Source organism: Microbacterium sp. H83, assembly GCF_001650405.1.
GTDB lineage: Bacteria > Actinomycetota > Actinomycetes > Actinomycetales > Microbacteriaceae > Microbacterium.
The window spans coordinates 1-57671 of the sequence record NZ_LWCU01000009.1 but is presented as its reverse complement, the minus strand read 5'-3'; the positions used below and the strand labels follow the sequence as shown (position 1 = coordinate 57671).

Sequence of the window (57671 nt, the reverse complement as noted above, 5' to 3'; positions counted from 1 at the left end):
GCGCATCGGCACGCTGCTGATCCCGCGCGGCACCCGCTGGGTCTTCGGCTGCGGGGCGGGCGTGGGCGACGGCGCATTGGCGCTCCGCACGCTCGCCGACGAGCGCGGTCACGAGACGCTCTGGCTGACGGCATCCGATCGCGAGGATCGCGATGCGGCAGCGCTGGGCATCCGGTCCGTCCGCAAGACCGGCCTCCGCGGCTGGTGGGCGACCGCGCGCGCCGGGGTCGTGGTCGTGACCCACGGGCTCGGGGACGCCAACCGCTACGGCATCTCCGGAGCCTTCGTCGTGCAGCTCTGGCACGGGATCCCGCTCAAGCGCATCGGGCTCGACTCGCCCGCCACCACCCAAGTGCCGGATGTCCCCGGTGCTGCGCTGCTGAGCCGTCTCGTCGGAATCCTGTACCGCGCGGCGGCTCGACGCATCCGCGTGCTCCCGGCCGCCTCGCATCGCTCGCGAGGACGGCTCGAGTCGGCGTTCGCGCTGGGTGACGACCGCGTGGTCGTCACCGGTGAGCCGCGCGTCGACGTCCTGTCCCGGGGCACGCCCGAGGATCGGCGGGCGCACGCGGCCGCGGTGCTGCACCGCGCGGGCGAGGAGCCGCTCTCCGGTGCGCGGACGATCCTCTACGCGCCCACCTGGCGTGACGGCGCGGCGGATCCCGCGATCCCGTCGGCAGCGCACTGGCTGTCGATCATCGGGCTGCTCGACCGTCACAATGCGGTGCTCCTGATCCGCTCCCACCCCCTCGGCGAAGGGGACTATCACCCCCCGGTGCCGAGCAGGAGGATCCGGATGCTGGGCGCGGCCGTCGTCCCGGATGTGACGCCCGTGCTGCCTGCGATCGACGTGCTCATCACCGACTACTCCTCGCTCGCCTACGACGTGGGCCTGTTGGCGATGCCGGTGGTGTACTTCGCACCCGATGCGGAGGAGTACGCCAGGGTGCGGGGCTTCTATGGCCGTTACGAGGACGTCGCCGGAGCCGATGTCGCGACGGACTGGGACGATGTCGTGTCGGCGCTCGACGCGCTGCTCGCGGACGACGGCGAGTTCGAGGCCGCATCTCGGCGTTCCGCTACGCTCAGCGCGGAGATGCATGCGTTTCGCGACGGGCGCAACACCCGACGGGTGTACGAGACAATCCGTGCGCGGGGGATTCCCGCGCCGAAGGGAGCAGCATGACGACCGCCCGGATCGATGAGACGGCAGAGACGCTGGTCATCGCAGGGGCCGGGGTGCGACCCTCGGCGGCGGAGCTGATCGGTCCCCGGGCACGGGTGAGCGCGCGCATCACGGGAGGCGGCAAGACGTGGAAGGCGACCTTCCCGCTGCGGGCCTCGAGGTGGGGCGGCGCAGAGCTGCCCCTTCCGACCGGACAGTACGACGTCCGCATCGCCGACGTGGATCTGGACGACCTCCACGTCGCCCCGCATGTCCTCTCGGGGGTGCGGGTCGAGCTCGACGGCGCCACCGCGCGGATCGCCGCTCCGATCGACCCCGTGTACGAGACGGTCGAGGGACAGGCGACGCTCGAGGGCCGCTACGTCGCCTCCGCCGGCGGCACCGAGAACGCGGTCTTCTTCGAGAGCTTCTACGGCCGCAGCGTGGGCTGCAATCCGCGGGCGATCGACCGCGCGCTCGCTGCCCAGGCGCCGGACGTGGTGCGGTACTGGAGCGTGGTCGATCTGTCCGTCGCGGTGCCGGAGGGTGCCGTCGCCGTCGTCGAGGGCAGCCCGGAATGGTGGCGCGCCCGAGCATCCGCTCGACTGCTCGTCGTGAACGACTGGCTGCGACGGCGCTTCGCGCGCAAGCCCGGTCAGCGGGTGATCCAGACCTGGCACGGCACCCCGCTCAAACGGCTCGCTCTGCATCGGCCGGGATTCGACCCTCGACGCATGGCGGCGGTCATCAAGGAGTCGCGGAGATGGGATGTGCTGCTGGCGCAGAACACGTACTCCGAGCGCATCCTCCGCAAGGCGTACGCGTTCTTCGGCCGGCCGATCTGGGTCGAGGGATATCCGCGCAACGACGCGCTGGTCACGGGGGACCGCACGGCGATCCGCGCGTCCCTCGGGATCGAGGAGGGCGAGCGCGTGCTGCTCTACGCCCCGACCTGGCGCGACGACCGCACGGAGATGGTCGACTTCGTCGACGCCGAGAAGCTCGCGAGGCAGACCGATTCCGTCGTCCTGGTCCGAGGGCACTCGCGGACCCTCGACGCAGGGCGCGATCGCGCCGGGGCGAGGGTCGTCGACGTCACCGGATACCCCGAGACCGCGCAGCTGCTCCTGGCGGCGGACGCGCTGATCACCGACTACTCGTCGGTGATGTTCGACTTCAGCGTCACCGGCAAGCCCATGTTCTTCCTCGTCCCCGACCTCGCCCATTACCGCGGTGAGCTCCGCGGGTTCTACTTCGACCTCGCATCGCGGGCGCCCGGTCCGCTGGTCACGACGCAGGACGAGCTGGTCGCCGCGCTCGCCGACGGCACCGCGGAGGAGGCCTACGCGGAGCGCTACGCGGCGTGGCGCGCGCAGTTCAACCCGCGGGACGACGGGCACGCCGCCGACCGCGTGGTGGCGCGCATCCTCGATCAGGGTCTCGTCTCCCGCTGACCCCGATCGAGAGTCTGCCGCTAGGGCAGCGGGGTGTTCCGCGTCCCGAGTCGTGAGGCGTCCACGGTGTCTCCGGCGCCGCGGAGCACGCCGCCGATGAAGCCCAGGCCCCACGAGAGATGCATCGTCGGCAGCACGGCCAGCGTCCACAGTCGCTGACGGAGGCCTCCGCCCGAGGGCGAGCAGGCGACGGCCAGCACGAGCAGCACGTAGGCGAGCAGGGGCAGGTACACCAGCGCCGAGACGACGACGGAGAGGACCCCGCCGATCACGCGAGTCGCCTGCAGCACCCCGACGACGGCGGCCACGGCGACGAGCACGACGAGGGCCGGGGGAGCGAAGTAGCGGATGCCGTTGCGGCGACCGAACCGGCGCACCAGCTCTCCGCGCCAGGCGCCCGTGGCCCGGAACTGGCGGGCGAGTCGCAGCCAGCTCTCACGCGGCCAGTAGGTGACAGCGAGCTGCGGATCGAACCACACGCGGTGGCCCGCCTGCCTGATCCGCAGGTTCAGCTCCCAGTCCTCGCCGCGACGGACCGATTCGTCGAACAGGCCGACCTCGTCGAGGACCTCGCGCCGCATCACGCCGAGATAGGCGGACTCCGCCTCGCCCTCCTCGGTGCCGCCGTGGTAAGCGCCGCCGCCGAGGCCGACGGGAGAGTTGTAGAGCCGTGCCACGGCCTTCTGGAACGGCGTGCGACCGTCGGCGCGCATCACCCCACCGACATTCGCCGCCCCGCTGCGTTCGAGGGTCGCGAGGGCCCGAGCGGCGTATCCCGGCGAGAGCTCGGAGTGCGCGTCGACACGGATGATCGTCGCGTACCGGCTCGCGCGGATCGCGGCGTTCAGTCCCACCGGGATGTGGGCGGCGGAGTTGTCGACGAGGCGGATCCGCGGATCGGCGGCGGCGAGATCGCGGGCGAGCTCCGTGGTCCCGTCAGAGGACGGCCCGAGGGCGAGGACGAGCTCCGCAGGCAGATCCAGCTGCTGCGCGAGGACGGAGCGGACGGCGTGCTCGAGGTACGCGCGCTCGTTCAGGACGGGCATGACGAACGACACCCCGGGATCGGGGACGGTGGCGTCGTTGTCGGGCATAGAACGATCATGGCATGCGCGTCCGGAACGTTCGCTGACCGGCGCACGCCGCGCTGCCGGGAGTGCTCGCGCCGCAACCCCGCTCGGTATCCTGGAGGGATGGGTGCAGTCTCCGACGTGAAGAAGGCCTACCGTCTGTTGAAGCGGGCGCTCGCCTCTCGCACGGCCGTCCAGCGGGTGCGTCGCCGGCTCGCCGCGAGCGAGCCGCACGAGCCGGGTCGCTACCGGGTGGCCGTGTACTTCGCCGACGGCGCCGTGAACATGTACCAGATGCGTCAGTGGTACCGACCCCTCGCCGAGCTGGGGCGGCGCTGGCCCGTCGTGGTGCTCGCGCGCTCGGCCACCGGCGCGGACAGGCTCCTCGACGAGGACGCGCCGCCCGTGGCCTTCGTGCCGACCGTGCGCGACCTCGAGCGGTTCCTCGCCACGCAGGACATCCGGGTGGTGCTGTACGTCAACCAGAACACCCGCAACTTCCAGATGTTCCGCTACGGCCGTCGGTGGCATGTGTTCATCAACCACGGCGAATCCGACAAGATGTACATGACGACCAACCAGTACAAGGCGTACGACTACGCCTTCGTCGCGGGTCAGGCCGCGCGCGACCGGCTCTCCCGCACGCTGTGGGACTACGACATCGATCGCCGCACGATCGAGATCGGTCGCCCGCAGGCCGATCACTATTCCGGATCGCTCCCATACACCCCGGACGAGCGCACCGTGGTGCTGTATGCGCCGACCTGGGAGGGCGACCGTCCGAGCGCGCACTACGGATCGATCGCGACGCACGGCGAGGCGCTGATGTCGGCGCTCCTCGCCTCGCCGCACCATCGCGTCGTCTACCGCCCGCATCCGCGGAGCGGGGTCGTCGACCACGAGTACGGCGCGGCGCATCGGCGCATCATCGCGGCGATCACCGCGGCGAACGCCGCGGACCCGCGGGCGCAGCACGTCTACGACGACGGGCCGGATCTCGGATGGCAGCTCGCCGCCGCCGACGTCGCCATCGTCGACATCTCGGCCATGGTGTACGACCGTCTGGCGGTCGGCAAGCCTCTGATGATCACGCGCCCGAGCGACGAGCGCGCCTCGATCGACACCAACGGCTATCTGTCGGACTGCGAGTGGCTGACGACCGACGCCGCGGCCGACATCGTCGCGGAGGTCGAGCGCGTGCGGGCGGACGAGGCGGCTGTCGCACGGCTCCGCATGTGGGTGCAGCACTACTTCGGCGACACGACGCCGGGCGTCGCGACCGAGAAGTTCCACGCCGCGATCGAACGGCTCATGCAGGACTGGGACCGCTGGCACGCGCATGAGATCGGAGCGATCCGCGGAGACGAGGACGACGACGACGACGAGACGGACGACGAGGAGGCATGACGGTGGATCTCCCGCTCTCGCGAGCCGTCGCCTCCCGCATCGACGTCCTGTCCCAGGCGGGGTCGACGAACGCGATGCTGCGAGATGTCGCCGGCGACGGCGGAGCGTGGCCGCATCTGTCCGCGATCATCACCGATGACCAGACGGCCGGTCGAGGACGGCTCGACCGCACGTGGACCGCGCCGGCGGGCGCATCCGTCGCCATCTCGGTCGTCGTGCGGCGGCTCCCCGAACGTCCCGATCTGCGCGGCTGGCTCCCGCTCGCCGCGGGAGTCGCGATGGCGGATGCGGTGGCCGAGCAGCTTCCGGACGACGGCGTCGCGGTGAAATGGCCGAACGACGTGCTCGTGGGCGGTCGCAAGATCAGCGGAATCCTCGCGGAGGCGACCGCCGATGCCGTGATCATCGGAGCGGGCGTGAACACGGCCATGACTCCCGCCCAGCTGCCGGTCCCCTCCGCCACCTCGTTCGCCGTGCTCGGCGCCGACGTCGACGTCGACCGGCTCATCGCGACGTACCTCGCCGGACTCGACCGGCTCGTCACGGCGCTCGCCGCGGCCGACGACGCGGTGGGGGGCGGTCTGCACGCCGAGGTGGTGCGTCGCTGCGCCACGCTCGGACTCGGGGTCCGCGTCTCGTTGCCGGGGGACAGGCTGCTCGAGGGAGAGGCGGTCTCGCTCGACGCGGAGGGTCGACTCGTCGTGCGCGTCGACGGTGAGGAGCATGCGGTCTCGGCCGGCGACGTCGTGCACGTGCGGCCGTCCGGAGCCTGACACGCCCGGGCCGCGAGGCGTCTTGTCGGCGGCGGCAGGCACAATGGAGGGGTGACCCAGCCCGTGACTCTCGGCGGACGCCCGACGATGCCGCCTCCCGGCGCGCCCAGCGAGGAGCTGCTCATCGCGCGGTTCCGCGGGCACGCCCGTCGGCTGTTCTGGTCGGCGCTGGTGCTCATCGCGGTCTTCGGTGCCACCGCCTACTTCTTCGACAACCTTCCCGCGCCGTTCGAGAACTGGATGCTGCTGAGCGCGGCCGGAGCGATCGTCCTCCTTCTCGTCGTCGTGCCGTACATCGTGTGGTTCTCCCGGTCGACGACCGTCACGACCCGTCGGGTCATCGTCAACCACGGCGTGGGCTCCCGCAGCCGTCGTGAGATGTCGCATGCGAGGGGGTACACGATCGGCGTCCGTCGGGGCCTCGCGCAGCGCATGTGGGGCGCGGGCACGATCACCCTGTCGAACGGCGTCGACGCTCCGCTGCGGCTGGCGAACGTCCCCAACGTGACGCTCGTGCACGAGACCCTCGCCGACCAGATCGAGGTCAGTCAGATCCTGGCGCATCGTGACGCGCAGTCCTCGCACGAGGGCGCCGGGGACTCCTGACCCCGGCGCGGGCCGTGCTCCGCTCCGGACGCCGTGTGATCCGCTCGCGTCGCGATGCGAGAGAATGGTCGGGACGAATGGAGGCGGCACATGGCGCTGCGCGTGGGCGTGATCGGTGGAGGCCAGCTGGCCAGGATGATGATCGCTCCGGCGGTCGAACTGGGACTCGAGCTCCGCGTGCTCGCGGAGGACGAGGGGATGTCGGCCCAGCTCGCCGCGACAGCGGTCGGCGACTACCGCGATCTCGACGCCGTGCGGGCCTTCGTGGCCGACGTGGACGTCGTCACCTTCGACCACGAGCACGTGCCGCAGCAGGTTCTGCGTGCTCTCGTCGAGGAGGGCGTCTCCGTGCACCCCGGACCCGATGCGCTGCAGTTCGCGCAGGACAAGCTCGTCATGCGGGCCCGCCTGGCCGAACTCGGCGTGCCGCAGCCGGACTGGGCGCCCGTCCGCGACGTCGCCGAGCTGCAGGTGTTCCTCGACGCCCACGGCGGCGCGGGCGTTGTGAAGACCCCGCGTGGTGGATACGACGGCAAGGGGGTCCGGGTCGTCCGGGACGCGGCCGACGCCCAGGACTGGCTGGATGCCCTCGCGGACGGCGAGGCATTGCTGGTGGAGGAGCTCGTCGCTTTCGCACGCGAGCTCGCGCAGCAGGTCGCGCGACGCCCCAGTGGTCAGATCGTCGCCTATCCCGTCGTGGAGACCGTGCAGCGCGACGGCGTCTGCGCCGAGGTGATCGCCCCCGCGCCGGCGGCCGCAGGACGTCTCGCCGAGGTCGCTGAGGGCATCGGCCGGTCGATCGCCGAGGGCCTGGGCGTCACCGGCATGCTGGCCGTCGAGCTGTTCGAGACCGACGACGAGCGCGTCCTGGTCAACGAGCTCGCCATGCGTCCGCACAACAGCGGCCACTGGAGCCAGGACGGCGCGATCACCGGGCAGTTCGAGCAGCACCTGCGGGCGGTGGCCGACCTCCCGCTGGGCGACACCTCTCCGCGAGCGCCCTGGTCGGTGATGGTGAACATCCTCGGCGGCCCCGCGGAGGGCTCGCTCGGCGACCGGTTCTCCCGCGCCATGGAGGAGCATCCGTCCGCGAAGATCCACACCTACGGCAAGGCTCCGCGTCCCGGCCGCAAGGTCGGTCACGTCAACGTCGCGGGAGACGACCTCGACGACGCGGTGTACACCGCTCGGGCCGCGGCCGCGCACTTCGACTGACGAGCGGGACGATGCCCGCAGAAGGCGTGCCGTTCGGGGGATCTCTCAGCCCGAGACCGTAGCCTGAGTGGGTGACCGAGCCATTGCACTCCTCCACCGCGCCCCTCGTCGGCGTCGTCATGGGATCCGACTCCGACTGGCGCGTGATGAGCGACGCGTCTCAGGCGCTCACGGACTTCGGCATCCCGCACGAGGTGGAGGTCGTGTCGGCCCATCGCACCCCCGACAAGCTCATGCAGTACGCGCGGGAGGCGCGAGGGCGAGGCATCCGCGTCATCATCGCAGGGGCGGGGGGAGCGGCTCATCTTCCGGGCATGCTCGCATCGATGACCGCTCTGCCCGTCGTCGGCGTTCCGGTGCCGCTCGCCTACCTCGACGGCATGGACTCGCTGCTCTCCATCGTCCAGATGCCGGCGGGCATCCCCGTCGCCACCGTGTCCATCGGCGGAGCGCGAAATGCGGGTCTGCTGGCCGTGCGCATCCTCGGCGCCTCGGATGACGAGCTCGCCGACCGCGTCGAGGCGTACGCCCTCGACCTCGAGGTGCAGGTCGAGGAGAAGAACGAACGGCTGAAGGGCTCCCTGTGACACTCGCGCCGCCGCGCGGGTCGGCTCGTCCGCTGATCGAGACACGGCCGCTGCGCCGTCCCGACACGTCGGACGCCGCAATGATGACGAAGCGCGGCTGGTGGCTCGTGCTGCTCAACGTGCTCGTCCCCGGGTCGGCCCAGGTGCTCGCCGGAAGCCGCCGCCTCGGCCGCTTCGGTCTGGGCGCGACGCTCGTCGGCTGGTCCCTCGTCGTAGTGACCGCGGCCCTCGCGCTCTTCGCGCGCCCCGTTCTGCTCTGGCTCACCGTCGGAGGGGGCTTCGTCTCGGCGGCCATCCTCACGCTGGTGCAGGTGCTGCTCGTCGGCTACATCGTGCTCTGGATCGTGCTCACGTTCGATGCGCTCCGGCTCGTCCGCCTCGTCAAGGTCCCCGGCCTGTCGAAGTTCGCCATCCCGCTCGTCGCGCTGCTGCTTCTCGGGATGGTCGGCGGCGCGACCGCCTACGCGGCGACGGTGGTCGGCTCCGCTCGCAACACCATCAGCTCGATCTTCGGTCAGAGCGGGCCCAGCCTTCCCCCCAGCGACGGGTACTACAACATCCTTCTGCTGGGCGCTGACAGCGGAGAAGGGCGCGACTCGATGCGGTACGACAGCATCTCCGTCGTCTCGGTCAACGCCAGCACGGGAGCGGTGACGATCACCGGCATCCCGCGGGAGCTGCCGAATGCGCCGTTCAGCGAGGGAAGCCCGATGCAGGCGCTCTATCCGAGCGGCTTCGAGGGACACAACTCGAGCTCCTGCGGATGGAACGGCTGGATGAATCATGTCCGCAACGCCGCGGAGATCTGCCGGGAGGACGGTGGCGCGAGCCTCTACCCGGACGCCGCAGCGCGGGGGTCCGACCCCGGCATCGAGGCGACGAAGGATGCGGCCGAGGGAGTCCTGGGGATCGAGATCCCCTACTACGTGTTCGTCGACATGCACGGGTTCGCGGATCTCGTCGACGCTCTCGGCGGGGTCAAGATCACCGTCACGGAGCGCCTGCCCAAGGGCGGCCCGCCCGACGGCACCGACCCGTACGACGTCGACGCCTGGGCGATCGGGTGGATCGAGCCCGGCGAGCAGGTCATGGACGGCGACACGGCTCAGTGGTATGCGCGGTCGCGGTACACGACGAGCGACTGGGATCGGATGAAGCGGCAGCGGGAGCTGCAGGAGGCGATCCTCGCCCAGTTCACGCCGCAGACGGTGCTCACCCGGTTCAACGAGGTCGCCGCGGCCGGCACGGCGCTGATCAGCACGGATCTGCCGCAGGACAAGCTACCCGAATTCTTCGACCTGATGACGAAGGCGAAGGAGCAGCCGGTGACGACGATCGAGCTCACCCCCGAGAACGGCGTCGACGAGTACGAGCCGGACTACGCCTACATCCGTGAGCTCGTGCAGCAGGCCCTGCATCCGCCGACGGAGACGCCGACCCCCACGCCGTGACCGAGCGCGCTCGAGCTCGTGAGCGCGGCCGTCCTCATGCTCCTGACGGGAGCCTGACGTCCGCGTGCTGTGCTGAGCGCGCACGAAAAACCCACGACGGCCACCCGAGAGTGAAGGTGACCGTCGTGGGCCTCCGGTCGGAGACCGGATTCGCCAGACGACGGTGATCGGAGGGGGAGGGATCACCGTCGTCCAGTCGACCCCCGCAGAGGCGAGGATCTGATCTAGGCGCGCTTGCGACGCGCGACGCCGGTGACGACGAGTGCTCCTCCGGCGACCAGTGCGGCCGCTCCGCCTCCGAGCACCCACGGCGAGACCTCGCCGCCGGTGAGCGCGAGCTCGAGGCTCCCGCCCGTGAGCGGCAGCTCGGTCCCCGCTGCCGCGACGCCGGGGTCGCGATCGCAGCTCGCGGCCGCGTCCTGTCCCTGCGACACGGTGATGGTCGCGGTGTACGAACGCGTCCCCGCGAAGGCGAGCGAGTACGACCCCTGACCGTCGGTCGGCGGGCGGAACGTCACGAGCAGGCTGCCGTCGGCAGCCGCCGTGTTCCCGGAGATCGCCGAGTCGCCGGCGTTCTGGCCGGAGACGGACACGCCCACGTTCTCGGACGGCTGGAAGTAGCCCGCACCGAACGCGACCGATGAGACCTCGCACGTGTCGATGATCGGATCATCGACGGCCACGCGAGGCGTGTTCGCATACGAGTCGTCCGCGGTCGGGACGGTCGGTGCGGCGGAGGCGACAGCAGGTGCCATGAGCACCAGCGCGCCAGCAGTAAGGCTGATCGCAGCCAGTTTCTTCAGCATGATTCTCCCCAGAAATTCACGCGGAATCGCATCCGGATACACCCCTGCGTCCGATTGCGTGGGCTCATCCTGTCCCCACGACAGGATTGCTGAACCCAGATATTCCCCAGTGAGGATGACACTACATCATCGGAGTGCCAAAGTCACGATGCGCATCGCAGTTGTGTCCGTGTCGTTTTCGGAGCGTCGATCATCGGCGTGTGCTCGACGACGGTGAGTCGCTCTCCCGCGCCCTCGCCCTGGAATTCGACCGTGATCGTGGTCGACTCGCCGGGAGCGAGCAGGACGTCGTGCTGCACGGCGGTCCTCGTTCCCAGGAGCGCGGTCTGCACGGGCGGTTCCTCGCCGTCCCTGTCGATGTGCGAGGGCGTCGCCCCCTCCGGGCCGTACACGGTCACGAGGGTGCGCACCGAGCCGGGCTCGACGCCGTAGGTGCCCCCGCCGGTCACGTACACCGGGAGCGCGGTCCCCGCGTCCGCGGGAGCGCCGTTCGTCCAGGTGACCCGCACCTGGGTCGTCGGCCGACCGTCGCAGCTCCCGATCGAGGTCGATATCTCGGCATCCGCGTAGTAGTCCATCTTCGCGCCCGTGGCGTCGTTGAGGAGGATGCCGACGTGGGTCTCCGTGTCGTCCGCGGGCAGCGCCCCGCCGAGGGTGGACGACGCGAGCAGCGACTGCTCCTCCTCGTGCGCGCTCCAGATGCGGATGCGGTCCTCGCCTGCTGACTCCGCCAGGGCGCCGACGAGGTCCTTGGGATCGGCGCCGGAGAGAGCCGACCCCAGCATCGCGGAGGCCGCCTGGGCGAAGATCTGATCCTGCACCAGCGGGTCGGGGACGGCCGCATAGATCTCCGACAGCAGGAAGTCGACGACGTTGTCCTTGTCGGCGGTGAAGGGGCCGAAGGCCAGGGGGCCGGTGACGGCGAGCAGGCTGCGCGCCATGACGGCGTCGACCGCGATCACGCCGTCGACCGGTGTGCCGAAACGCTGCTGCCAGCGTGCCGCGATGGTCGGTCCCGCCTCGGTGAAGTCGGGGATGCTCGTGATGTTCTGGAGGTAGCGGCCCGGACGGTCCTCGAAGAGGGCGATGGTGGAGTCGCTGAGCGGCAGCGCGGTGTCGAGCGGCGGGAAGTCGGCCGTGGAGGCCTGCTGGACGAGGCTGATCCGCCCGCCTTCGGCCAGCACGAGGGCGATGGCTCCCACGATGCCGCCGGACGACCGCAGCTCGGCGTTGTTCTGCATCGCGAGCACGTAGTAGCGCGGGCCCTCGGCGCCGAGCATGCTCGGCAGCAGCGCCGCTGCGCCGTGCAGCGAGCCGATGACGGTCGCCGCCTGCGTGACGGTCGCCCGCATCTCGCGGACCGCGTCGGCGAGGGGAGGGAGGGTCGCGTCGGCATCGATCGCGAGCGCCTGGTCCTCCGCGGCGGTCAGCGTGTCGCTCGCGTCGGCGAGCGACGGCTCGATGGCGGTGAAGGGGGCCAGGTCGATCCCTCCGTTGGAGAGGCCGAGCGTCCCGAGGTCCAGCTCGCCGGCGGCATCCAGGACCGGCAGGAGGGCGTCGGAGGCGACCTGGTCGGCGATCTCCGAGACGTCGCGGACGGCCGAGAAGTTCGGGCCGAGCCAGGGGAGCGCGGCGAAGCCGTTCCAGATCGGGTCGGAGGTGAGGGAGTGCGCGGACTCCGCGTGATGGGCGATGCTCCGGGACAGCGACGCCGCGCGATCGAGATCCCCCTCGCCGATCGCCGTCTTGAGCGCCTTCGACGAGGTCGCGACCTGCTGCAGGTCGTTCACGGCGCCGATGCCGCGGATCGTCACCCATCCGATCGCGAGCACGAGAAGGGTCACGATGACGCCGATGGCCCAGCGGAGCCAATGGCGTTCGACCGGAAGGCGTCCGTCACTCACCTCTGCATTCAAGCACGAAAGCGACATATCGGTAGCGGGCGGGTACGACGATTCTCCGCGCGCGCCGGCGGCCTCCCAGGAACCGGCGTGGCGGGCGATTACTGTTGTCGCATGGGTGCTCGGCTGCGTGTTGTTCTCGATCAGCTGGTGCACGTCGTGAGTCCCGACCTGGCCTCCGCCGCATCGGATCTCGCCGCAGGGCTCATCGCGACCGCGCCCAGCGGATGCGACGTCGAGGCCATCGTCCCCGCGTCGGCGGAGGTCTCGATCCCGGGGATGGCCGATGTGCGCCAGCTCCCGCTCGCACGACGGGAGCTGGCGGCGTCGTGGCAGATCGGCCTCGCCCCGGGCGTCGGCGGTGGCATGATCCACTCAGCGTCGCTCATGGCACCGCTCGTGCGTCATGATCGGGTGCACGACCACGACCAGACCACGGTGACCGTCTGGGATCTCCAGGCCTGGGAGGCGCCGGACTGCCTGTCGAAGACCGCCGTCGCCTGGCACCGGGCGATGCTGAAGCGCGCGGCGAAGCACGCCGACGCGATCGTCGTCCCCTCGCACGCCATGGCGGAGCGCCTCACCGAGATCGCGAAGGTCGGCAGCCGCGTCCGGGTGATCCCCGGCGCCGCGCCCGACGGGTTCGTCGTGCCGCTCGACGCCGCTGCTCGCCGCGACGCCCTGTCGCTCCCCGCCGGCTACATCGTGCTCACGGGGTCGCTCGAGTCGCTCCGCGCCGGATTCGCGGCGGCCGTCGCCGCCGGCCGGGACGCGGTCGTGCTCGATGCTCCGGAGGGCGCCGAGCCGCGGATCGCGGAGGTCGCCGCCGCCGCGGGCCTGCCCGAGTCGCGCGCGCACATCCGAGGATCCCTGTCGCGCGACGACCGAGCCGCCGTGTTCGCGGGAGCGGCAGCCCTCGCCGCGACCGGCGAGCTGACCGCGTGGCCGTGGCGTGTCATCGAGGCCATGACTCTGGGCGTACCGGTGGTCGCCGTCGACTCCGCGACCCACCGCGACGTGATCGTGGACGGGGGAGCGATCGTCGCGGCATCCGACCTGCCCGCCGCCGTGGAGGATGCCGTGGGCGCGGGCGCGCGCAGGCTCAGCGTGCTGGGGGCGGACCGATCCCGGGCGTTCTCGTGGATGAGCTCCGCGGAGCGCGTCTGGGGGCTGCACGCCGATCTCTGAGGCGGAGCCGTGCGCGGGTCACGCGCGCATGATCTCCACGGCCTCCGTGCTCGGACCGTCGAAGCGGATCTTCCCGCCCTGGAGGAGGATCCCGCGGTCGCATAGCTTCGAGACCATGTTCAGGTCGTGGCTGACGACGACGAGGGTCTTCCCCTGGGCGTGCAGCTCGCGCACTCGGGCGAGGCACTTCTTCTGGAACGGCTCGTCGCCGACCGAGAGGATCTCGTCGATCAGGAGGACGTCCATCTCCGTGTGGATGGCGACCGAGAAGGCGAGGCGGAGGAACATGCCCGAGGAGTAGTGCTTGACCTCGGTGTCGATGAACTTCTCGATCTCGCTGAACGCGACGATCTCCTCGTACCGGGCCTCGGTCTCCTTCTTGCTCATCCCGAGGATCGCCGCGTTGAGGAAGATGTTCTCGCGACCGGAGAGATCGGGGTGGAATCCGGCGCCGACCTCGATGAGACCCGCGACGCGGCCGCGGGTGAGCACCGATCCGGAGTCCGGCTCGAGCACGCCGGAGATGAGCTTGAGCATCGTCGACTTGCCCGAGCCGTTGAATCCGAGCAGCGCGACCGACTCGCCCTCGCCGATCTCGAAGGACACGCCGTCGAGGGCGTGGAAGTCGGTCGTCAGCGGCTTGCGGCGGATCGCCGCGAGGGCGGTCTCCTTGATGGAGTGCGTGTGACGGAGCTTGAAGTTCTTGTGGACATCGTCGATGACGATGCGCGGGAGGGTCCGGGTGTCAGAGGTCTTGGGCAAAGCGGCCCTCCAGTCGGCGGAAGACGAGCTGGCCGATGACCAGCGCGATGAGGGAGGTCACGAGCGCGATGAGACCGTACGTCCACAGGCCCGGAACCGCTTCGGCGGAGTCCTGGACGAGCGGGAACCAGATGCCGTAGTGGAACAGCTCGACCGCGGCCGTGATGGGGTTGAGACGGTAGAGGACGAAGAGCCAGTCGGGAACGACCCGGGCGACCTGCACCCAGTCGTACATCACCGGGGACGCCCAGATCGCGACCATGACGATGATCTCGACGAAGCTCTGCGCATCGCGGAACGTGACGTTGATCGATCCGAAGAAGAGGCCGAGTCCGGTGGCCAGGATCGCGATGATGACGAGCGCCAGCAGGATCGCGCCCAGCGAGGCGAAGGTCGGAGCCCAGCCGAAGAACAGCGAGATCGCGACGACCACGATGATCTGGGGCACCGTGTTGACGGCGGCGATGAGCATGCTCGACACCGGGAACATCTCGCGCGGCAGGTAGATCTTCTTGATCAGCGCCGCGTTGTCCACGAGCGACCGGGTGCCGTTGGAGAAGGCCTCGTTGAAGAAGGTGACGACCGTGATGCCGGACAGGAGGTAGATCGGGAAGAACTCCACCCGGTCGTTCGCGCCCAGGAAGACGCCGATGGCCACGAAGAAGACGACGAACTGCACCAGCGGCTTCACGTACGACCAGAGCCACCCGAAGATCGAGCCCCGGTACCGGATCTGGACTTCCTTGCGCACGATGAGCGAGAGGAGATGCCGCTGGCGGAAGACCTCGAGGAGACCTCGATTCGCGCCGGGGGTCGTCATCCTCTGGTCGTCGACTGTGCCAGCCTGTGCCACCGAGATTCCACCTTCCGTGCGCGGACGTATGCGCGCGCACCGTCAGCAATCATACGATCCCCTCTCTCCGTTCCCTGGCATATCGGTGGGGAGCGCGACGGTCCGGACTCAGGCGCGCCCCAGAGTCGCGCCGTACTGCGCTGGTAGGATCGCGGAGGTCTCGTTGCGTCCGTCGATCCGAAAGCACACTGTATCCGTGACACTTCTTCAAGCTCTCGATCAGCCTGCGCTCTTCCGGTTCGCGGATCCGCAGACCGGCAGTGGATTGACGGAGCGGGAGCGTCGTCTCCTCGTGGGCGCACTGAACTTCCACGCGCTGATGGCTCCGCAGCGGACGCTGCGCGTCCACCGATACGACGGCACGGTGGAGACCACCCCGCGCCTCACGGATGACACCACGTTCAGCGGGATGTCCCGCTCGAACCGGAGGCGCATCGAATCGTTCGACATCGTGAGCGCGGTCGAGGACGAGGACCGTCGCTCCGAGTCGACGGAGGCGGAGGCGGCCGAGCTCGTCTCGTCTCCGACGCGTCACATCCACGTCTCCTCCGACGAGGTCCTGCAGTCGGACCCGTACCGTCCTCCGCGCCGCGGCCTGATCGGAGGACTCGCTCGCCAGGTGAAGTCGCGCGCTCCTCTCCTCTACGACGACGCCCGCGACCTCTCGCTGCTGCGATTCCGGCGGCGGATGACCACGGCGATCGAGCCGCGGGACTACGAGCGGGAGTTCCAGCCCGGCGGAGCGCACGAGGACGACGTGATCGTTCCGGCGGGCCCCTCCGCGGATGGAGCGCCGAAGGCCGTGATCATCGGACTCCACTGGTTCGAGCTCGGCGGGGCCGAGCTCTGGGCGTTCGAGACCGTGCGGCTCGTGCGCGAGGCGGGATTCCTGCCGATCGTCCTGACCAACCGCGACTCGCATCAGCCCTGGGTGACGCGGCCGGAACTCGACGGCGCTCTGCTGATCCCGTTCTCGGAGCCGACGGTCGACTCGCAGACCCCGGGCGTCGAGCCGCTGCTGCGTGCCCTCCTGCGCACATTCGACGTCCGTGGCGTCGTCATCCATCACAACCAGTGGCTGTACGACCGCGTCGCCTGGATCGCGGCCTCGCGACCCGGCATCCCGATCGTCGACAGCACCCACATCGTCGAGTACACCGGCGGCGGATACCCGCTGAGCAGCGCGATCGCGTCGAGGTCGATGACCACGCATCACGTGATCTCTCCGAGCCTCGCGAAGTGGATGACCGATGTGCAGGGCATCCCCGCCGAACGTGTCGTCATGGCGCCGCTCGGGGGACTGACCGTGAAGCCCAAGGACGCGCAGTTCCAGGCGCGCCGCGAGGGCGATGTCTTCACCGTCGCGTTCGTGGGACGCATGGCGCGGCAGAAGGCGCCGGAGGTGTTCATCGCCATGGCGCGACGGCTCAAGCGCCAGGGCTACGCGCTCCGCTTCATCCTCCACGGAGACGGGGAGCTCTCCGGATGGGTGGACGACATCATCGCCGCGGAGGGGCTGACCGCCGACATCGAGCGACGCACCTCGGGAACACCGGTGTCGCAGACCCTGGACGACGCGCATGTGCTCGTCGTCTCGTCGCACAACGAAGGACTCACGCTGACGACGCTGGAGGCCATCGCGCACGGCGTCCCGGTGATCTCGACGGACGTCGGAGCCCAGGGCGACATCATCCCTGACTCCGCGCTGGTGCCGCGCTATGCGCGACTCGCAGCGCGGCGTCTGGCGGAGGCCGTCGCCCCGCTCATCTCCGACGAGGCGGCCCGCGAGGCCCTGTGGCGCAAAGAGCGGAAGGCGGAGAAGAAGCTGTTGTCGAAGCAATCGGCGAGTTCATGGTTCGAGGAAGAGGTGGGCTCGTGGTGAGCGTCGCAGGAGTGGTCGTCACGTTCAACAGGATCGAGAAGCTGAAGACCGTCATCGCATCGATCGAGGCGCAGACGCACCCGGTCGAGACGCTGTTCGTGATCGACAACGCGTCCACCGACGGCACCGCCGAGTACCTCGCGTCGCTCGAGACCTCGGTGCCCCTCGAGATCGTGACGATGCAGACCAACTCGGGGGGAGCAGGCGGATTCTCCGAGGGGATGCTGCGCGGCTACGCGTCAGGAGCCGATCACGTCTGGATCATGGACGACGACTGCTACCCCAAGCCCGAGGCCCTCGCATCGCTCATCGCGGGCTTCGACGGCGCGGTGGCCGAGCTCGGCGGCGACGTGCCGTTCGCGTGCTCTGTCGTCGAGTTCACCGACGGCAGCATCTGCGAGATGAACAACCCTGTGCCGACGTGGGACTGGGGACGCCTGCTCGTCAAGGGGCAGAACAACGTCATGGTGACCGCCTGCTCGTTCGTCTCCGTGCTCATCCCCCGGTGGGCGATCGCCGAGTACGGTCTGCCGTACTCGGAATACTTCATCTGGTTCGACGACCGCGAGTACACACTGCGCCTGACGCGTCGGTGCCCGGGCGTGCAGGTCATGGACAGCGTCGTCGTGCACGACATGGGTGACAACCGGGGCGTGAACTTCGCGATGGTCGATCGCAAGAGCCTCTGGAAGTTCTCCTACGGCGTGCGCAACGAGGCCTCCTGGCAGCTGCATCATCGCGGCCTCCTCTACTTCCTGGAGTTCGGTGCACGACTGTTCGTCAGCCTGCACCGCGGCCGCGTTCCGCTGGACCTCCGTGCGAAGCTCCTGGGCAAGTGGCTCCGGGGGATCACCTTCAACCCGAAGATCCGGTTCCCCGAGGCGACTCGATGAGCTGGGCGTCGGCAGTCCTGCCGGCGATCACGGCGGCGGCGCTGCTCCTCGTTCCCGGCTACATCATCGCCCGGATCATCGCGCTGCGCGGACTGTGGGCGTGGGCTTTCGCTGCGCCCGCATCGGCCACGGTGATCGTGCTGGCCTCTCTCTGGACGCCGTTCGTGAGCATGCGGTGGACCCTGCTCCCCGTCGGGATCACCGCGCTCGTGGTGATGGCGGTGGCGTTCGTCCTCCGCAAGGCGCTGCGCGTCGAACGCGCGGCGCGTCCCTCGGCGCGGTCCGGACGGACGACGCTGTGGGCGCTGCTCGGCGCCGGTGTCATCCTCACCGTGCAGCTGGTCCTGATCGTCGGAGACGCGAACAACATCTCGCAGAGCTTCGACAACATCTTCCACCTCAACGCGGTGCGCTACATCATGGACACCGGGTCGGCATCTCCGATGACCATCGGCGCGATGACGAGTCCCGACGGCGGCCTGTGGTTCTACCCCGACGGATGGCACGCGCTCGTCGCGCTCGTCGCGGAGACCAGCGGCGCCTCGATCATGATCGCGTCCAACGCGACGATGATCGTCGTCGCCGCCGTGGTGTGGCCGGCGTCCGTGCTCCTTCTCACCCGCGTGACGGTCGGTGGGCACAGGGTCGTCACGCTCACCGCCGGCGTGGTGGCCGCGATCATCCCGGTCTTCCCGATCATGATGATCGACTACGGGGTCCTGTATCCGTACTTCCTCGCGGTGAGCCTGCTCCCCGCAGTCCTCGCCGCGACGATCGAGCTCCTCGGTCTCGGCTCGCGATCGACCCGGCTGCACCGGGGGATGCTCTTCGTCGCGCTCCTCGGCTCGCTGCCGGGTGTGGTCATCGCGCACCCCGGCGCGTTCGTCGCCTGGATCGTCCTCGCCATGGCGACGGCGACCCTCGCCTACGCGCGGTTCCTCCGCGAGCGTCCCGCGCGTCCCGCGCTCGTTCGGGTCAGCGTGTTCTTCGTGCTGACGCTCGCCGTGGCCGCCGTGGCGTGGAAGGTCCTCAAGCCCGCTGCGGAGGCCCGCGGATGGCCGGTCGAGCAGTCGGTCGGACAGGCGATCGGTCAGGCGCTCACTCTGTCGCCGACCTACGGGAACGTCACCTGGGTCCCGGTCGTGCTCCTGATCGTGGGCGCGGCCGCGCTCGTGCGGCGATGGACCCTCAGGTCCGTCCTTCCCGTCGTCCTGTACGCGATCGTCGCGATCCTCTACATCGTCGCGAGCGCGATGCCGTGGCCCACGCTCCGCGATCTGATCACCGCCGCGTGGTACAACAACTCGCCACGACTCGCCGCTCTGCTGCCTATGCTGGTCGTGCCCATCGCGGCGTACGGAGGTCATGTCGTCGCAGCCTGGGTCCGCAGGGTCGCCGTCGGTGAGGCCGGGGCGCGTCGACCGGTGGTCGCGGTCCTCGCAGGCGTCGCGGTCGTGCTCCTCGGCGGGCAGCTCTACACGAACCAGCAGGCGATCCGCTACGTGTCGGCCGTCTACGCATACAGCGACGAGTCCCGCCTGGTCTCCACCGATGAGCTGGAGCTCATGGAGCGGCTGCCGGAAGAGGTCCCCGAGGACGCCGTGATCGCGGGCAGCGGGTGGACGGGCGCCGGCATGGCGTACGCGTTCGCCGACCGTCGCGTGACGATGCCCCACGTGCTGATGGAGTTCACGGACGACGAGCAGCTCATCCTGGACGAGCTGTCCCGCGCCGAGCCGGGCTCGGCCGTGTGCGACGCGATCGAGCGGACGGGCACGACCTACGTCCTGGACTTCGGGGTCGACGAGATCCACGGGGCGAAGCACGAGTACGACGGCCTCCGCCGGCTCGCGGCCTCCGATGCGCTGACCCTGGTCGACTCCGAGGGTTCTGCCAAGCTCTACGAGGTGACGGGATGCTGACGCTGTGACTCATGAGATCTTCGTGCCCTTCTGGGGCGACCCCGGTCTCCTGTACGAGACGGTGGATTCCGTCAGAGCGCAGTCCGTGCAGGACTGGCGCATGATCGTCATCGACGACTGCTATCCCGATGCCTCGGTGGGGGAGTACTTCGCCGCGGTCGACGATCCGCGGATCGAGTACGTGCGCAACGAGGTCAATCTGGGGATCACCGAGAACTACCGTGAGGCGATCCGACGGGCGACGAGTCCGTTCATCACGATCCTCGGCTGCGACGACCTCATGCATCCGCGCTATCTCGAGGTGATCCGGCGGGTCATCGACTCCGCCCCGGACGTCGACGTGATCCAGCCGGGTGTGGTCGTCATCGACGAGCACGGAACGCCGGTCTCACCGCTCGTCGACCGCGTCAAACAGGGCATGCTCGCGCCGCGTCGACGCGACGGCGTCACGGTGCTCCGCGGCGAGGAGATGGCGACGAGCCTGATCAGGGGCGACTGGCTGTACTGGCCGTCGCTGACGTTCCGGACCGAGACGCTCAAGCGCATCGACTTCCGAGACGGTCTCCCGATCATCCAGGACCTCGCCCTGCTCATGGACGTCGCCTTCGAGGGCGGTGCGCTGGCGTACGACCCCGAGGTCGTCTTCTCCTACCGCCGTCACGGTTCGAGCGCTTCGCAGAAGACGCTCCTCGACGGTCGCCGTTTCCGCGACGAGCGCACGTACTATCGTCAGGCGTCGTCGCTGGCCTCCCAGCGCGGATGGCGTCGGACCGCTCGCACCGCCACAGTGCGCCTCATGTCGCGTCTCCACGCGATCACCGAGCTGCCGGGCGTACTCAGGCACGGCGATCGTGCTGGACTACAATCGACGCTGGCGCATATCTTCTCGGTCTGAGCACAGCGCCCGGCGTGAACGTCGCGCCGACGGACTTTCCTGGAGGGCCAACCGATGCCTGAGCACGTGCTGATCACCGGAGGGGCGGGCTTCATCGGCACGCGACTCGCCGCCCGCTTCGCGCAGGACGGACACAGTGTGACGGTTCTCGACGCGCTCATCCCGCAGGTGCACGGAGACGACCCGGCGACGACGTCGCCGCTGCTCCGTTCCCTCGACGGCGTGGCGACCGTGATCGAGGGGACGGTCACCTCCGTCGACGATCTCCGTCGGGCCCTCGAGGGAGCGACCATCGTCGTGCACCTGGCTGCGGAGACGGGCACGGGGCAATCCATGTACGAGATCGACCGCTACGTCGACGCCAATGTCGGAGGCACCGCCAAGCTCCTGGATCTGCTCGCGAACGAGGACAACACCGTGTGGCGGGTGGTGATCGCCTCCTCGCGATCGATCTACGGCGAAGGCTCGTATCGCACGGCCGACGGTCGCCTCGTGTATCCGAGCCATCGGGCCGACGCCGACATGGCCGCGGGGGACTTCGAGGTCCACCACCCCGGGGAGGGCGCGTTGACCCTCGTCCCCACCGACGAGGACGCGAAGCTGCATCCGTCGAGCGTGTACGGCATCACGAAGCAGATGCAGGAATCGCTGGTGATGACGGTCGCACCGACGATCGGCAAGGAAGGCGTCTCCGTCCGGTACCAGAACGTCTACGGTCCGGGGCAGTCGCTGAAGAACCCCTACACCGGCATCCTCTCGATCTTCTCCACCCTGATCCGCCAGGGCAAGGACATCAACATCTTCGAGGACGGCGAGGAGAGCCGCGACTTCGTCTACATCGACGACGTCGTCGAGGCGACCTACCTCGCATCCGTCGATGAGCGGGCAGCGGGTCAGACCTTCAACGTGGGCTCCGGCGTCGCGACGACGGTCAACGAGGTCGTGGCCGCGCTCTTCGAGGCGTTCGGCCGCGAGGTGCCCACGCGCATCTCGGGCCACTACCGTCTCGGAGACATCCGGCACAACGTCGCCGACACGGCGCGCCTCGAGCAGGTCCTGGGATTCCGTCCGCGAACCACCTTCCGAGAGGGCGTCACGGCGTTCGTGGAATGGGTGCTCACCGAGCCCGTCGAGGAGGACGGCTATCAGCGCTCGCTGGATGAGATGAGCAAGCGGAACCTCCTCAAGTGAGCACGGAGACGCTCTCGCGGCAGGGCGGCTCCCGACCCGCGAGCGTGGCGCAGAAGACCGGTGCCGGCGGCAAACGCCGCGACATCCAGGGTCTTCGTGCGCTGGCGGTCACGCTCGTCGTCGTGTTCCACCTGCTGCCCGCTCTGCTCCCGGGCGGATATGTGGGCGTCGACGTCTTCTTCGTCATCAGCGGATTCCTCATCACCGCACACCTGCTGCGGGAGCTCGAGGCGACCGGCACCGTGCGCGTCACCGAGTTCTGGGCGCGGCGCGTGCGTCGTCTGCTCCCTGCCTCGCTCCTCGTGCTGGCCGTGTGCGCGGTGCTGACCTTCACGGTCATGCCCGGGATCACCCGGGTGCAGAACTTCTTCGAGATCGCTGTCGCCTCGGGATACGTGCTCAACTGGAATCTCGCGGCCAGTGCGGTGGACTACCTCAACGCGAGCAACCCGGAATCCCTGGTGCAGCACTACTGGTCGCTGTCGGTCGAGGAGCAGTTCTACCTGGTCTGGCCGCTGCTGCTGGTCGTCGCCGTCTTCCTCGCCTTCCGCGGAAGGCCGCCGCGAGGCGAGATCGCAGGTCGCACCTCGCACGGCGGCACGACGCGCCGTGCCGTCCTCGCCGCCCTGCTCCTGGTCTTCGTGGCCTCGCTGGTGTTCTCGATCGTCGAGACCGCCCGGTCGCAGCCGTCCGCGTACTTCATCACGACCACGCGGGCGTGGGAGTTCGCCCTCGGCGGCCTCGTGGCGCTGGTGCCGACCCTCCGCCTCGGAGGGATCGTTCACGCTGCGGTGTCATGGGTCGCGCTCGCGGCCATCGTGGCGTCCGCGTTCCTCTTCGGAGCCGGAACCGCCTTCCCCGGATCGATCGCGCTGATCCCGGTCGGCGCCACGGCGCTGCTCATCCTGCTGGGTGACAGCGACTCGCCGGTGTCTCCGCAGCGCCTCAGCCATGTCGCCCCGTGCAATGGGTGGGCGACCTCTCGTACTCGATCTACCTCTGGCACTGGCCGCTGATCGTGGTGGTCGCCGCCACCCTCGGCGATTGGCCGTCGTGGGTGAGGATCCCGCTCATCCTTCTGGCGACAGGCGTCCTGGCCCTGCTCACCGAGCGCTACGTCGAGCGTCCGTTCCGGCGGCCGAAGGGCGCCTTCCGTCGCCGCGGCGTCACGTTCGCGGCGATGGTCGCGAGCATCGTGCTCATCGTGGGGGCGACTGTGCCTGCGGCGTACGGCCAGCAGGCCGCCATCGACGAACGGCAGGACACCCTGCAGGAGCAGCTGGAGGGTATCGGCACCGGGCCTGATCAGTGCGTCGGCGCACAGGCCGTCTACAACGGATGCGACGATGCCTTCGCGTACACCGAGGACGTCGACCCGACCTTCGCCCAGGGCGACGGGCCGTGGGCATGGTTCGACGCGGAGCCCGCCGCGGACGCGTGCTCCAGCGAGACGGTCGGCAGCTGGGTTGAGAGATCGTGCGCCTTCGCCACCGCCGCCGAAGCCTCCGCGAACGTGCTCCTCATCGGCGACTCCCACGCGGATCACATCGTGTCGCCCGTGCAGAGGGTCGCGGAGGAGAACGGCTGGGACCTGCGCGTCGAGACGCGACAGGCGTGCAACCCGTTCCGCGTCGCCTCCGATGCCGACGACGAGAACTCCGCGCGCTGTGCCGAGTGGGGAGCCGAGACCCTTCAGGCCGCCATCGCCGACCCCGACCTCCAGGTCGTCATCGTCAGCACCCGCGGCGACAGCGGGCAATGGACGGAGAACGCCGCCGCCGCGTTCGAGCAGCTCCGCGCCGCGGGGAAGTCGGTCGTCGTCGTCACCGACACGCCCAACGTGGACGGCCGCGACGTGCGCAACGGCGACCTCATCACCGGCCCCGCCTGCGTGCTCGCGGCCGGCGAGGTGACAGACGCGTGCTCCTGGACCGATGCGCGCACGGACACCTGGGTCGAGGACACGGCGGCCAGCCAGGGCATCCCGCTGCTCGATCTCCGCTCGGTCGTGTGTCCCGAGGGCACGTGCCATGCCGTCGTCGGCGGTCTGATCGCCTTCAGCGACGAGAACCACCTCAGCGGGTCGTACGCGCTCTCGCTCTCCGGATGGTTCCAGCGCGAGCTGACGCCTCTCGTCGTCGCCGCAGTGCGCGGCTGAGATCCGTCTCAGGAACGGGAGCCGCTCCGTGCCGATCGCCGGCGGAGAGCCTCGCGCCACAGCCTGATCAGCAGGAGACGGGAGCGGAGAGCCTCGACGACGCCTCGCGGCCGAGACGACGACGCATTGTCCTGGTGCACCCGCCGCATGACCGTGGGCATCTCGACGTGGACGAGCTCGCCGGCGACGTTGGCCGACGACGCGATCCACAGGTCGTGCGATTCGTCGAGGAAATCGGGGAAGGGGAGGACGATGTCGAGTCCATCCCGCCGTACGGCCATCGCGCAGCCGAAGTACGGAGCATCTCCGGCGAGGATGCGCAGCTCGTTTCGGATCACGCGTCCGTCATCACTCGACCGCAGTAGCCAGGGCCGGCCGGTGATCGGCGACCGCAGGGGCATGCCGGAATCGAGGAGCACGAGATTGGAGGCCGCGACCGCCCCGGATCGCGTGGCGCCGACGAGAGCGTCGACGCGACCCTCCGTCCAGATGTCGTCCTGGTCGGCGAGCAGCAGGACGTCGCCGCGCGCGAGCCCGAGAGCGCGCTCGAAGGACCGGACGTAGCCCCTGTTCCGCGCGTTGCGGTGGACGGCGACGAGGGGGCTCTCCATCGACTCGGCGATGGCGACGGAGTCGTCGGAGCTCGCGTCGTCGACGATCACGAGCTCGTCGCCGGGCTGCAGCTGCACGAGGATCGAGTCGATCTGCTCGCGGAGGTAGCGTGCGCCGTTGTAGGTGGCCATGCACACGCTGACGCTCGGTCGGTCTGTCAAAGCTCTGGTCTCTCTCCCCGGACACGGGCGCATACACTGGGATGGATGCGGTCACTCATGCTCAGGCTCGTGGGCTTCACGGGCGCTCCGATCCTGTCGGCGCTCGCACCATTCATCATACTTCCGGTGATCTCCCGCATCGTGGGCGACCAGGGCTGGGCGAACTTCTCGGCCGGTCAGTCGATCGGCATCCTCGGCATGGTCGGCGTGCTCTTCGGCTGGGGGATCCTGGGCCCCGTCCGCGTCGCCCGCAGCGAGTCCGCATCCGAACGGGCCGTCATCCTGCATGAGAGTCTCCGCTCGCGTCTGATCCTCGCCGCCGTCGTCATCCCCCTCGCCGGGATCGTGGCCGCCGCGGTATCCGGCCCGGCATACCGGGTCGAGTCGATCGCGGTCGCCGTCGCCATGACGGCGTCGGGCCTCACGCCGGCATGGTTCTGCATCGGTCAGGGGGATGCGCGCGGCCTGATGATCTTCGATGCGCTGCCGAAGCTCGCCGCGTCCCTCATCGCTCTTCCGCTCATCGCCTTCTGGGGGGCGATCCTCGCCTACCCCGCGCTCCTGCTGGCCTTGTGTCTGCCGGCCTATGCGATCCATGCGTGGCTGAACGCCCATTCCCGCCTGCGCGAGGAGAGGCAGACGCCGGCGTTCCGGCGCATCATCCGGATGCTCGCACCGACTGCCGCGATCGATGCGACGGGGAACGCGTACGGCTCGACCTCGATCCCCATCGCGACCGCGGGACTCAGTGCGGGCGACGCGAGCGCCTTCGCATCGGCGGACCGTGCCTACCGTATCGGCACCCTCCTCGTGGTCGCGGTCGGCAACGCGCTCCAGGCGTGGGTGCTGGACCGCTCTGCCGCCGACTCCCGGGCGCGGCAGAGGTTCGCCCTGATCGCCCACGGTGCGCTGGGGGCGCTCGGGGGGATCGCGATCGCGCTTCTCGGTCCGTGGGCGACGGCCCTCGTGTTCGGTCCCAAGGTCGCGGCCGATCCCGTGCCCTGCGTCTTCTTCGGCATCGCCTTCTTCTGCATCTCGATGGCGACGCCGCTCATCAGGAACCTGCTGATCCCCGCCGACCGCGCGCGCGTGGTCTTCGTGGCGACCATCACCGCGGCGGTCGTCGGTCTGACGATCATGCTCGTCGGCTCGTTCCTCGGCGCAGCGGCGGTCATCGCCATGGGTGTGGCAGCCTCGGAGTTCGCCGCGCTGGCCGTGCTCGCGTGGCCCGCGTTCGCGACCTATCGGCGCGGTACGCCTCGCGCCGACGAGATCACTCCGGCTGCCGCTCCGCCCGCCATGTGACGGCGGCGGCCCGGGCGGCGAGGTCTGCGGGCATCCTGCCGTCCCGGCCCGCGCGCCCGTCCTGCGCACCCCGACGCAGGATGGCCCACATCGTCCGGCGCGGCTCGGCCAGCGCGAGGGCGATGAGGAAGTAGACGCGATCCGCGACTCCTTCCCGGATGAGCCGCGCGCGGGCGTGACGGTGGCGCCGGTTCACGATGACCCTGTTGCGCGCCCTGTAGTAGTAGCGGAACGGGGTGCTGAGGGTCAGCGCGGGAAGGACCGCGCCGAGCGGGCCGCGCACGCGGTAGCGAGCTCCCAGACTGTGCTCGAGCCGCGACCCGCGCGACACGATGCACGGCACGCCGGCCTCTCGGCAGCGCAGCTCGAAGTCGGTGTCGACGAGATCGATGAACAGATCCTCGTCCATGTCGCCGACGACATCGAGGACGTGCACCGGGATCAGCATCCCCGACTGGATCGCATGCGACGCCAGCAGCGTCGACGAGCCTCCCGACGCGCTCGCCTGGGCGACGTCGGCGAAGTACTCGGGCACGACGGGCCCGGCGGGGAAGCCTTCGGCCGCCGCCGCGCGGTGGGCGCTGACCAGCTCGGCGACGTAGGTCGAGGAGACCTCGGAATCCTGATCGAACGTGAGGATCATCTCGGCGCCGGAGGCCCGCGCGTGACGCATCCCCACGTTCAGCGCCGTGCCGATGCCGGAGTTCTCCGGCAGAGCGATCACCTCGTGTTCGAGGGTGCGGATGCGGTCGAGGACGTCCGCGGAAGCGGGACCGCTGCCGTCGTCGACCACTACGATGCGGTCGACCTGCGGGGCGAGGCGAGCGAGAAGCGGGGGAACGCCGTCGGGGTGGAAGACCGTGATCACGGCCCAGATGGCCGGTCGCGGCGCGGGCGCGACCGCCATCACGGGACCGGGGGAGGCGTCGGACCCTCGTGCCCCGCCTGGAGGCGCGACTCGAGAGCCTCGATCCGTTCGCTCAGCACCTCGACCTGCGTCCGCGACAGCGCTGCCTCTTCGGCGACCCGCCGGATCTCATCCTCGGCCTGCGAGATCTCCCAGGACAGATGCAGGGAGACGCCCAGCAGAAGCACGATGGCGAGCGAGAAGAGGAGGTTCGCAGGGATCTGGACGCCGAGCGTCGACGTCGCCCAGAGCAGAAGCTGGGGGAAGAGCCCGAGGATGAGCACGCACAGCGCGATGACGATCCACATCACCGCATACTTCTCGCGGATCCGTCGCGCGATGAGCATCCAGAGGACGAGCACGAGGATCGCGAGCGAGAGGGCGATTCCGACGAAGATGATCATGCGGGGGTCTCTCCCGAGATGCTGCGCGGCCGAGAGATCGTGCCGCGGACGAGTGCGAGGCCGAGCGCGAACACCGACCTCAGCAGATAGATCGATGCGCCGATGGGACCCTGGCTCGGCGTGCCGTGCGTGCGCGGTCGCATCGCCACCGGGATCTGCGTCGCGGTGAGACCGGCGTGGCACGCGGCGACCAGGGAGTCGATCGTGTCGCCCAGATACTCCGCAGGGTAGTAGTCGACGTACTGTGCGATGGCGCGGCGGTTCGCTGCGCGGAAACCGCTCGTGACGTCCGTCAGCCGCGTCTTCGCCACCCGGGAGACGGTCCTCGCGAGGAAGATCATCGCCCAGCGGCGAGGCCCCTTCACCGAGTAGTCGCCCACGTCGGCGAAACGCGCCCCGATCGAGATGTCGGCCTGCTCGAGCCCGCTGAGGACCCGGTCGATGTCGGCGGGGTTGTGCTGGCCGTCCGCGTCGACCTGGATGGCTCGGGAGTACCCCATGCGCTGCGCGTAGGTGAACCCCGTGCGCATCGCTCCGCCCACGCCGAGATTGAACGGAAGCGTCATGACCCGTGCGCCGGCCGCCCTGGCCACCTCCGCCGTGCTGTCGGTGGAGCCGTCGTCGATCACGAGCACGTCGTAGGAGCTGCTCGCCGCGAGGATCTCCGTGACGGTCGCTCCGACGTTCCTCGCCTCGTTCCAGGCGGGCACGATGACCAGCGTCTGATCCTTCGCAGAGTTCATGCTTCTACGATCCCACAGTCGCGGGGGTTCTCCGGCTCACGGAATCGGGGTGCCCATCGAATACGCGGCCTTGAGGTCTGCGGCGAGCGTGACGATGGTCGGCACGCGACCCGACCCCAGACGCACGAGTGACGCGTACGACTGCACGTGCTGCAGCTGGCCCTCGTTGTACCGGTAGACCTCGCCCTGTCCGGCGAACTGCACGAAGGTGCCGTTCGCGAGAACGGGCGAGCCGACCTTGTACATCGCCTTCCAGTCGGCCTTCAGCGACAGGATCGACGGCACGCGTCCCCCGTTGAGGGTGAGGAGCGTCGCGTAGTCCGGGACGTGACGGAGCTGGCCGGCCGTGTGCTGGTAGACCTCGGACTGCCCCGTGAAGGACACGAAGACGCCGTCCTCGAGGTACGGGCCCGTGAGGAGGTCGTTCACCGTGGCGCGCGACCACGCGACGAGCGAGAGCGGACGGGACCCGTTGAGCTCCTGCAGAAGCGCATAGCTGCGGACGTGGCGCAGCTTGCCGCCGTCGAGCGTGTACACCTCGGGCGAGCCGGCGACCTGGAAGAACAGCGGTGAGGCCAGGGTCGAAGAGGAGACGGTGAACCCACCGCACTCCTCGGCCGAGAGCTTGACGGGGGTGACTCCGCCGAGGGCGGTGCCCGTCACCGCGGTCAGCCGGCCGGCGGCGGCGATGTAGGTCGTGGTGCCGCACTGGACCATCGGGGAGAGGCTGCCGCTGAGACGCGGGTTGGCGGCCAGGGAGGCGTCGGGGAGGATCGCGTAGGTCGTGGCCCCGAACTCGGCGGCGAGCGCGAAGCTCGGGATGCGCAGGAGGCTGCCGCTCGGGAGCGCCAGTTGCACGTCGCCCGACGACGCGGCGCGCACCAGCGTGTTCGCCGCGATGATCGCCGGCCCGTTCGGGAGCGCCTTGGCCGGGGTCGACGGCATGTAGGCGACGTATCCGGGCGTTCCCTTGGACACCGACTGCCAGGTAGCGTAGGTGGCGATGTGGCGCTTCGTGCCCTTGTCGAAGAGGTACAGGTCGGGACCGTCCCAGATGCGGAAGAAGTCGGCGACGTCGGCGCCCGTGGTGAACCGGTCGAGGATCGTCGGATCGACGTTCACGTACGACGGGAACGAGTATCCGAACCTCGCGACCTGATCGGCGTTCACGAACCGGTGCTTGGTGCCGTCCGGATCGATGATGTAGAGCGTCCCGGTGCGTGCGTCGTGCACGTAGCGGGTGACGTCGGAGCCGGTGGGGAGGGAGTCGACGTACGAGGCGGGGACCGCGGTGACGCCTCCGAGGCGGGACTGGAAGGCGGCGAGGTCCTCCAGGTTGGAGACGCGCCACTTGAGGCCGCCCGAGACCAGGTACACGTTCACCTGTCCCACGCCCTGCACGAGCGAGGAGTAGCGGCTCTGCGTGCTGCCGAACCAGTCGGTGAAGAACTGATAGAAGTTCCGGTTGCCGTAGGCCGAGCAGCCGTCGCCCTTGCCGTAGCCCGCATTGAGCGCTGCACGGTTGGGCTGGTACGGCGTGTAGTAGTAGAGCGCCGAGGTCGCGATGTTCTCGACGTAGACGGGCGACGAGCCGCATGCCCGCTCCGGGTTGTAGAGGATGTTCCAGGTCTTGCCCGGGGCGTAGTAGGTGAAGTAGCGCCCCTCGGCATAGATCTTCATCTGACGGGCTGCGCCGTACACCTGGTAGAAGAATCCGGCGTAGTTGGGGTCGCAACCGGCGGTGTCCGGGCATCCCTGCCCCATGGCGGCGTTGTACCGTCCGATGCTGGGGTAGGTGTGAGTAACGAGGCTCTGCTCCTTCTCGAGCATGACGACGAGCACCTGCGGGTTGATCCCGCACGACTGAGCCACCTTGGCGATGATCGTCGCCGCGGACTCGTTGCCGGCCCCGGCGTACCCGCGGCAGTAGTTGTCCGCCGGTCGGGTGGGTGTGTTCTGGCGCCAGTCCTTGAGGCAGATGTTCCCGGACTGGCATGCGGGCACCTTGCTTCGCAGGAAGCTGTCGATCTGCGCGGCATTCAGCGTCGAGGAGTCGAAGAACACCGCGTCCGAGATGATGTTGCCCGGGCGGAACAGTGCGAGGTTCGCCGTCTTCGCGATGCCTGCGGAAGCCGGCCCCTGAGTGGCCGCGCTCACCGCATCCGACGTGGACGCCGACACGGTGCCGGATGCCGGCACGGGTGCAGCGATCGCCGTGCTGGGGACGGCGACGAGGAGGGATGCGGAGAGGACGATGGCCGCTGCGCTGGCGATGAGGCCGCGCACACGTGGGGATTTTGAGCCGGTCACCTGCTCATTGTGACGGAAATCAACTGATGATGCCAGTGTGATGAATGTGACGCAAGTCCACCCGGGCTTTCGGGGTCCCGGCCGGGTTGTGGCACGATATGGGGGTGAAAGGCATAATCCTCGCCGGTGGCTCCGGAACCCGACTGCACCCGATCACGATCGGCATCTCCAAGCAGCTCATCCCGGTGTACGACAAGCCGATGGTCTACTACCCGCTCTCGACGCTGATGCTCGCGGGTATCAAGGACATCCTCATCATCACCACTCCGCACGACGCGGAGCAGTTCGAGCGTCTCCTCGGCGACGGGTCGCAGTTCGGCGTGAATCTCACCTTCGCACAGCAGCCGTCCCCGGACGGCCTCGCGCAGGCGTTCGTGATCGGCGCCGACTTCATCGGCGACGACAAGGTGGCGCTCGTCCTCGGCGACAATCTGCTGTACGGCCCAGGGCTCGGCACCCAGTTGAAGCGGTACACCGACGTGGACGGGGGAGCCGTCTTCGCCTACTGGGTCGGAGAGCCGTCCGCCTACGGCGTCGTCGAGTTCGACGATGAGGGAAGGGCCGTCTCCCTCGAGGAGAAGCCCGCCCGACCGAAGAGCAACTACGCGGTGCCCGGACTCTACTTCTACGACAACGACGTCGTGGAGATCGCGCGCACCCTCGAGCCCAGTGCTCGCGGCGAGTACGAGATCACCGACGTGAACCGCGCCTACCTTGAGCGCGGGAATCTCCAGGTCGAGGTCCTCCCTCGGGGGACCGCATGGCTGGACACGGGCACCTTCGACCAGATGTCCGACGCCGGCGACTACGTGCGGACGATGGAGCGCCGCACCGGCCTGCGCATCGGCGTGCCGGAGGAGGTCGCCTGGCGCCAGGGCTTCCTGACCGACGACGAGCTGCGCGAGCGCGCCGAGAAGCTCGTGAAGTCCGGCTACGGCACCTATCTTCTCGAGACCCTGGAAAGAGGTCGCTGATGTCGAACATCCTCGTCACCGGCGGCGCCGGGTTCATCGGATCCAACTTCGTCCACTACCTGGTCGAGAACACGGAGCACTCCGTGACCGTCCTCGATGCGCTCACCTACGCGGGCAACCGCGCGTCGCTCGCCGGACTGCCCGAAGAGCGGGTCCGGTTCGCGCACGGCGACATCACCGACGCCGAGCTCGTCGATCGACTGACCGCCGAGGCGGACGCGGTGGTGCACTACGCGGCCGAGTCGCACAACGACAACTCGCTGCACAGCCCGCGCCCGTTCCTCGACACGAACATCATCGGCACCTACACCCTCCTCGAGGCGGCGCGGAAGCACGAGACGCGTTTCCACCACATCTCCACGGACGAGGTCTACGGCGACCTGGAGCTCGACGACCCCGAGCGCTTCACCGAGCAGACGCCGTACAACCCGTCGTCCCCGTACTCGTCGACCAAGGCCGGGAGCGACCTGCTGGTGCGGGCGTGGGTGCGGTCCTTCGGAGTCCAGGCGACCATCTCGAACTGCTCGAACAACTACGGTCCCTACCAGCACGTGGAGAAGTTCATCCCGCGACAGATCACGAACGTCATCCGCGGCATCCGCCCCAAGCTCTACGGCGCCGGCGAGAACGTGCGCGACTGGATCCACGCGAACGACCACTCGTCGGCCGTGCTCACGATCCTCGAGAAGGGCGCGATCGGCGAGACGTACCTCATCGGCGCCGATGGAGAGCGCAACAACAAGGAGGTCGTCGAGCTGATCCTGGAGGAGATGGGCCAGCCGCGCGACGCATACGACCACGTGACCGATCGCGCCGGGCACGACCTGCGCTACGCGATCGACTCGACCAAGCTGCGCACTGAGCTGGGCTGGACTCCGCAGTTCGCGGACTTCGAGTCGGGCCTCGCCGCGACGATCGCCTGGTACCGCGACAACGAGAGCTGGTGGGCGCCCTCCAAGGATCAGACCGAGGCCTTCTACGCCTCGAAGGGACAGTGACCGACGTGGGTGACATCGACTTCGGGAAGTCGCTGAACGCGGCCGAGACGACGATCCCCGGTCTGGTGGTCTTCGACCTCCCGGTGCACGGCGACTCGCGCGGCTGGTTCAAGGAGAACTGGCAGCGAGAGAAGATGACGGCCGCGGGGCTCCCGGACTTCGGTCCGGTGCAGAACAACGTGTCGTTCAACGACGCCGTCGGGACGACTCGCGGCATCCACGCCGAGCCGTGGGACAAGTGGGTCTCGGTCGCCACCGGACGCATCTTCGGCGCCTGGGTGGATCTGCGGGAAGGACCGAGCTTCGGCGCGGTGTTCACCGCCGAGCTCGACCCGTCGACCGCGATCTTCGTGCCCCGCGGCGTCGGCAACTCGTATCAGACGCTCGAGCCGGACACCGCGTACACCTACCTGGTCAACGACCACTGGTCGCCGGATGCCGAGTACTCCTTCCTCAATCTGGCGGACGAGACCGCGGCGATCGACTGGCCGATCGCGCTGTCCGACGCCGAGGTCTCCGCGAAGGATCTCGCGCACCCTCGTCTGGCGGACGTGCGGCCGATCGCTCCCCGCAAGACCCTGGTCGTCGGAGCCGGCGGCCAGTTGGGCACGGCACTGCGCGAGGAGTTCGAGGGCCTCGCGCACGTCGAGTGGACGACACGCGACGACATCGATCTCGGCGCCCCCGATCTCGCCGCGGCGCGGCGCTGGCGCGACTACGACACGATCGTCAACGCGGCCGCCTACACGGCGGTGGATCGCGCGGAGACACCCGAAGGGCGCACGCCCTCCTGGTCCGTGAACGCCGCGGGGCCCGCCGCCCTGGCGCGCATCGCGGCGGAGAACGGGATCACACTCGTCCATGTCTCGAGCGACTACGTGTTCGACGGCTCGTCGGAGCGCCCTTACCTCGAGAGCGACCCGCTCGGACCGCTCGGGGTCTACGGACAGTCCAAGGCCGCCGGCGATCTGGCGGTCGCGACGGCGCCGCGTCACTACATCGTCCGGACCTCCTGGGTGATCGGCACCGGGAACAACTTCGTGCGCACGATGGCGTCTCTCGCCGAGCGCGGCATCGACCCCAAGGTGGTCGACGACCAGCGCGGCAGGCTCACGTTCGCGTCCCAGATCGCCGCGTTCATCCGGCATCTGCTCGATGTCCGGCCCGCGTACGGCGTGTACAACCTGACCGCGGAGGGCGACGTCGTGACCTGGGCGGACATCGCCCGGCGCGTGTTCGAGCTCGGCGGCCACGATCCGGCTCGGGTGACGGGCGTGTCCACCGCGGAGTACTTCGCGTCGGCCTCAGGTCCTGTCGCTCCGCGCCCGCTGAACAGCGTCCTCGACCTCACGCGCGCCCGCGACAGCGGTTTCACGCCGCGGCAGGGAGACGAGCTCCTGCAGGAGTATCTGCGGTCGTGAGCACGCGCCTGCAGACCGCGGAGCCCGTGACCGCGGCACCCAGGTCGCGGGTGTTCCGCACCGACATCCAGGCTCTGCGGGCCGTGGCGATCGGTCTCGTCGTCCTCAACCACCTCTGGCCGCTGCGGCTCACGGGCGGGTACGTGGGCGTCGACGTCTTCTTCGTCATCTCGGGCTTCCTCATCACAGGACACCTCGTCGGCGAGATCACGCGCACCGGACGGGTTCGCCTCGGGGCGTTCTACGCCCGTCGCATCCGGCGTCTCCTCCCGGCCGCGTTCGTGGTCCTGGCCGTGTCGCTCGTCCTGGTGGTGGCATTCCTCCCATACCCCCGGTGGGGGCGCAATGCGTGGGAGGTCGCCGCGAGCGCCGGCTACGTCGAGAACTGGTTCCTGGCGTCGATGTCGGTCAACTACTCGGCGCTGAACGATGCTGCGAGCGTCGCGCAGCACTACTGGTCGCTGTCGGTCGAGGAGCAGTTCTACATCGTCTGGCCCCTCCTCCTCCTCGGCGCTCTGGCGCTGACGGCGCGGACGTCGCGCCGAGGGTTCCGCGCTCGGACGTCGACGGCGCTGATCATCGTCGTCGTGGGGATCGGCGTGCTGTCCTTCGCAGCCAGCGTCGTGTACACGCTGCTCGCGCCGTCGCAGGCCTACTTCGCGACCTTCACCCGCGGGTGGGAGTTCGCGGTCGGCGGGGCGGTCGCGCTGGTCGGCAGCCGCATCCGCTTCACCCCCCTCGTGGGGAATCTCGTGAGCCTCGTCGGATTCGGACTGATCGCCTATTCCGCGTTCGTGTTCGATTCCGAGACGTCCTTCCCCGGGTATCTCGCCATCATCCCCGTCCTGGGCACCGCGGCGGTCATCGCCGCCGGCAACTCGTCCGCTTCGCTCTGGCACTCGCGGCTGACGGCGTTGCGCCCGGTTCAGTGGATCGGCGGGATCTCTTACTCGCTCTACCTCTGGCACTGGCCCCTCATCGTGGTGGCTCCTTTCGTTATCGCCGGCGAGGCCACCACGCTCTCGAAGGTCGCCGTGCTGCTGCTCGCCATCGTGCTCGCCGCCCTGACGAAGCGGTTCGTCGAGGACGCGGGGCAGAGATGGCGCGTGTGGCGCGACTCGTCCGCCAGAGCACTGTGGCTCATGATCGCCGGGATGCTCGCGATCGGATCGCTCGTCGCCGCGACGCTGGTCTGGTACCAAGCGCGCGTCGACGACGACAAGCCGCCGACCGAGGTCGTCGCAGCGTCCTGCGAGGGGCCGGCCGCGCTCGAACCGGCCGCGGACTGCGACGACGCGTTCGGCCCGGCCGACTATACGGTCATGACGACGGCGAACGAGTACTTCTACACACCGGAGGAGTGCGGGGGCTTCCTGCCCATCCTCACCTACGGCGAGACCAAGACCACGCTCGAGTGCGACTTCTCCGGCGGAGCAGCGGACCCGACCCGCGTATGGCTGGTCGGCGACTCGCATGCCCAGCAGTGGCAGGGTGCGATCTTCGACCTCGCACGCGAGCGCCAGTGGGTGGTCACCACGAGCTACTACGGCGGATGTCCGGTCGCGGACGTGTCCTTCGTCGGCTTCCGCGGTCCGTGGGCGCCCGATGATGCGCGACGATGCGAGACCTGGTCGCGTGACCTGGCTCGCACCATCGAGGAGCAGCGCCCCGACCTCGTGCTGACGGCGATGGCGTCGCGCCTGCAGACGGCTGACGACGGAAGCGGCAGGACGTCCGCCCAGCAGATGGAGCAGGGTCTCGTGGACTATTGGAGATCGTGGGCATCGGTCGGCGTCCCGGTGCTCGCCCTTGCTGACCCGCCGTTCAACGGCGAGGTGCGCTCGCCGGACTGCGTGCTGCTCAATCAGGACGACCCGCTCGTCTGTGCACGTCCGCGCGCGCAGGCGCAGCCGCCGGATCCCGTCGTCGCCGCGGCCGGCGCGGTGGATTCGCCCCTGGTGGCTGCGGTCGATCTGACCGACTCCTTCTGCGATGCGCAGTCCTGCTACGCGGTCGTCGGAGGGGTGCCGGTGTACTACGACGCGGATCACCTGAATCTGGAGTATGTGCGGATGCTCGCACCCCGGATCGGGGACGCTGTGGACCGGCTCCTCGACGCGCCCGCCTGACAGGTTCTCCCGAGCCCGCTCCCGGTAGAGTGGTCTGCTGTGTGCCGCGGCCAGCTCCGCGCGTCCCTGAGCCTCATCGGGCAGAAAGCAGCAACATGGATCTCCTCGTCGTCGGATCGGGCTTCTTCGGCCTCACCATCGCAGAGCGCGCGGCCGAGGCCGGCCGCAAGGTCACGGTCATCGATCGTCGCCACCACATCGGCGGCAACGCCTACAGCGAGGCGGAGCCCGAGACGGGCATCGAGGTCCACCGCTACGGTGCCCACCTCTTCCACACGTCCAACGCCACCGTGTGGGAGTACGTGAACCGCTTCACGTCGTTCACGAACTACGTCCACCGCGTCTACACGACTCATAAGGGCACCGTCTTCCCGATGCCGGTCAACCTCGGCACGATCAACCAGTTCTTCCAGTCGGCCTACACCCCCGATCAGGCTCGAGCGCTCGTGAAGCAGCAGGCCGGCGAGTTCGACGTGAAGAGCGCGTCGAACTTCGAGGAGAAGGGCATCGCCCTCGTGGGGCGTCCGCTGTTCGAGGCGTTCTTCCGCGACTACACGGCGAAGCAGTGGCAGACCGACCCGCAGAAGCTCTCCGGAGACATCATCAGCCGGCTGCCCGTGCGGTACACGTACGACAACCGCTACTTCAACGACACGTGGGAGGGTCTTCCCACCGACGGCTACACCGCGTGGCTGGAGCGCATGGCGGACCATCCCAACATCGAGGTGAAGCTGAACGTCGACTACTTCGACGATGCGCAGCCGCTCAGCAAGAAGGCCACCGTGGGCCAGGTGCCGGTGGTCTACACCGGCCCAGTCGACCGATACTTCGACTACGCCGAGGGCGCGCTCAGCTGGCGCACGCTCGATTTCGAGCAGGAGGTCCTCGACGTCGGCGACTTCCAGGGCACGAGCGTCATGAACTACCCCGACATGGACGTGCCGTACACGCGCATCCACGAGTTCAAGCACTTCCACCCGGAGCGCAAGGACGTCTACGAGTCCGACAAGACCGTGATCATGCGCGAGTTCTCGCGTTTCGCGACGCGCGACGACGAGCCCTACTACCCGGTCAACACCGACACCGACCGGCAGGGTCTGCTCGCGTACCGCGACCTCGCCAAGGGCGAGAAGGACGTGCACTTCGGCGGGCGGCTCGGGACGTACCAGTACCTCGACATGCACATGGCCATCGGCTCGGCGCTGTCGCTCTGGAACAACTCGCTCTCGTAGACTCGACACCGTGAGTCACGATGCTGTCGGGGCGCCGGGCACCCCGCGGCGATACCTGCATTCGCTGTGGCTGCTGTCCGCGCGCGACCTGAAGGTCCGCTACGCGACGAGCTTCCTCGGGTACCTCTGGTCGGTGCTCGATCCGCTCGTGATGAGTGCGATCTACTGGTTCGTCTTCACCCAGGTCTTCCACCGCAGCGTGGGGGAGGACCCCTACATCGTCTTCCTGATCGTCGCGCTCCTTCCCTGGGTGTGGTTCAACTCGTCGGTGGGCGACTTCACCCGGGCGTTCCGCAAGGACTCGCGCCTGGTGCGATCCACTGCGATCCCGCGGTCGATCTGGGTGAACCGCATCGTCCTGAGCAAGGGCATCGAGTTCCTGTTCTCGCTCCCGGTGCTGGTGCTGTTCGCGGTGTCCAGCGGTGCGACCGTCAGCTGGTCGCTGCTGTGGTTCCCGGTGGCCGTCGTGATGCAGACGGTGCTGCTCGTGGGCCTCGGTCTGCTCGTGGCCCCGCTGTGCGTGCTGTACGCCGACCTCGAGCGGACGACGGCGCTGATCCTGCGCGCTCTCTTCTACGCCTCGCCCATCATCTACAGCTTCAACGACCTGCCGGCGCCGTTCGACACGATCGGCGCCTTCAACCCGCTGGCCGGCATCTTCACCCTGTACCGCGTCGGATTCTTCCCCGACCTCTGGGAGACCGTCCCCGTGCTGATCAGTGCGCTGATGTGCGTCGGCATCCTCGCACTCGGCATGTGGACCTTCCGCGCGCTCGAGCGACCCGTGCTGAAGGAGCTGTGATGCGGCCCGCCATCGAGGTGCAGGGACTGGGCGTCCGCTTCCGTCGCAATCGGCGGGGACGGCGGAGCTTCAAGGACCTGTTCTCGGGAGCATCCCGACGATCGCGTCCCGGTGAGTTCTGGGCGCTGCGCGACGTGACGTTCACCGTCCAGCCGGGGGAGTCGATCGGGGTCGTGGGGCGCAACGGTCAGGGCAAGTCGACCCTGCTGCGTCTCGTCGCCGGCGTCCTCCTGTCCGACGAGGGCTCCGTGAAGGTCAACGGCGGCGTCGCGCCCCTCATCGAGATCACCGGCGGCTTCGTCGGCGATCTCACCGTGCGCGAGAACGTGCGCCTGACCGCGGGCCTCCACGGCATGTCGCGCGACGAGGTGACCCGTCGCTACGACGGGATCATCGCGTTCGCCGAGCTCGCCGGCTTCGAGGACACCCCCTACAAGCACCTGTCCAACGGCATGAAGGTGCGGCTCGCGTTCTCCGTGGTGTCGCAGCTGGACGAGCCGATCCTGCTCGTCGACGAGGTGCTGGCGGTCGGCGACAAGGCCTTCCGCGACAAGTGCTACACGCGTATCGACGAGCTGCTCGCGGAGGGACGGACGCTGTTCTTCGTCAGCCACAACGAGCGAGATCTGCGTCGGTTCTGCACGCGCGGCCTGTACCTCGACAAGGGCGCGCTCGTGCTGGACGCGCCCATCACCGACGTCCTCGACCGGTACAACGCGGACTACAACGCGCGCTGAGCGATCGGTAGCGTACTAGGCTCGATATATCGGCATTCGGCAACCCGGCCAGCCGACTGCCGAGGTGATTTCAGACGTGTCCCCTGTCTTGCGTCGAATTGCGGCGCGTCTTCGCCGCCAGTTCGCCGTGCCCTCGGAGGCACGGGCCATATATCTCATCGCGGCAGCAGGACAGCCGAACTTCGGCGATGAGTTCATCACAAGGGCGTGGCTCGACTGGCTAGCGGCGAATCACCCGCGCGCCGAAGTGTGGCTGGATTGCATGGAACCCGGTCGAGCTGCGCATCTGTTCCGGGAGACGCATCCGAATCTGCGAACGACCAACACGCTCTGGCAGACCGCGCACGCGGGCAACCTCGGCGAAACGCGCGCTGATGCAACTCGTCTCGAGTCTCTTGTCGCAAACCTTGGCTCGCCTAAGAACGACTTCGGGTTACGGGAACTTCGTCGCATGAATTCTCTGCACCTGCTGGGTGGCGGCTACATTAATAGTGTCTGGCCGAACAATCTGTCGATCGTCGCCGCTATGACCGCCGTCAAGCAACTGTTCGGGGTCAAGATCTTCGCGACTGGTCAAGGCTTGATGCCGCATGATCAGCAAACACGCGATTGGCTGGCGCGACAGCTCAGCATGTTCGACTTCGCCGAGGCGAGGGACGCTCCCAGTGCCGAAACATTCCGGGTCCACGCGGGCACTGACGACGCTTTCTTGGCGTTCGCTAATCGACGCCCGATCTACTCGGTGGACGAGGACCTGCCGAGCCGCATGATACTGGTGCAAGGCGACGATATGTTTGATGACTCCCGAACGCCCAATCTGACTGAGCTCGTCTCTCGGTTTGTCGAGAGCGCTGCCAGGAATGATGACGTCGGCTTTGCCGAGGGAATTCCTCCTGAGGACATGCGATTCGCGGGCGATCACGTTCGACAGGGAGCCCGGGCGTATCCATTCATGCGCATGTGGGATGAGGGCTTTCCGGCTAGGTCGGGCCAGGAATGGCTTACCTCTCGTTTCCACTTCCACCTGCTTGCCGCGGCGGCGGGTGCGGACGGGGAGTTCGTGGTGGCCCGAGACGGGTATTACGACGTGAAGCACGCGCTCCTACGAGAGTTGGGCACCGGGTGGAGGCCTGCTGACCCGTCAACCAACGCGACGGAACCAACGGAGGGTCAACTCCCTCCCTTCCCCGAGACGGCACGCAGTCTTGGAAGAGCGAAGGCACAGCTCGCTGTGCGGCTCTACGGAAGGCGTTGAAGTCGACCGAGGTCAGAGACCAACGATGTCGCGCAGCGCCCCGACGGAGTCGCGCGTCGAGTCGACGGCGGCCGACAGGCTCCTGTCACCGGAGATCGCGTCGCGCAGATCCGCGAGCTCCACGGCATAGTCCGCGAGACCATCGCCCCATCGCGCTGAGATCGACGACGGCGCCGCGGACTCCGACAGACGCTGCAGATCGGCTTCGAGGGTGTCGACGACGGCAGAGGCCTCGGCGCCGCTCGTCTCCGACACGATGTCGAGACCCGTGAGTGCGTCATCCAGGTAACCGGTCACCTGCGAGCGGAAGGCCTCGACCGTCGGGTCGACCGGCGGCGGCGGCGTGGTGACGGGGGTCATCGAGGGCTCCGGCTCCGTCGTCGGCTCGGCCGTGGGAGTCGCGGTCGCCGTCGCGCTCGGCGATGCCGAGGGGGAGCCCTCCGGTGCGGGGGAGCCGTCGCGCGGAAGCAGGAGGAGCACCAGCACCACCGCCACCGCCAATCCCGCGGCGATGAGGCCGACGATGAGCCAGATGCGCCATCGGCTGGTCGGAGCAGGGTCGTTCGGTGCCCACCGCAGATCGGCCTGCTGGTCGTCGGTCATGGCGGTCAGCCCTCCAGGGGTGCCATCGGCTGCCAGGAGCGGTCGCGGCTGAGGCGACCGCCTTCCCTGAGGCCGCGGAAGAGGTTGCTCGTCCCGCGCACGGTGCGCTCGACGAAGAACAGACGGATCAACTCCTTGGCGAACGTCATCGACGTGCCGAGGCCGAACAGCACCGGGTTGTAGGTGCCGTGCACCCGGTAGTACTTCTTGATGTACGCGCGGTTGCGCATGATGTAGAAGCGGTAGGCGTTGCTCGACGCGTTCATGTGCCGGATGCCCATGTCCCACTGCCGGATCTCCCGCGTGCGACGCAGGACGAACTCGTCGACGATCACCGCGGTGGTCTTGCGCGAGGCGAGCCAGCCGTACATCTGGTCATCCCAGTAGATGAAGAACCGGGGATCGGGGAGGCCGATCTGCGTCACGATCGACCGGTGGATGAACATTCCCTCGAAGCATCCGCTGTTCATCTCCTTGAAGCCGGAGGCGTCGAATCCGGAGGGCGCGAAGGGGATCGGGATGCCCATGCGCTCGGCGATCCGGTACTGCCAGTAGAACTCGCTGCCGTCGTAGTCGTAGCGGCGGCCCTGGATGCTTTTGAACCTCGGCGCCCACTTGCCCATCTTCGCGAGCCCGTCGGGCATGACCTCGACGTCGTCGTCCATCATCCAGATCCACTCGGATCCGAGCGCGTACGCCGTGCGCATCCCCTCGCTGAAGCCGCCGGAGCCGCCCGTGTTGGTCTCGAGGCGCCGATAGACGATCTCGGTGCCCAGGCGCTCGCGGAAGGACTCCACGACATCGGTCGTGTCGTCGGAGGAGGCGTTGTCGATGATGACGACGCGTCCGGGCTTCGGATCCATCACCGTGATGCTCTCGAGGAGCCCTGTCAGCAGGTGCGATCGGTTGAAGGTGACGATGACGATCGTCGCGGACGCCGGGTCGAAGGGGACGTGTGTCACGAGGTGGGATCTCCGGGTGGCTGGGGGCACGCGGGTCGCCGCGAGCAGGATCCACCCTACCGGGCAGAACCGGGAATCCTCCGAGGGCAGACGTGTGCCCCGCCGTTCCGGGCTGCGCTGGTCAGTGCTCCGACCGGAGCGTCGGGATCGCCCCGGTGTGCGCCGCGTCGATCTTCTCCCGCCACGACCGTGACTGCCCGGCCCGCAGCGCGCAGAGCACGAGTAGGAACCATCCGGCGTCCACGAGGGTGAAGCTCTCGAACATGGAGTCGACCGCGAGCGTCACGAGCATGAGCGGGGTCCACGCGTAGACGACCGATCGCCGCACGCTGGCCACGAGCCACGAGCGGACCATGGCGACGCCGCCGAGCAGCAGGAACAGCACGAGACCGGCGGCGCCGAGCTGCAGCAGGACGTCGAAGTAGGCGTTCAGCGCGCTCTGGTGCCGGTCGTCGAGCTGGAAGTTGATGTACGTGAACGGGTACTCGCCGCGCGCCCACGAGCCGAACCACCCCCAGCCCTCGATCGGCTTCAGCGCGACGAAGTCGAGGATCGTGTTCCACAGGGAGGCCCTGATCGAGAAGTCGGATCCCGCGTTCATGAGCGCGATGATCGGATGCCGGAGCGCGAAAGCCGCGGCCAGAGCGAGGGCCACGAGGATGCCGAGGGTCCATTGCACGAGGGAGCGCCGTTCCGGCGGTGCGTGACGCACGATCGTGAGGGCGACCACGGCGACGGCGACGGCGGCGGCCAGCACGAGCACGGTGGGGGATGCCGACAGCACGGCGAGCAGACCGGCGAGCGCCATCGACGGCACCGCGATCGGCGCCGTCAGCGACTGCGAGCGCCACTCGATGAAGAAGGTGATGAAGGCGATCACTGCGATGAAGCCGAGCATGTTGCGGCTGCCGAACACGCCCTGCACCGGGCCGCCTGCGGCGAGGTCTCCCTGGATGCCGAGGAACACGAACGGCACGTCGAGGAGCACACCGGAGAGGATCTCGAGTCCCAGCGAGACGGCGAGCAGGCCGCGCAGCGTGTCGCCGAGCGCGCGGACGGTCTGCAGCGTGTCGCGGATGTGTCCGATGGTGATCGCGAGGAACGCGTATCCGAACAGCGACAGCCAGGCGAGGAGCGAGTCGCTCCGATCGGTCGTCCACGCCACGCTCACGAGCGCCCATGCGAGGAACGCGAGCAGCGACGACGGCGCGATGCGCAGCGGGGAGAGCTCCTCGCGCCGGACCCAGAGGATGCCCGCTCCCAGCACGCACAGCAGCGAGATGATCGTCGCGAGCGTGACCGGCGACGCCATCCGCTCGATCATGAACGACCCGAAGACCGCCGTGAGGGCGGCGATCGTGAAGGCGCGGGCGAACTCGGCGGAGCCGAGCAGGCGAGCGAGCCGGCTTCGGGGCGTCACGGAACCCGCCGTGCTCTCTCCCCGCGCTCGATCACCCTCTCGCGCTCGCCGACGCCGACGAGCGGTACGGCCTTGATCTTGAACGACAGCATGACCAGGAGCATCCAGCCCCAGAGCATGATCGGCGTCGACTCCGTGAAGCCCTGGACGAGCAGGACGACCGTGAACAGGCTGGGCACCAGCGTGAGGGGCGAGTACGGGCGTGCGGCGTGGAGGTCCCAGCGCGGACGGTCGACGGCGAAGAACCAGGATCGCCAGAGCAGGCTCAGGTAGGCGAGGCCGATGAGGATCACGCCGAGCACCCCGAGCTGCATCAGCACGTCGAGCCACATGTTGTGCGCGTGGAAGACGGTGATCCCGTGGTCCTCGATCCACCCGGCGAACGCCGGATCGAAGGGCACCCAGGGACTCGAGAACCCGTTGCCGAAGAGCGGATGCTCGGCTGCGCGCTCGAGCACCTTCGCCCAGATCTTGTCGGAGCGCCCTGTGAGGTCGGAGCTGCGTCCGACGAGGGCGAGCAGCGGCTTCTGTAGCAGCCAGACCGCGGCAGCGAGCACAGCGCCGCCGCCGAGGACGAGCGCATACAGCCTCGTCCGCCCGCGTGGAGTGGCGGTGCGGCGCATCAGGAGCGCGACGACGAGAACAGCCGCCGCGGCCGCCGTGCAGGCGTAGGCGGTCGCCGATCCGGCGCGCACCAGGAAGAACGCGGCGAGGAGGATCCACAGGCCGAGCGTGGTGCGCCAGCGGGCGCGGGCGGCGAAGAGGATGCCGAAGGTGATGATCGCGAACAGGCTGACGATCGCCAGGAGGTTCGAGTTGCCGACGATTCCCTGGACGCGGTCGCCGTCGAACAGGTTCCCGCGCACCCAGTACCATTGCGCGTCCAGCTCGCCCTCAGGGCGGTCGAAGAAGTTCGGCAGGATCGGTCCGCGCACCACGAGCGCCACCCAGAGCTCGACGGCGAGCGACAGGCCGAGGATCCATTTGAACGCGGATGCCAGTGCGCGCACGATCTCCCGCCAGGTGAGGACGTGCACGATGAAGAGCGCGTTCACCGTGACCGCCGCCAGGAGGACCCACGTGATCAGCGTCGCCCCCCGCCACTGCGACCACGCGACGGACACGAGGGCGAGGACGGTGTATGCGGTGGCCGCCCACGGCAGGCGACGCCAGGGAAAGGGCTGCGGCCTGCTGCGCGCCAGCATCGGCACGCCGATGGCAACCGTCGCGAGGAGGAACGCCACGAGTGTGATCGCCGCTCCGACCGCGCCCAGCAGGTTGTAGACGGCGGAGTGCGCGAACGTCGCGAAGAGCACCAGGATGATGTATCCGCGCAGCAGGAGATGCCCCGTCGATTCGCGCTCGGGTGCGGTCGGCGGGGCAGCCACGGGATGCTTCGTGTGCGGGGCCATCGGGTTCAGGCTACCGCGCACGGCCGAGGGCGCACCTGAGGGCCGGCCCGAGCGCGCGCGTCGCGGGGAGGCGGGTGGCTCTACGCTGGTGGCATGCTGCTGAGCCTCTCGAACGCGCCCCGTGACTACGCCTGGGGATCGCTGACCCTCCTCGCCGAGCTCGAGGGCCGCGACGCCGCGACCGCTCCGGAGGCCGAGGTCTGGTTCGGGGACCACCCCGGCGACCCGGCGGACGTCGACGGCGGGGGAACCCTCGACGAGGTGACCGGCGGGACGCTGCCGTACCTCTTGAAGCTGCTGGCGGCCGCGTCGCCGCTGTCGATCCAGGTGCATCCCACCGTCGAGCAGGCGCGCGAGGGATGGGCGAGGGAGGCGGCGCTGGATGCGGAGGACCCCCGCCGCAACTACCGCGACGCCAATCACAAGCCGGAGCTGATCGTCGCCCTGAGCGATCGATTCGAATCCCTCAGCGGGCTGCGTCCTGTCCCCGACACTCTGCGCCTGCTCGGAGCGCTCGGCGACGGCCAGGGGGTCGCGGCTCTCGCGTCCCGTCTCGGCGGCTCGGGGGACGTGCTGCGCGACACGATCGCGTGGCTCCTGTCGGGAGACGCGCAGGCCGAGGTGGATCAGGTGATCGCCGCGGTGCGCGACGCCGCGGGAGACGGCGCAGGGGAGTGGGCCGCGACGATCTCCGCCGTGCACGCGATCGCCCAGGCGTATCCGGGGGACCCCGGCGTCGTGGTCGCGCTGCTCATGAACTACGTGGTGCTGCGTCGCGGCGAGGGGATCTTCCTGCGCGCGGGCCTTCTGCACGCGTATGTCGCGGGGCTCGGGGTCGAGATCATGGCCGCGAGCGACAACGTGCTGCGGGGCGGTCTCACGCCCAAGCGCATCGACGTGGCGGAGCTGCTCTCGATCCTCGACACGACGGCCGGGGAGGTGCCCGTGCTGCGCCCGGACGAGGACGGAGCCGTGACGGAGTACCCGGTGCCGGTCCCCGACTTCGCTCTGCGTCGCGTGTCGCTCCGCGGCGCGGACGTCGTCGTGCCGATCAGCGGACCGACGATGGTGCTCGCCACGGCGGGCGACGTCGCCGTGCGCGGCGCCGGCGAGACGCGACCCGTGCACGTCGGAGCCGTCGCGTTCGCGTCCGCCGATGAGTCGCAGCTGACGCTCGCCGGTTCCGGCGAGGCCTTCGTCGCGACCCCCGGGTCCGCCGACCGCGCCTGACCCCTGACCGCCTCGAGCCGATCCCGACCGGGCGACGCGACACGCCGTATGCGGTCCATGAACCTTCAAGAGTCGCTTGAGGGTTTACGATCTGCGACTTGACCGCAGCGAATGACACGGGTGTAATTAGTGGAGCACGGCCCGCCGAGGGGGCGGAACAATGGGTTGGAGATCGAGATGACGGGTTACCGTTCGGACGTACCGGAGAACTGGTTCGTCGATCCCATCAACCTCGGTGTTCCCGGGGTGCGGAAGATCGAGGCCGACGACGACAATGCTCTCGCCTGGCAGGCTGATGCGCTGTGCGCGCAGACCGATCCGGAGGCCTTCTTCCCCGAGAAGGGCGGATCGACCCGCGACGCCAAGCGCATCTGCACCTCGTGCGACGTGCGCGGGGAGTGCCTGGAGTACGCGCTGAACAACGACGAGCGCTTCGGCATCTGGGGCGGCCTCTCCGAGCGCGAGCGCCGCAAGCTCAAGCGCCAGGCGAGCTGACCGCCGCGAACCGCATGCGGGCCACGCCGTGGCCGCTGCCCGAGCCACCGGCATACCGCGCATAGGCTGTCCACGTCATGCCAGCCCGAGTTCATGCCATCATCGTGGCCCGCCCCGGTCCGTCCGCCCGCGCCCAACTGCTCCGCACCCTGGACGCACTGCGTTCCCAGACCGCTCCGCTCTCGGCCGTCACCCTGGTGATCTGCGGCGACGCCCGGACCGCTCGGGAGAGCGAGAGTGTCGCGAGCATGGTCGAGGGCATCATCGAAGCCCGAGGCGGCACCTCGTACGCCGATGCCGTCGAGATGGCCCGTCCGCGGGTCGCCGAGGGCAGCGCCGTCTGGCTGCTGGCCCACGACACGGCGCCGCATCCGCGTGCCCTGGAACGACTGATCGGCGCGCTCGAGCGCTCGCCGTCCGCGGCGATCGTGGCTCCCAAGCTCGTCCAGACCGACAACGACCGCGAGATCGTGTCGCTCGGGGTCAGCATGACGACTCTCGGGCGCTCGGTCGAGCTCGCTGCCGGCGAACTCGACCAGGGTCAGCACGACGGGCGCGACGACGCGCTCGGCGCCGACATCCGCGGGATGCTCATCCGCGGCGAGATCCGCGATGCGCTGCGCGTCGATCCTGCGCTCGCCGGAGCCGACGAGGGCCTCGACCTGGGCGTCCGCGCCCGCCTCGGCGGTGGCCGCGTCGTCCTCGCCCCGTCGGCGAGGGTCTCGGTGGCCCCCGACGGTCCGGCGGCCCTGCCGACCGGGCGGGGACGACGGGCCTTCGCCGTCCGCGTCGCTCAGCTGCATCGCCGTCTCGCCTACGCGCCGGGTGTCGCCGTGCCGCTGCACTGGCTCACGCTGCTGCCCCTCGCCCTGTGGCGATCCGTCACCCATCTGATCGGCAAGCGCCCCGAGGAGGTCGTCCCCGAATGGGCGGCCGCGCTGACCGCCATGGTGCGCATCGGCGCCATCGCCCGATCGCGGCAGCGCATCCGCGCGTTCCGTTCGTCGAGCTGGTCGAGCATCGCTCCGCTGCGTGTGAGCCGCTACGATCTGCGCAGGCGCCTCGACGACGGACACGGCAGCGAGGGCGGCGCGGTGAGCGAGCTCCGCTTCTTCTCCGGGGGCGGTGCGTGGGCGGTGCTGGCCGCTCTGGTCGTCAGCGTCGCGACGTTCACGACCCTCCTGGCCTGGCCCGTCCTCGGGGGCGGTGCCCTGCTCCCGCTGCGCACCACGGTCGCCGCACTGTGGGCGGATGCCGCGTGGGGTCTGCGCGGTCTGGGCGTCGACGTCGTCGGTCCCGCCGATCCCTTCGCCGCGGTGATCGCGGCCCTCGGGTCGCTCTGGCCGGCCGGACCCTCCTTCGCCCTGGTCCTGGTGTGGATCCTGGCGCTCCCGCTCGCCGTGCTCGGCGGATGGTTCGCGGCGACGAGGGTGACCGACCGCGCGGGCCTCCGCATCCTCGCCGGCATCGTCTGGGCGCTGGCCCCGACCTTCCTCAGCGCCCTCGTCGACGGGCGACCGGCGGCAGTCCTCGCCCATCTCCTGCTCCCATGGCTCTTCCACACGGCGGTCGTCGCGCACCGATCCTGGGGCGCCGCCGGCGCGGCGTCCATCCTCTTCGCCGGCGTCACCGCCTGCGCTCCGTCACTGATCCCCGCTCTCGTCCTCCTCTGGGTGATCGCGCTCGGCATCACGCTCGGCGGTGCCCGGTTCCGCGGCGCGGTGCGACTGCTCTGGCTGCCGCTCCCCGCGATCGCGCTGTTCGCCCCGCTGGTCGTCTGGCAGCTCCGGCACGGCAGCCTGATCGCCGTCCTGGCCGACCCCGGTCTGATCTGGGCGGGCCCGCAGGCCACGGCCGACGCGGCGGGCCGACTCGCCCTCGCCGCCGGCTTCCCCACCCCGGACTTCGCCGGGTGGGCGACCGTCGTCGGAGCCGAGCTCGCCCCGTGGGCCGGCGTCCTGCTCGCCCCGCTCGCGCTCCTCGCGCTCCTGTCCGCCGTCGCGCCGCGCTGGCGCGCCGGCATCACGCTGCTGATCGTCGCCCTCACCGGCTTCGCGACCGCGTTCCTCGCCGTCGGCGTCACGGTCTCCTTCGCGCAGGGGGCTGCGGTCGCGGTCTGGCCGGGGGCGGGGCTCAGCCTGGCCTGGATCGGCGTCCTCGGCGCCGCGCTCGTGACTCTCGACACGGCGCTGACCATGCCGCGCGTCCGCCTCGTCGGCGCCGCGGTCGCGGGGCTCGCGGTCGCGATCTGCGCCGTCCCCGCGTTGAGCTCGTTCCACACCGGTCGATCGGTCCTCGCCGACGGTCCCGCCTCGTCATTGCCGGCGTACGTGGCCGCGCAGGCCGTGGACGACCGGCCCGTGGGCACCCTGGTCCTCACCCCGACGAACGACGGCGGCCTGGCCGCGGAGGTGGCCTGGGGCGCGAGCGAGACGATCGGCGCCCAGACCACCATGCTCAGCACGGCGACCGAGCCGCAGGGGACCGACATCACGACTCTCGCCGTCGACCTGCTCTCCGCCCGCGACTTCGACGGCGCCGATGAGCTCGGCGCGCTCGGAATCGAATACGTGCTCCTCGCCGAGCTCTCCGACGACGGGTCGGACCGAGCCCGCACTCTGCACACAGCAGCCGTGACGGCGCTCGACCAGCGGGCCGGATTCGTGCAGGCCGGATCGACGGATCGCGGCGTCCTGTACCGGCTCGAGGCGGACGCCGCGCCTCGCGGCACCCTGTCGGCGGGTCAGCAGGCGACCGCGCGTCTCGTGGTCACGGTGCAGCTCGCGCTGATGTTCGCAGCGCTGCTGCTGTCCATTCCCACCCGGGCGTCGCGCCGTGCGGCCAGAGCGAAGTCGCGCATCGTCGGACGAGCCCCCGAAGAGCCGATGGTCCTCCCACGCCATGCCGAGGACCTGCACGACGAGCACCCGTCCGCGGTGCCCGCTCGCGACATCGAACGGAGCGAGGCCTCGTCGCCGTCACGAGCCGAGGTCGAGGGCGAGTCCGACGGCGGCTCCGCGCCGCAGCCGTCCCCGGACGACCAGACAGGACCGGATCCGGACGACACCGAGCCTCGGACCGACGAATCGACCCGCGATGCGGATGATGCGACGACGCACTCGGCGGACGCCACCTCGGAGGAGAAGCGATGAACGGCACCCGAGCTTTCCGAGTCGCGGCGACCAGCGCCCGCGTGCTCACCGGCGCCGTGGTCGCGGCCGCCTGCGTGGTCGGGGTGGTCGTCGCCGTCGCGGCTCCGTGGCCGACCGTCTCCCACGATGCCGCCCAGGCGGAGGTCACGCCTCTTCCCGGCGACACCGTCCTGGTGTGCAACGGCGATCTGCGAGCGATCGGACGCACCACGTCGAGGCCGCTCGAGATGGAGTCGGCCGCGTCCCCACGACTGACGGTCGACGGCACGAGCGGCGCTCCCGAATCGCGCCCACTCTCCGTGGACGATCTCGTCGACGGAGACGACGTGCAGCGCCTCACCGCCGAGGTCGAGGGGCGCACAGCGCCCCTGCTCGGCGCGACCGAATCGGTCACGATCGCCGCCGACGATCTGTTCGGCTTCGCCGCGGCCCCCTGCCGCCCCGCCGGCACCGAGTCCTGGCTGGTCGGCGGATCGGTCGCGACCGGCACCGAGGACCTCGTCGTGCTCACGAACCCGGGAGCTGTGCCCTCCACGGTGACCCTCGAGGTGTTCGGCTCGGTCCGCGGGTCGAGCTCGGTGATCGTGCCGGCGGAGACGCAGCTCGCCCTGCCACTGACGTCCATCGCCGCGGGCGCGGAGATCCCCGTCGTCAAGGTGACGGCGGCCGGTTCCCCGGTGCGGGCCGTGCTGCAGTCGTCCCTCACCCGCACGCTCGACCCCGCCGGGATCGATCTGCAGGATGCCGTCGCCGCTCCGCAGAAGCGACCGGTGATCTCGGGTGTGCAGATGTTCGAGAACGAGGGGGACAACGCCGAGATGGCCGTCCTCCGCCTGCTCTCGCCCGACGCGGACGGTCAGGCCTCGGTCACCGTGCGCGCCGTCGGGGAGACGGCGACGGCGGACGAGTTCACCGTGCCGCTCGTCGCCGGTCAGCCGCAGGAGCTCTCACTGTCGTCGCTGAAGCCCGGCACGTACAGCGTGCAGATCGAGGCGGAGGTCCCGGTGCTCGCCGCGGTGCGGGAGCAGGACGGTGCCGGTCCGCAGACGGACTTCGCCTGGATCACCCCGGCGCCGCAGCTCGACGAGAAGGTGCTGGTGGCCGTCCCGGACGGCCCTGCCGCACGCGTGATGATCGTCAACGACGGCGAGGAGGACGCCACCGTCCGGCTCGAGACGGTCGACGGCGCCGATTCCCGGGAGGTGACCGTCCCGGCGGGGTCGTCGGCATCGGTCGAGGTGACGGACCGCGCGGTCTACGCGATGACGTCGTCCGCACCCGTGCATGCGGCGGTGACGATGACGGCGGCCGGAGCACTCGCGACCTGGCCGGTCTGGCCTCCCGCGGGAGCGCAGCAGAGCATCACGGTCTATCCCTGACCGCGGCCGCGCCGCCGCGGGACGTCAGTGGTCGTGTCCGCCGAAGTCCCACGGCTCCCGGCCGACGTACTCCGCCGCAGCGCGGAACACCGCGCTCTCGATAGCCATCTTGCGATGGGCTCCGTCGTCGTGCCCCGGGGGGAGCAGCCGCTCGATCGGGAGTCGGAAGAGGACGATGCGGCGGTTCTCCCTGTCGAGATACCAGCGCGGGACCTCGTCGGCGGCGTCGAAGGCCGGCATCGCGCCGATCTCGAACCGCACGTCCTCGAGCTCGGGCCAGGTGCCGCGGAGGAACTCGACGGCGGTCCCGACCGTGAGATCGAACCGGTCGATCCTGCCGTCGAGCGGAGCCAGGGGAGGACGCACGACCTCGCTGCGTCCCAGGCGGCCGTGCCGGCCATGGCGAGCGCCGCGACGAGGCGCGGCGGAGGCGCGGGAGCGACGTGGCATAGCGAAAGTCTACGGCGTGGGTTGCCGTCGGGCGGCGCGGCCTCCAGAACATGCCGCGACACGGTCGTAGCCTGACGGGGATGGACGGAAGACTCTGCTCGAAGGTCGGCTGCGCGCGAGAAGCCGTGGCGACGCTCACCTACGACTACGGCGATCAGATGGCGGCGCTCGGTCCCTTGGGGATCGCCCACCACCCGCACGCCCACGACCTGTGCGCTCCGCACGCGGAGCGGCTGTCCGTGCCCGCCGGCTGGCTCGTCGTGCGGCACGAGGCGCTGCGCGCCTGACGCGTCTCAGATTCCGACGCGCCGTCCGCTGAGCCTCTCCGCGCGGCGATCCGCGTTGTGCAGAGCGCGCGTCTCGCGCTCCCTGCGCAGCACCGTGATGCCGACGAGCACCACCTCCGGCGGGGCAGCGGGCATCGGGGAGACGAAGGGCGATGCGTCGGCGAGCAGCTCCTGCGCGACACGGGCCCGTGCCGTCGGGACCATCCGCGGCGCGGTCTGCAGGAACTGCGAGATCCGTCGCGCCAGTCTGTCGGGGAGCCGCGCGACGTCGGCGATCTGCGCCCACCCGGCGAGGGCGGGGGGGAGGACGGGAACCGAGGACACGAGCTTCGGGGTGCGTACGCGCTGACTGTACGTGCCGGCGACCATGTCGCCGAGACGCTGCGAGCGCGCGCTGAACGCTCCGGCGAGCACCGCCACGCTCCCGAGCGTCATGTAGATCTCGAGCACGCCGAGGAGCGCGCGGATGAACGCGTGACGGAAGCCGGTCGCGCCCCCGTCGAGGCGCACGATGCGCCCGCCGACCACCAGCTTGCCGAGGCTCCGCCCCTTGAGGGCCATCTCCATCGTGATCGGGAGGACGACGAAGCTCACGACGAGCGACACGACGAGCGCGATCCGATCGGTCGTCTCGTCCAGCACCCCGATGCCGGAGAGCCACACCCGCAGGAGGATCGTCAGGAGGAAGACGCCGAGTCCGAGCAGCATGTCGATGATGGCTCCGACCGCCCGGAGGATGAAGCCGACCGGCTGCACGTCGATCGCGACCGCTTCGCCCGAGAGGACCTCGTCGGACGCATCGAGAGGGGCAGACATGAGTACAGTAAATCAGGTGGATGCCGATGCGCTGACTGATGCACGCCGAGCCGAGTGGGAGCGGCTGGAGCACCTCAGCCGTGCTCGACTCGATGGCGCGGGCGTCGACGAGCTCATCGTCCGCTATCGTGCGGCATCCGCGGACCTCGCCGACCTGAAGACGTCGGTCGGCGACTCGCCGCAGGGGTCGTATCTCTCCACCATCCTCGTGCGGTCCCGTCTCCGACTCACGGGCGCGTCGGACAGCATCCTCACCCAGACGGCGAGATTCTTCACCCTGCAGCTGCCCGCCGCGCTCTATCGACTGCGCTGGACGACGCTGGTGATCGCCGTGGTCTTCGCGGCGATCGCGGTCGGCACGGCATGGTGGATCTCGTCGGACCCCGCGCTCATCGCGACCCTCGGCCCGCCGGACCAGCTCCAGCAGTACGCCGACGAGAGCTTCACGGGCTACTACACCGAGAACCCCGCCGCCGTGTTCATGGGAATGGTCTGGACGAACAACGCATGGATCGCGCTCCAGTGCGTCCTCTTCGGCATCACCGGTGTCTGGCCCGTCAACGTCCTGGTGCAGAACGCGATGGGCCTCGGTGTCTCCGGCGCGGTCATGGCCGCCCACGACAGGGCGGACGTCATGATCCTCTACATCCTTCCGCACGGGATGCTGGAGCTGACCTGCATCTTCGTCGCGGCCGCCGCCGGTCTCCACGTGTTCTGGTCGTGGGTCGCGCCGGGGCACCGTTCGCGCGGCGAGTCGCTCGCCGCGGAGGGTCGCGCACTCGCCACGGTCGCCATCGGGCTCGTCTTCGCCCTCTTCCTCGCGGGTCTCGTCGAGGGCTTCGTCACGGGGTGGGCACTGCCATGGCCGGTCAAGATCGGGGTCGGCGCCGCGGCGCTCGGGGTGTTCCTGATCTACATGATCGTGATCGGCGGCCGGGCCCACCGTCGCGGCGAGACCGGAGATCTCCTGGAGTACGAGGCGGGCACGCCTCGGCTCGTCGCCGGCTGACGCCTGCGCAGAGGCACTGCCGGCTCAGAGTCGCCCTGCGGCCTTGAGCTCCAGGTAGCGGTCGGCGATCCGCGGCGGAAGCGATTCCGGATCCGCGGCGATCGCCTCGCCGCCCGCGCGGCGGACGGCGTCCGCGACGTTCTCGGCATCGCGCATCGTGCGCTCGGCGGCGGCGGCGAGGTAGATGTCCTCCCGAGAGCCGCGTCGCCGTGCGAGGTCCGCGATGCCGTCGTCCGTCACGGAGCCCACCAGGATCGATGTGGCCCTGGACGCATCGGGGAAGGCGCCGAGGAAGCCCCGCGCCGACTCCGCCGCGTCCTGAGCGGTCAGGACGACGATCAGCGAGGGGCGTGTCGTCAGGGTGCGCACGGCCGCGAAGGCGCCGGACCAGTCCGTGTCGACGAGTCGTGCGTGCACGGGAGCCATCGCATCCGTCAGCGCCGGGAGGAGCGCCGCGCCGTCGACACCGGTCACTCGCGCCCGCACCACTCTGTCGTACATCAGCAGGTGCACGTGGTCCCCTGCGCGGGCGGCGAGTGCCGAGAGCAGCAGCGACGCCTCGAGTGCGGCGTCGACCCTCGTCCCGTCGCCGACGCGAGCGGCGGCGGTGCGACCCGTGTCGATGATGATCACGACGTGCCGATCCCGTTCGGGTCGCCAGGTGCGCAGCATCGTGGTGCCGGCGCGCGCCGTCGCGCGCCAGTCGATGGACCGCACGTCGTCTCCGCGGACGTACTCCCGCAGGGAGTCGAACTCGGTGCCCTGCCCTCGCACCTGGATGCTGGTGTTGCCGTCGAGCTCACGGAGGCGCGCGAGCCGCGACGGGAGGTGCTTGCGCGACGAGAACGCCGGAAGCACGCGGATCGCGCCGCGCACGCGATGCGTCGACTGTCGCCCCGCGACCCCGAGCGGGCCGCGCGACCGGATCACGACGAACTCGCTCCCGAGCTCGCCGCGGCGACGGGGGAGCAGCGTCAGCGAGACGCGGCGGCGCTCGCCGGACGGCACGGTCAGCCGCTGACGCTCGGAGCCCGCACCCGCGGTCGGCTGCCACGCGTCGCGGATCGTCGCGTGGAGCGCACGGGGGCCGTGATTGTGCAGCGCGATGCTCACCGTCGCGGGTTCGCCGATCCGGGTGCGAGCGGGGACGCGACGGCTGACGGTCACGGCGCTCGGGCTCGGCGTGAGCAGTGCGTCGAGCACCACGAGCAGCACGCAGAGACCCGCCCAGATCCCCAGAGCCGCATACGGCGGGAACCCCGCCAGCCCGGCGATCACGAGCGGGACGATGCCGACGACGACGGCGAGCGCGAGGCGACCGGTGACGAACACCTAGATCGGCACCCGGGTCTGCTGCACCACGGACGTGAGCACGGCATCCGCCGACACGCCCTCCATCTGGGCGTCCGGTCGCAGCTGTAGGCGGTGGCGCCAGACGGGCACGAGCATGGTCTGCACGTGGTCGGGCGTGACCGCCGACGATGCGTTCAGCCAGGCCCACGACTTCGCGGCCGCGAGCAGGCCGGTCGAGGCGCGGGGACTCGCGCCGAGCTCGACGGACGGCGACTGCCGGGTAGCGCGGGCGAGGTCGACGACGTAGCCGAGCACGTCGTCGGTGACCTCGACTCGAGCGGCGGCCGCCTGTGCCGCGCGGATCTCCTCGGCGCTCACGACCGCGTCGATCCCGGTCAGCTCGCGGGGCGAGAACCCGGAGGCGTGTTTGCGCAGCACAGTCACCTCGGCGTCGCGCTCGGGCATTCCGACGACGAGCTTCATGAGGAACCGGTCCAGCTGCGCCTCGGGGAGCGAGTATGTGCCCTCGTGCTCGATGGGGTTCTGCGTGGCGGCGACGAGGAAGGGATCCGGCAGCGGCCGGCTGAGGCCGTCGGCGGACACCTGACGCTCCTCCATGGCCTCGAGAAGGGCGGCCTGGGTCTTCGGCGGCGTGCGGTTGATTTCGTCAGCGAGCAGGATGTTGGTGAACACCGGCCCGGCGCGGAAGTCGAACTCACCCGTGCGGGCGTCGTACACGAGAGACCCGGTCACGTCTCCGGGCATCAGATCGGGCGTGAACTGCACGCGCTTGGTGTCGAGGCCGAGAGCCCGCGCGAACGAGCGCACCACGAGGGTCTTCGCGACGCCGGGGACGCCCTCGAGGAGGACATGCCCCCGGGCGAGCAGCGACACGAGCAGGCCGGTGACCGTGCCCGCCTGTCCGACGACCGCCTTGTCGACCTCGGTGCGCACTCGGTGCATGGCCTGACGCAGCTCGGCGTCGGTGGAGTTCTCAGCGATCACGTGATGTCCTCGGCTTCGTTCGTGAGGGATGGACAGGTCGGGGCGGAGCAGTCGGTCGCGCTCATCCGGGCGCGCTTCTCTCTCCGGAGGCTCGATCGACGGAGCTCTCGAGCTCGTCGAGCCGCCGGGCGAGGTCGACGAGCGACGCGTCGTCACGGGGGAGAGGACCGCCGAGCAGCTGGTGGAGCGAGCCGCGCGGGATCCGCAGGCGGTCGGATGCCGCGTCGGCGATCTCCTCCGTCGACGCGGTCGCGGCGAGTCCGAGGCGACGGGCCAGGCGCCGCCGACTGCCGTCGCGGATAGCCTCGGCGGCGTGCTGCGCGTCCGCGGCCTTCGCGGTGAGCCGGGCTCGACCGTGCATCGTCTCGGAGGCGCGCACGGTCACCGGGAGCGTCTCGGCGACGAGTGGGCCGAACCGCTGACCGCGCCAGACCGCCGCGGAGAGGCCGGCGAGGATGAGCAGGAGGATCGCAGGCGTCACCCACTCCGGCGTGAGCGAGCCGAGCGTGTCCGGTGTGCTGCTCTCGATGTCGGTGTCGGCGAAGCTCGGCACATACCAGACGACATGGTCCGTCCGGCCGATCAGGGCGATGCCGAGAGCGGCATTGCCGTCCTCCGCGAGATAGGCGTTGCTGAGCAGTCGTGCGCCCTCCACGACGATGCGCGTCCTGCCGTCGCGGTCGTCGATCAGCACGGCAGCCGCCTCCGCGGGCTCGCCGCCGAAGCACCCCTGGACGTCGTCCGCGGGTGCGAAGAGACGGTCGGGGCGGATCGTGCCGACCTCTGCGAACTCGGGCGCGTCGCATTCCGCGGCCACCGGGGAGGAATCCGGAGGCGCGTTGTCGCCGATGCCGAGGAGGTTCAGGAGGCGGGTTCCTGCGGAGAGGAACACGACCCGATCGGCGGGGGCGAGGACATCCTCGAGTCCCTCGTCGGTGAGCGTGTACGGGTTCGCCATCACGAGAGTGGTGTCGTCGTCCAGGGCGGCGGCGACCTTGGTGCGGGAGCGCACGACCTCGATCTCCACACCCCGCTCGTCGAGAATCCGAGCGAGGGCCATCGCGCCGGAGTCGCCCACGCTCTCGGGATCGAGGGACCCGCGCTGGGACGGCATCTGGACGCCCACCTGGGTCGCCACGAACACACCCACCAAGACCAGGACGACGACGACGGCCCAGCCGCCGAGCGCGCGGAGTCGCGGACCGCGCGGCCGCCGATCCGCCGTCGTCGACGAGGGCGGGCTCTCGAGCGCCGTCATGCGATCACCGCCTCGGGGCGGGCCGCGACGAGACGGTCGTCGGTGGCGGCCAGCTCGGAGTAACGCCCCTCCGTCGCGGGACGCCGGAGGTAGCGCACGTCGTCGAACGAGACCGCGGCGCTGCGGACGGCGGAGGCCTCGTCGGGCAGCACGCGCGACACCTCCCGCGCGATCGCCTGCGCGGTGGCCCCCGGCGACGGGTCGATGAGATCGCGCTCGAGCAGACCGCGGGCGAGCGCGCGGAACCGCAGCACCGTGGCCGTGTCCCAGTCGCCGCTGCGCGCACTCCTCTCGGCGTCGGCGCGGAGCTGCGCGGCGGTGCGGTCGTCCGCGTCGCCCAGGAGATCGATGCGCCCGCGCGGCACGGAACGAGAGCGTCGGGGGCGTCCCCAGATGATGAGCGCGGCGATTAGCGCGGCGAACACCACGATGCAGACCACGATGAGCGCGGACGGACCCGCGTTCGCTCCGTTCTCCGGACTGAACAGGTCGGCGAGGAAGCGCCCGACGTCGCGCGCGAGCAGATCGAACCAGGTCGGCTTCGCATCGGCGTACCGCGGGTCGGACAGCTCCTGCTCGGCCCACTTCCGAGCCTCGTCGCCGTCCGGGATGAGGACCTCGTCGAGACGACGGATCATGCCGGCCCGTCGCCCCCGGCTGTTCGGTCTGCGGAGCCGCGTACGGCGGCGTTGCCGGGTTCGGCGGTGCCGGTGCCGCGTACGGCTGCGGCG

At 69.6% G+C, this 57671-nt stretch carries 51 protein-coding genes (1 of these 51 running past the window's edge); 31 read left to right on the top strand and 20 right to left on the bottom strand.

The annotated features are described in order from the left end of the window. Positions 1-1186, top strand: partial view of a CDP-glycerol glycerophosphotransferase family protein gene (locus tag A4X16_RS05015; protein ID WP_067117326.1) — the 3' portion only. Its footprint begins 68 nt before the window's first position; only the last 1186 of its 1254 coding nucleotides appear in the window; the start codon falls outside the window, past its left edge; it ends in the stop codon at positions 1184-1186. Continuing rightward, complete coding sequence (locus tag A4X16_RS05010; RefSeq protein ID WP_067117323.1) at positions 1183-2619, top strand: CDP-glycerol glycerophosphotransferase family protein; 1437 nt, start codon at positions 1183-1185, stop codon at positions 2617-2619. The genes A4X16_RS05015 and A4X16_RS05010 overlap by 4 nt, the downstream gene beginning before the upstream one ends. A gap of 20 nt (positions 2620-2639) precedes the next feature. On the opposite strand, the gene A4X16_RS05005 is transcribed toward A4X16_RS05010, so the two are convergent. Then, on the bottom strand, positions 2640-3713 hold the full coding sequence (locus A4X16_RS05005) for a glycosyltransferase family 2 protein (protein ID WP_067117321.1): 1074 nt from the start codon (positions 3711-3713) through the stop codon (positions 2640-2642). A 99-nt stretch (positions 3714-3812) separates the two neighbouring features. Between A4X16_RS05005 and A4X16_RS05000 the strand changes: the two genes are divergently transcribed. The 6 genes from A4X16_RS05000 to A4X16_RS04975 all read left to right on the top strand — a co-directional run bounded on the left by A4X16_RS05000 (position 3813) and on the right by A4X16_RS04975 (position 9728). Then, positions 3813-5096, top strand: a complete 1284-nt coding sequence (locus A4X16_RS05000; protein ID WP_067117318.1) for a CDP-glycerol glycerophosphotransferase family protein — start codon at positions 3813-3815, stop codon at positions 5094-5096. Then, complete coding sequence (locus A4X16_RS04995; protein WP_067117315.1) at positions 5093-5869, top strand: biotin--[acetyl-CoA-carboxylase] ligase; 777 nt, start codon at positions 5093-5095, stop codon at positions 5867-5869. Before A4X16_RS05000 ends, A4X16_RS04995 begins: the two co-directional genes overlap by 4 nt. A 51-nt stretch (positions 5870-5920) precedes the next feature. Next, positions 5921-6475 carry a PH domain-containing protein gene (locus A4X16_RS04990; protein ID WP_067117312.1) on the top strand — a complete coding sequence of 185 codons (555 nt, stop codon included), beginning with the start codon at positions 5921-5923 and terminating at the stop codon, positions 6473-6475. Between the two features lie 90 nt (positions 6476-6565). After that, on the top strand, positions 6566-7690 hold the full coding sequence (locus tag A4X16_RS04985; RefSeq protein ID WP_067117309.1) for a 5-(carboxyamino)imidazole ribonucleotide synthase: 1125 nt from the start codon (positions 6566-6568) through the stop codon (positions 7688-7690). Positions 7691-7809: 119 nt separating this feature from the next. Then, positions 7810-8277: a 5-(carboxyamino)imidazole ribonucleotide mutase gene (gene purE / locus A4X16_RS04980; protein WP_067117399.1), complete on the top strand. Its 468-nt coding sequence runs from the start codon at positions 7810-7812 to the stop codon at positions 8275-8277. Next, on the top strand, positions 8274-9728 hold the full coding sequence (locus tag A4X16_RS04975; protein ID WP_067117306.1) for an LCP family protein: 1455 nt from the start codon (positions 8274-8276) through the stop codon (positions 9726-9728). The genes purE and A4X16_RS04975 overlap by 4 nt, the downstream gene beginning before the upstream one ends. 224 nt (positions 9729-9952) lie before the next feature. Here A4X16_RS04975 and A4X16_RS04970 read toward each other — a convergent pair whose 3' ends face one another. Both A4X16_RS04970 and A4X16_RS04965 read right to left on the bottom strand, forming a co-directional pair. After that, on the bottom strand, positions 9953-10534 hold the full coding sequence (locus A4X16_RS04970) for a hypothetical protein (RefSeq protein ID WP_067117303.1): 582 nt from the start codon (positions 10532-10534) through the stop codon (positions 9953-9955). A gap of 143 nt (positions 10535-10677) precedes the next feature. Continuing rightward, positions 10678-12438, bottom strand: coding sequence for a DUF4012 domain-containing protein (locus tag A4X16_RS04965; RefSeq protein ID WP_067117301.1), 1761 nt, complete (start codon positions 12436-12438; stop codon positions 10678-10680). 111 nt (positions 12439-12549) lie between these two features. On the opposite strand from A4X16_RS04965, the gene A4X16_RS04960 reads away from it, so the two are divergent. Next, positions 12550-13623 carry a glycosyltransferase gene (locus tag A4X16_RS04960; RefSeq protein ID WP_067117298.1) on the top strand — a complete coding sequence of 358 codons (1074 nt, stop codon included), beginning with the start codon at positions 12550-12552 and terminating at the stop codon, positions 13621-13623. Between the two features lie 18 nt (positions 13624-13641). On the opposite strand, the gene A4X16_RS04955 is transcribed toward A4X16_RS04960, so the two are convergent. Continuing rightward, positions 13642-14385, bottom strand: a complete 744-nt coding sequence (locus A4X16_RS04955) for an ABC transporter ATP-binding protein (protein ID WP_067117295.1) — start codon at positions 14383-14385, stop codon at positions 13642-13644. Continuing rightward, positions 14369-15205, bottom strand: coding sequence for an ABC transporter permease (locus A4X16_RS04950; protein ID WP_082914286.1), 837 nt, complete (start codon positions 15203-15205; stop codon positions 14369-14371). Before A4X16_RS04950 ends, A4X16_RS04955 begins: the two co-directional genes overlap by 17 nt. A 229-nt stretch (positions 15206-15434) precedes the next feature. On the opposite strand from A4X16_RS04950, the gene A4X16_RS04945 reads away from it, so the two are divergent. Genes A4X16_RS04945 through A4X16_RS04915 form a run of 7 tightly spaced genes read left to right on the top strand, consistent with a single transcriptional unit; the run spans position 15435 to position 24179 of the window. Continuing rightward, positions 15435-17120, top strand: a complete 1686-nt coding sequence (locus A4X16_RS04945; RefSeq protein ID WP_197491773.1) for a glycosyltransferase — start codon at positions 15435-15437, stop codon at positions 17118-17120. Continuing rightward, the gene (locus A4X16_RS04940; RefSeq protein ID WP_231880275.1) at positions 17117-18013 is read left to right on the top strand and encodes a glycosyltransferase family 2 protein; all 897 of its coding nucleotides are present in this window, start codon (positions 17117-17119) and stop codon (positions 18011-18013) included. Before A4X16_RS04945 ends, A4X16_RS04940 begins: the two co-directional genes overlap by 4 nt. Next, on the top strand, positions 18010-19935 hold the full coding sequence (locus tag A4X16_RS04935; RefSeq protein WP_067117283.1) for a DUF6541 family protein: 1926 nt from the start codon (positions 18010-18012) through the stop codon (positions 19933-19935). Before A4X16_RS04940 ends, A4X16_RS04935 begins: the two co-directional genes overlap by 4 nt. A gap of 4 nt (positions 19936-19939) precedes the next feature. Then, positions 19940-20830, top strand: a complete 891-nt coding sequence (locus A4X16_RS04930) for a glycosyltransferase (protein WP_067117279.1) — start codon at positions 19940-19942, stop codon at positions 20828-20830. A gap of 54 nt (positions 20831-20884) precedes the next feature. Next, a complete protein-coding gene (locus A4X16_RS04925; RefSeq protein ID WP_067117276.1) occupies positions 20885-22021 on the top strand; it encodes an NAD-dependent epimerase/dehydratase family protein in 1137 nt (378 codons plus the stop codon). Then, positions 22018-23037 (top strand): acyltransferase family protein, encoded by a 1020-nt coding sequence (locus tag A4X16_RS04920; RefSeq protein ID WP_067117273.1) that lies wholly within the window; start codon positions 22018-22020, stop codon positions 23035-23037. The genes A4X16_RS04925 and A4X16_RS04920 overlap by 4 nt, the downstream gene beginning before the upstream one ends. After that, positions 22992-24179 carry an acyltransferase family protein gene (locus tag A4X16_RS04915; protein ID WP_067117270.1) on the top strand — a complete coding sequence of 396 codons (1188 nt, stop codon included), beginning with the start codon at positions 22992-22994 and terminating at the stop codon, positions 24177-24179. The genes A4X16_RS04920 and A4X16_RS04915 overlap by 46 nt, the downstream gene beginning before the upstream one ends. Before the next feature lie 8 nt (positions 24180-24187). Here A4X16_RS04915 and A4X16_RS04910 read toward each other — a convergent pair whose 3' ends face one another. Beyond that, complete coding sequence (locus A4X16_RS04910; RefSeq protein WP_082914281.1) at positions 24188-24985, bottom strand: glycosyltransferase; 798 nt, start codon at positions 24983-24985, stop codon at positions 24188-24190. Positions 24986-24997: 12 nt separating this feature from the next. Between A4X16_RS04910 and A4X16_RS04905 the strand changes: the two genes are divergently transcribed. Further along, on the top strand, positions 24998-26257 hold the full coding sequence (locus A4X16_RS04905) for a lipopolysaccharide biosynthesis protein (protein WP_157559971.1): 1260 nt from the start codon (positions 24998-25000) through the stop codon (positions 26255-26257). Here the strand turns inward: A4X16_RS04905 and A4X16_RS04900 are convergent. Genes A4X16_RS04900 through A4X16_RS04885 form a run of 4 tightly spaced genes read right to left on the bottom strand, consistent with a single transcriptional unit; the run spans position 26226 to position 30621 of the window. Further along, positions 26226-27164, bottom strand: a complete 939-nt coding sequence (locus tag A4X16_RS04900; RefSeq protein ID WP_067117259.1) for a glycosyltransferase — start codon at positions 27162-27164, stop codon at positions 26226-26228. The genes A4X16_RS04905 and A4X16_RS04900 overlap by 32 nt on opposite strands. Next, a complete protein-coding gene (locus A4X16_RS04895; protein WP_067117256.1) occupies positions 27164-27568 on the bottom strand; it encodes a DUF2304 domain-containing protein in 405 nt (134 codons plus the stop codon). Before A4X16_RS04895 ends, A4X16_RS04900 begins: the two co-directional genes overlap by 1 nt. Beyond that, entirely contained in the window at positions 27565-28311 is a 747-nt protein-coding gene (locus A4X16_RS04890) for a glycosyltransferase family 2 protein (protein WP_067117253.1), read from the bottom strand. Before A4X16_RS04890 ends, A4X16_RS04895 begins: the two co-directional genes overlap by 4 nt. A 36-nt stretch (positions 28312-28347) precedes the next feature. Continuing rightward, the gene (locus A4X16_RS04885; RefSeq protein ID WP_157559969.1) at positions 28348-30621 is read right to left on the bottom strand and encodes a hypothetical protein; all 2274 of its coding nucleotides are present in this window, start codon (positions 30619-30621) and stop codon (positions 28348-28350) included. A gap of 104 nt (positions 30622-30725) precedes the next feature. Between A4X16_RS04885 and rfbA the strand changes: the two genes are divergently transcribed. The 8 genes from rfbA (at position 30726) to A4X16_RS17375 (ending at position 40169) form a co-directional block, all read left to right on the top strand. Continuing rightward, positions 30726-31595 (top strand): glucose-1-phosphate thymidylyltransferase RfbA, encoded by an 870-nt coding sequence (gene rfbA / locus A4X16_RS04880; protein ID WP_067117247.1) that lies wholly within the window; start codon positions 30726-30728, stop codon positions 31593-31595. Continuing rightward, a complete protein-coding gene (gene rfbB / locus A4X16_RS04875) occupies positions 31595-32593 on the top strand; it encodes a dTDP-glucose 4,6-dehydratase (protein WP_067117244.1) in 999 nt (332 codons plus the stop codon). Before rfbA ends, rfbB begins: the two co-directional genes overlap by 1 nt. A 5-nt stretch (positions 32594-32598) precedes the next feature. After that, entirely contained in the window at positions 32599-34014 is a 1416-nt protein-coding gene (locus A4X16_RS04870; protein ID WP_067117396.1) for a sugar nucleotide-binding protein, read from the top strand. Next, the gene (locus A4X16_RS04865; RefSeq protein ID WP_067117241.1) at positions 34011-36143 is read left to right on the top strand and encodes an acyltransferase family protein; all 2133 of its coding nucleotides are present in this window, start codon (positions 34011-34013) and stop codon (positions 36141-36143) included. The genes A4X16_RS04870 and A4X16_RS04865 overlap by 4 nt, the downstream gene beginning before the upstream one ends. A 95-nt stretch (positions 36144-36238) precedes the next feature. After that, a complete protein-coding gene (gene glf, locus A4X16_RS04860) occupies positions 36239-37375 on the top strand; it encodes a UDP-galactopyranose mutase (RefSeq protein WP_067117238.1) in 1137 nt (378 codons plus the stop codon). A 10-nt stretch (positions 37376-37385) separates the two neighbouring features. Next, positions 37386-38177, top strand: coding sequence for an ABC transporter permease (locus tag A4X16_RS04855; protein ID WP_067117235.1), 792 nt, complete (start codon positions 37386-37388; stop codon positions 38175-38177). After that, positions 38177-38914 (top strand): ABC transporter ATP-binding protein, encoded by a 738-nt coding sequence (locus A4X16_RS04850; protein WP_067117232.1) that lies wholly within the window; start codon positions 38177-38179, stop codon positions 38912-38914. Before A4X16_RS04855 ends, A4X16_RS04850 begins: the two co-directional genes overlap by 1 nt. Before the next feature lie 64 nt (positions 38915-38978). After that, entirely contained in the window at positions 38979-40169 is a 1191-nt protein-coding gene (locus tag A4X16_RS17375; RefSeq protein ID WP_197491772.1) for a polysaccharide pyruvyl transferase family protein, read from the top strand. A gap of 12 nt (positions 40170-40181) precedes the next feature. Here A4X16_RS17375 and A4X16_RS04840 read toward each other — a convergent pair whose 3' ends face one another. The 4 genes from A4X16_RS04840 to A4X16_RS04825 form a co-directional block, all read right to left on the bottom strand. Further along, on the bottom strand, positions 40182-40772 hold the full coding sequence (locus A4X16_RS04840) for a hypothetical protein (protein WP_067117226.1): 591 nt from the start codon (positions 40770-40772) through the stop codon (positions 40182-40184). A 5-nt stretch (positions 40773-40777) separates the two neighbouring features. Then, entirely contained in the window at positions 40778-41734 is a 957-nt protein-coding gene (locus tag A4X16_RS04835; protein ID WP_067117224.1) for a glycosyltransferase, read from the bottom strand. Between the two features lie 121 nt (positions 41735-41855). After that, the gene (locus A4X16_RS04830) at positions 41856-43154 is read right to left on the bottom strand and encodes an O-antigen ligase family protein (RefSeq protein WP_067117221.1); all 1299 of its coding nucleotides are present in this window, start codon (positions 43152-43154) and stop codon (positions 41856-41858) included. Continuing rightward, a complete protein-coding gene (locus A4X16_RS04825) occupies positions 43151-44566 on the bottom strand; it encodes an O-antigen ligase family protein (protein WP_067117218.1) in 1416 nt (471 codons plus the stop codon). Before A4X16_RS04825 ends, A4X16_RS04830 begins: the two co-directional genes overlap by 4 nt. 93 nt (positions 44567-44659) lie before the next feature. Between A4X16_RS04825 and manA the strand changes: the two genes are divergently transcribed. From manA to A4X16_RS04805, 4 genes are all read left to right on the top strand, one after another. Further along, positions 44660-45796 carry a mannose-6-phosphate isomerase, class I gene (manA, locus tag A4X16_RS04820; RefSeq protein WP_067117215.1) on the top strand — a complete coding sequence of 379 codons (1137 nt, stop codon included), beginning with the start codon at positions 44660-44662 and terminating at the stop codon, positions 45794-45796. 177 nt (positions 45797-45973) lie between these two features. Next, on the top strand, positions 45974-46291 hold the full coding sequence (locus tag A4X16_RS04815) for a WhiB family transcriptional regulator (RefSeq protein ID WP_067117393.1): 318 nt from the start codon (positions 45974-45976) through the stop codon (positions 46289-46291). Between the two features lie 77 nt (positions 46292-46368). Then, positions 46369-49443: a glycosyltransferase gene (locus A4X16_RS04810; RefSeq protein ID WP_082914278.1), complete on the top strand. Its 3075-nt coding sequence runs from the start codon at positions 46369-46371 to the stop codon at positions 49441-49443. Next, entirely contained in the window at positions 49440-50822 is a 1383-nt protein-coding gene (locus A4X16_RS04805) for a DUF5719 family protein (protein WP_067117213.1), read from the top strand. The genes A4X16_RS04810 and A4X16_RS04805 overlap by 4 nt, the downstream gene beginning before the upstream one ends. A gap of 24 nt (positions 50823-50846) precedes the next feature. Here the strand turns inward: A4X16_RS04805 and A4X16_RS04800 are convergent, their stop codons facing one another. Further along, positions 50847-51188, bottom strand: a complete 342-nt coding sequence (locus A4X16_RS04800) for a metallopeptidase family protein (RefSeq protein ID WP_067117209.1) — start codon at positions 51186-51188, stop codon at positions 50847-50849. Positions 51189-51352: 164 nt separating this feature from the next. On the opposite strand from A4X16_RS04800, the gene A4X16_RS04795 reads away from it, so the two are divergent. Continuing rightward, complete coding sequence (locus A4X16_RS04795; protein ID WP_067117206.1) at positions 51353-51559, top strand: DUF3499 family protein; 207 nt, start codon at positions 51353-51355, stop codon at positions 51557-51559. Between the two features lie 6 nt (positions 51560-51565). Here the strand turns inward: A4X16_RS04795 and A4X16_RS04790 are convergent, their stop codons facing one another. Beyond that, the gene (locus tag A4X16_RS04790; protein ID WP_067117203.1) at positions 51566-52375 is read right to left on the bottom strand and encodes an RDD family protein; all 810 of its coding nucleotides are present in this window, start codon (positions 52373-52375) and stop codon (positions 51566-51568) included. Positions 52376-52391: 16 nt separating this feature from the next. Between A4X16_RS04790 and A4X16_RS04785 the strand changes: the two genes are divergently transcribed. After that, a complete protein-coding gene (locus tag A4X16_RS04785; RefSeq protein WP_067117200.1) occupies positions 52392-53384 on the top strand; it encodes a stage II sporulation protein M in 993 nt (330 codons plus the stop codon). 24 nt (positions 53385-53408) lie between these two features. Here A4X16_RS04785 and A4X16_RS04780 read toward each other — a convergent pair whose 3' ends face one another. The 4 genes from A4X16_RS04780 to A4X16_RS04765 all read right to left on the bottom strand — a co-directional run bounded on the left by A4X16_RS04780 (position 53409) and on the right by A4X16_RS04765 (position 57578). Continuing rightward, on the bottom strand, positions 53409-54716 hold the full coding sequence (locus A4X16_RS04780) for a DUF58 domain-containing protein (protein ID WP_067117197.1): 1308 nt from the start codon (positions 54714-54716) through the stop codon (positions 53409-53411). Next, positions 54717-55640, bottom strand: coding sequence for an AAA family ATPase (locus tag A4X16_RS04775; protein WP_067117389.1), 924 nt, complete (start codon positions 55638-55640; stop codon positions 54717-54719). It lies immediately after the preceding gene. A gap of 103 nt (positions 55641-55743) precedes the next feature. Continuing rightward, a complete protein-coding gene (locus tag A4X16_RS04770) occupies positions 55744-56940 on the bottom strand; it encodes a DUF4350 domain-containing protein (protein ID WP_067117194.1) in 1197 nt (398 codons plus the stop codon). Then, positions 56937-57578: a DUF4129 domain-containing protein gene (locus A4X16_RS04765; protein ID WP_067117191.1), complete on the bottom strand. Its 642-nt coding sequence runs from the start codon at positions 57576-57578 to the stop codon at positions 56937-56939. The genes A4X16_RS04770 and A4X16_RS04765 overlap by 4 nt, the downstream gene beginning before the upstream one ends. Positions 57579-57671: the final 93 nt, after the last annotated feature.

Bases quoted from the DNA above. Each gene is read 5' to 3' on its own strand.
- A4X16_RS05010 (WP_067117323.1), top strand. From the start codon at position 1,183: ATGACGACCGCCCGGATCGATGAGACGGCAGAGACGCTGGTCATCGCA.
- A4X16_RS05005 (WP_067117321.1), bottom strand. From the start codon at position 3,713: ATGCCCGACAACGACGCCACCGTCCCCGATCCCGGGGTGTCGTTCGTC.
- A4X16_RS05000 (WP_067117318.1), top strand. From the start codon at position 3,813: ATGGGTGCAGTCTCCGACGTGAAGAAGGCCTACCGTCTGTTGAAGCGG.
- A4X16_RS04995 (WP_067117315.1), top strand. From the start codon at position 5,093: ATGACGGTGGATCTCCCGCTCTCGCGAGCCGTCGCCTCCCGCATCGAC.
- A4X16_RS04985 (WP_067117309.1), top strand. From the start codon at position 6,566: ATGGCGCTGCGCGTGGGCGTGATCGGTGGAGGCCAGCTGGCCAGGATG.
- purE (WP_067117399.1), top strand. From the start codon at position 7,810: ATGGGATCCGACTCCGACTGGCGCGTGATGAGCGACGCGTCTCAGGCG.
- A4X16_RS04970 (WP_067117303.1), bottom strand. From the start codon at position 10,534: ATGCTGAAGAAACTGGCTGCGATCAGCCTTACTGCTGGCGCGCTGGTG.
- A4X16_RS04960 (WP_067117298.1), top strand. From the start codon at position 12,550: ATGGGTGCTCGGCTGCGTGTTGTTCTCGATCAGCTGGTGCACGTCGTG.
- A4X16_RS04950 (WP_082914286.1), bottom strand. From the start codon at position 15,205: ATGACGACCCCCGGCGCGAATCGAGGTCTCCTCGAGGTCTTCCGCCAG.
- A4X16_RS04935 (WP_067117283.1), top strand. From the start codon at position 18,010: ATGAGCTGGGCGTCGGCAGTCCTGCCGGCGATCACGGCGGCGGCGCTG.
- A4X16_RS04925 (WP_067117276.1), top strand. From the start codon at position 20,885: ATGCCTGAGCACGTGCTGATCACCGGAGGGGCGGGCTTCATCGGCACG.
- A4X16_RS04910 (WP_082914281.1), bottom strand. From the start codon at position 24,985: ATGCGCCCGTGTCCGGGGAGAGAGACCAGAGCTTTGACAGACCGACCG.
- A4X16_RS04905 (WP_157559971.1), top strand. From the start codon at position 24,998: ATGCGGTCACTCATGCTCAGGCTCGTGGGCTTCACGGGCGCTCCGATC.
- A4X16_RS04900 (WP_067117259.1), bottom strand. From the start codon at position 27,164: ATGGCGGTCGCGCCCGCGCCGCGACCGGCCATCTGGGCCGTGATCACG.
- A4X16_RS04895 (WP_067117256.1), bottom strand. From the start codon at position 27,568: ATGATCATCTTCGTCGGAATCGCCCTCTCGCTCGCGATCCTCGTGCTC.
- A4X16_RS04890 (WP_067117253.1), bottom strand. From the start codon at position 28,311: ATGAACTCTGCGAAGGATCAGACGCTGGTCATCGTGCCCGCCTGGAAC.
- rfbB (WP_067117244.1), top strand. From the start codon at position 31,595: ATGTCGAACATCCTCGTCACCGGCGGCGCCGGGTTCATCGGATCCAAC.
- glf (WP_067117238.1), top strand. From the start codon at position 36,239: ATGGATCTCCTCGTCGTCGGATCGGGCTTCTTCGGCCTCACCATCGCA.
- A4X16_RS04850 (WP_067117232.1), top strand. From the start codon at position 38,177: ATGCGGCCCGCCATCGAGGTGCAGGGACTGGGCGTCCGCTTCCGTCGC.
- A4X16_RS04840 (WP_067117226.1), bottom strand. From the start codon at position 40,772: ATGACCGACGACCAGCAGGCCGATCTGCGGTGGGCACCGAACGACCCT.
- A4X16_RS04825 (WP_067117218.1), bottom strand. From the start codon at position 44,566: ATGGCCCCGCACACGAAGCATCCCGTGGCTGCCCCGCCGACCGCACCC.
- manA (WP_067117215.1), top strand. From the start codon at position 44,660: ATGCTGCTGAGCCTCTCGAACGCGCCCCGTGACTACGCCTGGGGATCG.
- A4X16_RS04815 (WP_067117393.1), top strand. From the start codon at position 45,974: ATGACGGGTTACCGTTCGGACGTACCGGAGAACTGGTTCGTCGATCCC.
- A4X16_RS04810 (WP_082914278.1), top strand. From the start codon at position 46,369: ATGCCAGCCCGAGTTCATGCCATCATCGTGGCCCGCCCCGGTCCGTCC.
- A4X16_RS04805 (WP_067117213.1), top strand. From the start codon at position 49,440: ATGAACGGCACCCGAGCTTTCCGAGTCGCGGCGACCAGCGCCCGCGTG.
- A4X16_RS04795 (WP_067117206.1), top strand. From the start codon at position 51,353: ATGGACGGAAGACTCTGCTCGAAGGTCGGCTGCGCGCGAGAAGCCGTG.
- A4X16_RS04790 (WP_067117203.1), bottom strand. From the start codon at position 52,375: ATGTCTGCCCCTCTCGATGCGTCCGACGAGGTCCTCTCGGGCGAAGCG.
- A4X16_RS04775 (WP_067117389.1), bottom strand. From the start codon at position 55,640: ATGCACCGAGTGCGCACCGAGGTCGACAAGGCGGTCGTCGGACAGGCG.
- A4X16_RS04770 (WP_067117194.1), bottom strand. From the start codon at position 56,940: ATGACGGCGCTCGAGAGCCCGCCCTCGTCGACGACGGCGGATCGGCGG.
- A4X16_RS04765 (WP_067117191.1), bottom strand. From the start codon at position 57,578: ATGATCCGTCGTCTCGACGAGGTCCTCATCCCGGACGGCGACGAGGCT.